We start from the raw sequence: 57,671 nt of genomic DNA, 5'->3' as shown, positions 1-57,671 counted from the left end.
TTCAGGGGTACTATTACTAGGAGCCCGTAAGGGAAAATATGGTGCAAATGGTCAAGTTCATCCTATTCCTGGGTCTAACTTGCCTATGGCGACTTTAGGTATGTTTATTTTATGGATGGGTTGGTTTGGCTTTAACGGTGGTTCACAGTTATTAGTGTCAGATGCTGAGAATGCTTCAGCAGTTGCTAAAATCTTTGTTAACACTAACTCTGCCGCAGCGTTTGGCGCAGTATCAGCCTTGATTGTGTGTAAAATGGTTTGGGGTAAAGCTGATTTAACCATGATTTTAAACGGTGCATTAGCGGGCTTAGTGGCTATCACTGCTGACCCACTATCACCTTCATTGGTAATGGCTGGTGTAATTGGTTTGGTTGCTGGTGGCGTGGTTATCTTCTCTATTATTGGCTTTGACCGTATTAAAATTGATGACCCAGTAGGCGCAATTTCAGTTCACGGTGTAGCTGGATTTTTAGGTCTGATGTTAGTGCCGCTATCAAATGCTGATGCGAGCTTTGGGTCTCAGTTATTTGGTGCAGGTGTTATCTTTGGTTGGGTATTTGCAGCTTCACTAGCAGTATGGTTTGTACTGAAAGTCACTATGGGTATTCGTGTAACAGAAGAAGAAGAGTACAACGGTATGGACGCTTCTGATTGTGGTATTGATGCTTATCCAGAGTTTGTGAGTGTTAAAACCGCAGGCTAGTAATATACGCGCTATGATTAAGCAGAGTCCTTTTGGGCTCTGTTTTTTATGTGTTAGATTAAACCTGATCACACAGCAGGAGGGGTTATGAAGCAATTAACAAAGCGGGCGTGTCTCACTATTGCCTTAAGCGGCTTATTGTTCAGTGGGTTATCTACAGCTGGTCAGGTTGTCGTTAGAAAGTCTTCAGAGTCTTTCGATGCTTTTGCGGTAAGAGATCAGGTAATCAAAGATTATGAGTGGCAAGAAGCACTGAGAATGCAGCAACAAATTCAAATTCTGCAATCATTACCATTAGGATGCTTGCCTATGGCTGTGCCATATCGTTACTTTACTTGTAACGGCTTGGCTTATCGTCCTTATCAATATCAAAACAAAGAGTTATATATTCAAATCGATCAACCTAACGGATATAAACCATCTCGATAGAGAATATCACCTACTGCTGAATACCATTTGAAGTGATTTTTTGGCTGAAAATGCAATGCTTGACTAAACTTACCTTATTCGTATCTCGTTTAAGAGGCTTAGGTTATGTTAAACATTTCCTTTACGCAGTACGTAATGCGTCTTTATTCTGGCCAACAAAGCGATAGGGGATTTATCACTATCCTGTTATTTGTTGCTTTTTTAAGTTTAGTGTCTGGCTGCCAAACCACTCCTAAATCTAACCAAACTATTGCCATAGAACCTTTGTTCCATGATGAGTTATTCATGCCTGTTGATGTCATCACACCTGAACAAATTTATGCCTTGCCTCGCGAATACATTGCTCAAGTTAAACAAGATTATTATAAAGACAAAAATATTCGTCATAAAAATATCTCTCCTCATGAATGGTTATCTCAATACATTGGCGCACAAAATGGTGGCTTTGAATATCGAGATCATTTTACCCGTCCAGCCAGTATTACTTCTACCGTGAGAGAGGGTAACTGCATGTCATTAGTGGTGTTGTCTGCTGCACTGGCTGAAGCATTTAATATTCCCGTTGAGTTTCAAGATATCGATGTTGAACCTATTTGGGATAAACGCGGTGGATTTTACTTGGTAAATGGCCATGTAAATTTATTCTTATCACCGGCAATCGATGCCAATGTGGTGGCATTCAGCGATCGTAAAATATTGGTCGATTTTTTACCTGAGCGGGCCGTCCGTGGTTACAGTAAAACCATTGTGAATAAACAAACGCTGACCGCAATGTACTATAACAATGTTGCTGCAGAGGCTTTAGTCGAGCAGCAATATGATCTAGCGTATGCGTTAATCAAACAAAGTATAAAAATCGATCCGAGTTTTGTGCCAAGTATTAATACCCTTGCAGTGATCTATCGTCACAAAGGTGATAACCAAAAGGCCGAACAGGCCTATCGTGCTGCTCTATCAATGGATAAAGAAGATATGACAACCCTATTTAATCTAGCTCTCATCTTAGGTGAACAAGACAGATTGGAAGAATGGGCTGAAGTGCATAAAATTTTAGAGTTAAGCCGAATAAATAACCCTTTCTATTATTATGATATGGCTCAGCAGGCTTATTTCGAGCAGCATTATCAAGAAGCATTAGTATGGTACAAACGTGCATTGGCAAAGGCTGATTATCGGCATGAGTTTTATTTTGGATTATCCAAAACCTACTGGGCAACGGGAGAGCACAGATTAGCCCAAAAAAATATGCAAAAGGCGTTAGCGTTAACAGGGGATGAAGACAGTAAGCGTAGATACCAAAGTAAGCTTCAAGCGATGAAACGATGGTAGTCATTTTTTCGGTAAAATGATCACAATTGGGATAAATTATTTTGAAATAAGCGTTATTAACAGACTATGTAACCAGAGCACTGGTCAATCAATCTTCAGCGGTAATTTCCAAGGCAAACTGCATTGAATTGACTTGGTTATCACTAACAATCTCTGCCTGAATCGGTAGGTTTTTGATTTGATGATATTAATTAGTTCGCAAATCTTTTAGCCAGTTTTAGATTATTTAATTTGTTCAGTCAGTTTGTAGTTGCCTTGTTCAGCATACAGTAAAATTTGCTGATACTGATTGGTTTGTTTTAGGTGTGAAATAGCCTCATCAACTAAAGCAGTGGTGTCTGGATCATGGCAGGCAATATAACGGGGGGAATGGTCGAATAAAATCACCTGAGTCACTTCGTAAGGGAATTTTATCCGATCGTTTAATTGATTGCGGTAATAATTGAAAATCTGGCGTTCAAGAATAATTGCTTGAATACGTTCACTGAATAACATTAAGACCTGATTTTGTTGGCTAGCAATTTCGTTATAATTTTTATGAGTCTTTGATAAATCAAAAAACTCTTCACCTAAGAAATGATCTGCATTTTGAAACCCTATTAAAGAGTAATGCTTAAGATCTTGTATTGTATCTATTTTGAGCTTGTTCTTAGTTAGAAAAAACACACTATTTTGATAATCAATTAAGCTTTGGGTTAAGAATAACCCATCGCTATTTGAAGGGGCATTAATAATGCAGTCAATTTTTTTTGTTTTGACTAATCGTAACGCTCGGCGATTAGTTGCAAACGTAATCTCACCTAATTGCAAATGACTCATTTCTAAGGCAGCATTTAATAGCTCATACTGAAGGCCGCCCTTCTTATCGACAAAAAAGTAAGGTTCAATACTACTACTGGTGGCAAAGTTGATTGTTTTACCCTCTGCAGCCAAAGTCACCTCATTGGTTAATACAAAACTAAAGCATGCCAAAAATCCGAGAAGTATCGGCTTGATGTTAAAGCTTATTTTGTATTGAGTATGTTTCAATTCACGCCCCTCTCTTTAAGCGGTAATGTTTGCGGATTCACTCTAACTTTTTATCATTCTCGATCTTAAAGCATAACAACTCAAAGAGTATTTTGCTGAGGATATGGCAATTAGCTTTCATGCTGATAATTAATTATGATTAAAATTGAAAACGTTATGTTAATTTTATTTAAAAACAACAGTATAAGATTTAAATATTAAAATATGAATAGTTTATTGATTTATCAGTGGATAATGGGTAAATTTTAATATCATCTACCATTAGAACCCGATATTTGGGACAAATAAATGTAAAGTGGTTTAAATTTAGCCTGTAAAGCCGGAGTTGTATTATATGTATTACCAAAATGATGATGTTCGCATCAATGAAGTCAAAGAGTTACTACCTCCTATTGCGATTCTAGAGCGATTTCCAGCATCCGAAAATGCATCAGAAACGGTATTTACGGCACGAAATAACATTCACAACATTTTAGCCAGAAAGGATGACCGTTTATTAGTGGTGATTGGTCCTTGCTCAATTCATGATCCTAAAGCTGCGCTAGAATACGGCCAACGATTAGCGGTAATGCGTAAAAAATATGCCGATCAGCTAGAAGTGGTTATGCGAGTCTACTTTGAAAAGCCACGTACGACAGTCGGTTGGAAAGGACTGATAAATGATCCTTATATGGATAACAGTTTTCAACTGAATGATGGTCTACGCACGGCCAGAAAATTATTAGTGGATTTAAACGATCTTGGCATTCCAACTGCGGGTGAGTATTTAGATATGATTACCCCGCAATATGTGGCAGATATGATGTGTTGGGGAGCCATTGGTGCCCGTACAACTGAATCTCAGGTGCATCGAGAGCTAGCATCGGGTTTATCATGTCCTGTTGGCTTTAAAAATGGTACCGATGGCACCATTAAGGTAGCGATTGATGCCATTGGTGCCGCGAATGCTCCGCACCACTTTTTGTCTGTAACTAAGTTTGGTCATTCCGCGATTGTGTCGACCAAAGGTAATCCTGATTGTCATATTATTCTTCGCGGAGGAAAGGCGCCTAACTACAGTGCTAAAGATGTCAGTGTCATTCAGGCACAGCTAAAATCCTCAAACCTTGCTGACAACGTGATGATTGATTTTAGCCATGCAAATAGCGCTAAAGATTATCGACGCCAAATGCTAGTGGCAGAAGATGTTGCATCACAAATATCTGCAGGCAATCAGGGGATCTTTGGCGTGATGGTTGAAAGCCACCTTGTAGAAGGTCGCCAGGATATTGTCGATGGTAAAGTGGCCTGCTATGGCCAGAGCGTAACGGATGCTTGCATCGGTTGGCCAGACACTGAATCATTACTGGCTACATTAAGTGACAGCGTGATAAAACGCCGAGGGGTATAGGTTAAAATAAAAGGCGCTAAAAGCGCCTTTTTTATGCATATTCAATTTTAAATCTGTCACAGTTAATGTGAAAACAAGGCGATAAATAATAAGCCCTTATGCTTGGTTATTACTGTTCAGAAATAGCTGTAGCAAGCCGCTTTAAAATATCATTTAACGCGGTACTGCACCTCGAAAAACAACAATAAATCAGCATATTAAATACTAATCTAAACACCACTAAGTAATTGAATCAAAATATAAACTCAGATACCGTTTTTATCAATCAAAATGAATCTAAAAACGAGTAATTCTTCAGGCTCGTTGACGATTAATCGTAAAGAAATGCAATGCCCGTAGTATCGATATCGATTAACTCTTTGGCATTGACTCTAATGGCTGCATCCGGGTTATCTAGTCGTAACGAGTTAATGCGTTGCCACCATAGATAGCCCAACAGAAGCTGAAGTGATTTTTGTGTCTAAACTGACTTCAATCACTGCAAGGGAAACCGAATTCATGAATTATCAATCTCCTTTTTGACTGCAAAATAATAAGTAAAAATAAACAGTTATTGTTTACCCTACTATATAAATATTCAAATCATACGTAGGTTTCTGTGGATATTTTTCATGTATGATCGCGCAGATCAAGTTAATCACTTGAAGGCGAAATTTTGTTCATTCAATAGTCACAGTATTCAGCATATACAGCCCCTAGAAACATGACTAACTTAAATTAACGAGATAACTAAAGGGAGTGAGGAAAAAGGGGGGATTTTAGCGCTGTTGGCTAAGCCAATTGAATGTTGATTTTAATTTCAATTCAACTTCAACTTCAACTTCAGAATATTACCCAATCATTTGCACTAAGCAATTAATATCGCTTTCGTATAAAACATTAGCGCAAACAATATTTTGCCCTCCTTCAAAAAAGAGGGTTGAGCATTCCTATATAAAGTAACTAACCCAAAGTATAGATTACTTCGAATTTTCGCTTAGATATTGGTTGGCTTTTGCAAGTGTGCCAAAGGCTAAAATGAGATTATTGCGGCCTTTATCCTGTAACTCTGGATTACCTGACTCTATCATCATCCACACCCATGTTTGAATGAGCTGTAATGGGGGGTATTTTACATTCGTACTTTCCAAGATAACGCTTCCTAAAAAATCGTGGTGCTCGATAAACGGTTACGGCAACAAATTATCTCACTATGCGACCGACTCAAGCAAAGGGTAACAAATTCTGAATATAGAAATAACTCTAATTCGGCTAAAAAGACATAAATTCGGCTTCATTTCATTAAATAATAGTACATTTGAATATGATTTTAAAATTTATGTAAGTCTAAAGTATTACCACTGATAGTTGTTAAGACTATTATTGATAGGGATCTCCCATGACGAGTTTGCTAACTTGTTAACAAAGTAATTTATTAGAAAGTGTTATCATCAGATTTAATAAATACAGCCACCAAAGTCAATTTGATTGATTGCACATTATTTGGAGTTAAATATGCGGCCATCCGCCTATTTTGAAGGACCAGTAGGTAAGTTAAACTGGCAAGTATTAAGAATGCTATGGCCCTACCTAATTGAGTTTAAAGGTCGAGTTGCTTTGGCGATGGCGTGTTTAGTTGTGGCTAAATTAGCCAGTGTAGGTTTACCATTTATTCTAAAAGAAATGGTCGACACCTTAAGTCAAAATACCTCAATGGCTACGGCTATCGTTGCAGCACCGATTGGTTTAGTGCTTGCTTATGGCGCAATAAGATTTCTCAATGTGGTCATAGGTGAAGTACGAGACACGCTTTTTGGTCGAGTCACTGAGCGGGCCATTCGGCGTTTAGGCCTTGCGGTATTTGATCACTTGCATAGGCTAGATTTAGATTTTCATTTAGATCGCCGTACTGGCGGATTATCACGCGACATTGAACGGGGCACCAGCGGCGTCAGTTTTTTAATGCGCTTTATGGTATTTAACATTGTGCCGACCTTGCTTGAGATCACTTTAGTTATTGGTATTTTCTTCTTTCAGTATGGTATCAGTTTTGCCTTGATCACTTTGGTGTCCGTGATGGCTTATATTGGGTATTCGGTCATGGCGACTGAGTGGCGAACTGAGTATGTACGCGAGGCTGCAAGGGCTGATTCATTATCGAATACTCGTGCAATTGATAGCTTGTTAAATTATGAAACGGTTAAATATTTTAACAACGAATCCCATGAGTCTGAACGTTATGACTCTGCATTGAGTCAGTGGGAAGTGGCCAAAAGAAAAAACCGTTTATCACTATTTGCCTTGAACGCAGGGCAAGCGCTTATTATTGCTATCGCCATGACAGCCATGATGGGGCTCGCAGCGTATGAAGTTTCGCAAAGCACCATGAGTATTGGCGACTTTGTATTGATTAACGCCTTTATGATGCAGTTATTTATTCCACTTAATTTTTTAGGATTTGTTTACCGTGAAATCAGAGGCGCTTTGGCTAATATTGAGCGTATGTTTGATATTTTAGATAAACAACCAAAAGTCGTTGATATGGATGATGCCATTCATCAATCACCTAAATTAGGGACAATTAAATTTGAAAATGTCAGCTTTCAATACGATGAAAGACAAATTTTGCATGACGTCAGCTTTGAAGTGCCTTTAGGCAAAAAAGTGGCCGTAGTAGGGGATAGCGGAGCTGGTAAGTCAACTTTAATAAAGTTATTGTTTCGCTTTTATGACGTTAATAAAGGCTGCATATCTATCAATGGTACCGATATTCGCCATCTTACTCAGCAAGCATTACGCCAAGCCATTGCGATAGTGCCTCAAGATACCGTGCTATTTAACGATAGTTTGTATGAAAACATTCGATACGGAAGACCCAGTGCGACACAAGCTGAAATAGAGCAAGCGGCACAAATGGCGCATTTGAGTGATTTTATTGCGTCATTACCTCAACAATGGCAAACCAAAGTGGGTGAGAGAGGCTTGAAATTGTCGGGCGGTGAAAAACAAAGGGTCTCCATTGCAAGGGCTATTTTAAAATCAGCGCCATTTCTGGTATTTGATGAAGCAACCTCATCTTTAGATAGTCGTTCAGAAAAGGCCATTTTAAATGCGCTGAGGGATGCTGCTAAAGGACATACCAGCTTGGTGGTTGCTCATCGATTATCGACCATTATTGATGCGGATATTATAGTTGTGCTCAGCAAAGGGCGGGTGGTTGAAGTTGGCAATCATACTGACTTAATTACTGCACAAGGATTATATGCCCATTTATGGCAGATTCAGAATGAGCAAGCATCTTAGCAAGTATAAAAATGCATTTGAGGAATTGTTAAAAATTGTGTTTGTTTATCGGGTATGAGTATAATTAATTGCCAAACACTAGATAGTGATCGATTTTTGGGGGGCAACTCATACCCCTGATTTGTGGTTAATTGTAATTGATAAATCAATATATCTGAGGCTAGTTAATAGTCTCATTTTCAAGCCTTTCATTTGGCTTATCAAGCAGTGAACAATTTTCAATTAAAGTAAAATATTGTTAAGTGCCAATGGCATATGGAGAGGGCAGATGCAAAATATTCCTTTAATAGCAGCATTAGAAGGAACTCAGCATAAAGTGAGTACCGACTGGTTTGCTATTATGGCTATGCTAAAAACACGTGAGTTGTCAGATGATGACATTAACAATGTTTATAATGAGCTTTGCGCGGGTTTAAGAGTAACAACTCGAGGGGTCACTTTATCTAAGCTATCCGCGGATGATTTAAATGAGCAGATAATTAAGCAATCTAAAGATAAGGATATACTGATATAATTGTTTGTCCTAACAGGTTGCGTTCATTAACAGATTAATCTCGCGGTACCAAACAGTTTATCTATCGATATAAAAGAGGGAATAACGGCTTATTTTTTCTGCCACCCTATACAGACAAGCTTGATTAGCGTGTCAGGTTTGTCTAGTGGGATGAGACGGGTTATTTTTCCTTGCTCAAAACACACCATTTCGCCTTCAATTTCAGTTAGACGGTCACAATTTTGACAGCTGTAGCTGGCGGTTTTGTTATTAGGCACGGTTTGATGGTTTTTCCTATCCAAGTTTCTATCCTTTAAAGCGTGTTACCGATGCATAGCAGATGTAAGTGATGTATCTTCCAATTTACCTGAGTAATGTGACAGAAGTATCATACTGTAGTTTAGCCGATAACACGTTAGCTTAAAAGTAATACTTTGGGAGTATATTGACAGCTACTTATATAACCATGTGCTTATAATGCTGATCTAAAGAAATCGACACACCGCTTGATATCACGATATGAGCATGTTTTCGTGTTAGCAATCGCGCATCATGTACCCCACAAGAATGCGCAATCATGACTAAATCATAATGTAAGTAATGGTTATAGCTGGCCACACGTGTTGACTTATCTTTGGGATCTAATCCCTGTTGCAACCGTTTATTGTGGGTGGTGATCCCTGTTGGACAGGTATCTTTGTTGCATTGAAGAGATTGAATACACCCTAACGCAAACATATTCCCCCTGGCCGAGGCGATAAAGTCTGCACCTGTAGCCAGCGCCCATGCAACATAAGATGGCATCACCAACTTACCAGTGGCTATAATTTTGATGCGTTGACGTAATCCTTTTTGAATGAATAGATCAACCAATCTAGGCAAACTCTCTCTTAGTGGTAATCCAACATTATCCATTAGTGCTTGTGGTGCCGCTCCTGTACCGCCATCAGAACTGTCCAGCGTGAAAAAGTCAGGCGCGTGTTCTATTCCCCGGCGTGAAATCTCATCACACATATCTTCAATCCAGCTGATATCGCCAATTACAGCTTTAATACCGGTTGGTTTTCCCGTGGCTTGTCTAATCTGGGCAATCATATCTAAAATATCTGCCACACAAGTGATTTCTGGATGACCATTGGGACTAATTGAGTCCTCACCAACAGGGATACCTCGAATATGGGCAATTTCTTCCGTCACTTTTAGACCAGGTAAAATTCCCCCTTTGCCGGGTTTAGCGCCTTGACTGAGTTTTAATTCAAACATTTTTACTTGTGGATGGGCTGCAATTTGCGCGAGTTTGTTATCATCAAGTTGACCTTGCTCATTGCGTACCCCGTATTTGGCTGTACCAATTTGAAAGACTAAATCGCAATTGCCTTTAAGGTGATGCGGACTTAATCCGCCTTCTCCTGTATTTAACCAACACCCTGCTTGAGCTGCTCCGTGGGATAAGGCGGTAACAGCAGGTCTTGATAATGCACCAAAACTCATAGCTGAAATGTGGCAAATTTTGTCAGTGGTGTAAGGTGAAGTGCAGAATTCACCTACAGTTACTGCAATTGGTGGTTGATGAGCATGATCGCTAATCGGAAATGCAGAGTTAAGAAATAAAATACTGCCTTGTTTGTCGAGCGGTTGTGTTGATCCAAATGCGATAGTGCGATCAACATTTTTCGCTGCACGATACACCCAGCTTCGTTCCGCTCGATTAAAGGGCAGTTCTTCACGATCATGGGAGAAAAAGTATTGCCTAAAAAACTCACCTTGTTTTTCGAACAAATAGCGAAAGCGTCCTATTACTGGATAATTATGTCTAATTGCTTGCTTTGTTTGTAATTTATCAGCGATGTACATATAGACAACGCCGATCAATATTACCCAAAAAAGAATAAGAAACAGTCCAGAAAAAAGATCAATTCCCCATAAAATCCACGGTTGAAGCTGCATTTATTATCCTTAATAACGATCTATTTCCACAATACTGAAATGGTATGAGGTAAATAGCACTGACGGTTAGCTTTATCCCTTTTTATATGGATATTCGCCGTAAATGCTGTTGTTTTATTGCTAATATTGGGTGTAGTGGGTGTTTTTTGCAATTATCTCTTTAGGTTAAAATTTAAACGTCGATAAAGATACATCAATTTAAAAATAAGGCGAACGTTATGGAAATCAAATCAACCCGAAATCTCGCGCAATATGCATCCGTGTCGAGTCCGGCTGACAAAGATAAACAAAAAGCCGCCGACAGTGGTCAAACACAAATCACTCCTGCGGTTGAACAAAAAACCAATATGTCGGTAAGCCAAATTACCAAGCGGTTAATGAATGGACAAATATTGGCCGCACAGGAAAAAGTTACATTAGCGTCTGGCGATCAATCAATGGCGCTATTGTATCGCAGTGCAATCGATGCCATTGATTCAGAGTTAGATCTGGTATTGGGTGAGAATACTCCAGCTAAGCCGATGGCGGGAGCTGAGATTGATTATTCACCAGCGGCCACCGCAGATCGTATCTTGCAATTTGCGACGGGCTTTTTTGCATTGCATCAACAACAAAATCCAGAAAGTGATTATGAACAGCAGTTACATAGCTTTATGGACAAAATTACTAAAGCGATAGATGACGGTTTTGGTCAAGCGAAAGAAATCCTTTCTGGATTAAAAGTGTTGCAAGGTGATATAGCAGCAGGTGTGGAGAACACTTATGAACTTATTCAAAGTGGATTAGCCAAGTTTAAGTCAGACATGCTACCTTCAAGCAATGACCTAAAAGAATAAGGATGAATTATGTGGGTAACAGGTGAGGTGCTGGAAAGAATTGATTGGAATGAAAAATTGTTTTCATTAAAAATTAAAGCGGCAGTAGAACCTTATACCGCTGGTCAATTTATCAAATTGAGTCAGGTCCGTGACGATAAGCGGGTGGCAAGAGCTTATTCAGTGGTAAACCCACCAGGCAGTGACTATGTTGAAATATTAGCCGTTGCTGTTGAAGATGGATTGTTGTCACCGGATTTACAATCTCTCAATCCAGGAGATAACATTGAAGTTACCCCGAAAGCCACTGGTTTTATGACCCTAGATGAAATTCCACAAGGCGTGTTACAAGGTAAACACCTATGGTTACTGTCTACTGGCACTGCTGTTGGTCCCTTTTTATCCATGTTATTAACAGATGAGCCCTGGCAAAGATTTGAAAAAGTGGTGTTAGTGTATGGCGTTCGCATTGCTAAAGATCTGGCTTACTTAGACTTGATCAAACAGCTACAAGCCAAATATCCTCATCAGTTTGTGTTTGTCCCCATCGTCACCCGCGAACCATTTGAAGATGCACTAACCTGTAGGATCCCTGAAGCCATTCAAAGTGGGCTTTTACAACAAAAAGTCGCATTAGATATAAATCCTGAAAATTCGCAAGTGATGATTTGTGGTAACCCAGGGATGATAACCGAAGCGCAAAGTGTGTTATTAGAGTTGGGACTCGCTAAAAATTTAAGACGAGCTCCTGGGCAAATTACTGTTGAAAAATACTGGTAACCAATCAGTCTATTATTGCTTGTTATATATTAGAAGCATAAACGCGCCTAGTTGATTGAAACTCAATCAACTAGGGGGGGGCAGCACCTAAGCTTCAATAAATCACGTGATCTAAATCAATATCAATACAAATTTCCAAAAAGGCACTTGCTCCTTCAGTGCCGATCATTTACTCTTTGCGCGATTGATAATTATTATCATTGCTAATGTTAATTGCTTTCAATGGTTCTTAACGACAAGGGAGAATGTGGAAATGAAAATGGTAAAAGGCGCAGCAGTTTTAGGTTTAGCATGTTTAGCCAACTCAGCCATGGCGGACGATGCGTTAACTGTGTATTCATATCGACAAGCATTTTTAGTTGAACCTATCTTAGAGCAATTTACTCAAGATACGGGGATCAAAGTAAATGTTGTCTTTGCTAAAGATGGTATTGCTGAACGTATTGCGCGCGAAGGCCGTTTATCTCCCGCCGATGTTGTATTAACTTCTGATTTCTCTCGTTTAATGGAGCTAGTTGAAAAAGACTTAGTGTCTCCAGTTAATAACGAGGTTATTAATAATAATATTCCTGAAGTCTACCGTTCACCTAAAAATGAATGGTATGCGCTAACAATGCGTGTTCGTAACGTGTATTCGTCAAAAGACCGTATAGGTAAAGTGGATATTAATTATGAGGACCTTGCTAAGCCTGAATACAAAGGTAAAATTTGTACTCGTAGCGGTAAGCACCCTTACAATGTCGCATTAGTCGCATCTATGATTGCTCACCACGGTGAAGCTGATACAAAAACGTGGTTAGAAGGCGTGAAGGCTAACTTAGCACGTAAACCCCAAGGTAATGACCGTGATCAAGTGTTAGCGGTAAAAGAGGGAATGTGTGACTTTGCCATTGGTAATAGCTATTACTATGGCAATATGATGATGGATGAGAACCAAAAGAGTTGGGCTGAAGCGGTTTATATTAACTTCCCTAACCAAGATAACCGCGGTGCACATATCAACGTATCAGGCATGGCGCTGGCTAAATTCTCACCTAATAAAGATAATGCAATCAAGCTTATGGAGTTTTTAACTTCTAATGTTGCTCAGCAAGCTTATGCTGATGTTAACATGGAATATCCAGTAAAAGCGGATGTTAAGCCATCGAAACTTGTGGCATCATGGGGGGAATTCAAAGCAGATTCACTTCCTATTTATAAATTGGCGGAAAATCATCAAGCGGCAGTGAAGCTGTTAGATGAAGTTAAGTTCGATCTTTAATATCAATATTGATATAAAGCCAGTTTTGCATTGTCATTCGATACGGTGTTCAGGATAACGCCGTATTGATTTAACTGGATAGTAGTTATGATTTTAGGTCTAACCAGAAGCTGGTCGCTTGCTGGTTACTCAATTGCGGCAGTGGTCATACTGCCGCTTATTGCATTAATTGTGCAAGCCGCATTTCCCGATGAAGCAGTTTTTAGCCACCTGTTTGATACGGTACTCCCCACTTATATCGCTAACAGCCTATTATTGATGTTGTTGGTCGGAATCGGCTCATTACTGATTGCTGTGCCAGCCGCTTGGTTTGTCGCTAGATGTGAATTTCCCGGTCGGCGTTATTTTCAATGGCTATTACTATTGCCACTAGCCATGCCTGCTTACATTGTCGCTTATGTTTACACTGATATGTTGGATTATGCAGGTCCAGTACAACGTGCATTAAGAGCTGCGTTTCAATGGAGCTCTCCACATGATTATTATTTCCCTGCAATTCGCAGTATAGGTGGTGCAGCAATTATGCTGTCACTGGTGTTATTTCCTTATATCTATCTACTTGCTCGTACAGCTTTCATGGAGCAATCTTCTAGTTTATTACATGCTTCACGTATCATGGGATGTAGCCCCTGGCGCAGTTTTTGGCGTTTAGCCTTACCTATGTCGCGTCCAGCATTAGCTGTTGGGGTTGCGTTAGTGGCGATGGAAACCGCTGCCGACTACGCTACGGTTAGCTATTTTGCAGTGCCAACCTTAACCACTGCCGTTTACGATACTTGGTTAGGTTATGGCAGTTTAACGGCAGCAGCTAAGTTATCAGCAATCATGTTGTTAGTGATTTTTACCTTAGTGGGTGTTGAACGATTTGCTCGACGTAAACAGGAATTATTCCAAAAACAAAGTGCGCTTAATGATGCTGATCGCTATCGCCTTGATGGGTTAAAAGCTGCTGGTGCCTGGTTTTATTGTTCAGCCTTATTGTTCCTAGCATTTTTATTGCCCTTTATTGTGCTCACAGGTTATGCGATTGAATATTTCGATCAAAGCTGGGATGACCGTTTTTGGCAATACAGTTGGAACAGCTTGTATATTGCTATAGTTGTCAGTGGTATTTGTTTATTGTTAGCACTCATTTTAATGTTTGTTCGCCGAGTTAGCCCACGTTCAACAGATTCATTGCCATCACGCTTAAGCAGTACCGGTTATGCGTTACCGGGCACAGTGTTAGCCATTGGCGTGTTAGTGCCGCTGACCTATTTAGATTTTGCGATTAACGATGTTTATGATTGGTTTGGGGCGAGAGGCCCAGGTTTAGTGTTTACTGGAAGTGCAATAGCAATCGTTTTTGCATTTACTGTGCGGTTTTTAGCCATTGCGATTGGTAGCCTTGAAAACAGTTACAAACGGATTTCACCTTCATTAGACATGGCAAGTATCACTATGGGGCAAACGCCTAAACAATTACTAATGCGCGTACATTTACCTTTACTTCGCAAAGGATTATTGGCTGGCGCGTTGCTTGTTTTCATTGAAAGCATGAAAGAGCTACCCGCAGCATTATTATTACGTCCAATAGGATTTGAAAACCTAGCAACCTATGTTTTCCAGTTTGTGTCCGATGAAAAACTAGAACATGGCGCATTAGCGGCTATTGTGATTGTTTTTGTAGGACTAATCCCGTTAATTTATCTCAACCGTTCATTGGAGCACACGAGCTAATATGTCGACTCTTACGATTGAAAATGTCTTTAGTGATTACCAAGGACAGGTGATTTTAAACGGACTCAATTTAACTTTACAGCAAGGTGAGATTGTTGCCTTACTCGGCCCAAGTGGTTGTGGGAAAACCACTTTATTACGTGCTATTGCAGGTTTACAGCCGATCAGTCAGGGGACTATTAAGATAAATGGCGATGCGCTAAGCAGTGATAACGTGTTTATCCCAAGTGAACAACGTGGTGTTGGGATGATATTTCAAGATTACGCCTTATTCCCGCACCTTACCGTGGCTGATAACATCCTTTTTGGTGTAAAAGGCTTGAATAAAATTGAGCGACAAGCCCGTTTAGATGAAATGCTCGAATTGGTTAAATTGGCGGGCTTAAGTCAGCGTTACCCGCATGAACTGTCTGGCGGTCAGCAACAACGTGTCTCTATTGCTCGTGCGTTAGCTTATCAGCCACAGTTATTGTTACTCGATGAACCATTTTCAAATATCGATGCGCAAGTGCGTAATGAGATGATGCTTGAAATCCGCAATATCCTCAAACAACGCAATGTCAGTGCGGTATTTGTAACCCACAGTAAGGATGAAGCTTTTGTTTTTGCTGATAAACTGGCATTGTTCAAAGAGGGGAGTATTATTCAGCATGGTTTAGCCGAAGAATTATATGCTCATCCAAACGATAGATATGTGGCTGAGTTTTTAGGGGCAGGTAATTACTTACCTGTTACTGTAAATAGTTGCATGGAAGTATCATCCCCAATAGGCGTGTTGCAAAGTAGTGCGTCTATAAACTATCCTGTTGATTATCAAGGGCAGTTATTACTCAGGCCTCAACAAGTTGAATTGGTTGCTGACGAACAAGGGCTAGCCGTGATTGTCGAACGACGTTTTCTTGGAACAGTATGCCATTATTGGGTAAAAGTTGAAGAGCATTGTTTGGAAGTTCGAAGCCAGCTGTTACAACTGTCACCAGGTCAAAAGGTCAATTTATTTGCACCAGCGCACCCCTTGGTTATTTTTTGATTGTGTCAGATCGAAAAGTTAAATTATGATGGGTTTAGAATATTCAACTGAGCGGTAACTGGACTTGTGTGTTTAGTTTTCATTTTTTAAACCGATAACAATGTAGGTGGTTTGTTTCAATATGGATAATCAGGTTATGCCGCGCGAGCAATTAGGGATTTGTGCCGAAGGTAATTTACACAGTATTTATTTAATGTTTAATGCCAATGATGGCGTTGAAGATCAACTGCGTCCTTCTATTGCCAGTGTCGCGCAATATATCTATGAACTGACCGACCAGTATGCTGACAGTGCTTTTAATGGTTTTGTGGCTATTGGTGCTAACTTTTGGGATACCTATTACCCAGAAGCCCGTCCAGCCTTGTTAAAGCCTTTTCCTTCAATGAATGAAGGTAATCGTGATGCGCCAGCGATTGAATACGATTTGTTTGTGCATATTCGCTGTGATCGCTTTGATATTTTACATTTAGTCGCCAACGAAATTAACCAAATGTTTGAAGACTTGGTTGAGCTAGTGGAAGAGGAGCGTGGTTTCCGCTTTATGGATAATCGCGATTTAACCGGTTTTGTGGACGGCACTGAAAATCCCAAAGGGCGTCATCGTCAGCAAGTGGCATTAGTTGCTGAAGAAGATCCAGAGTTTAAATCTGGTAGTTATATTCATGTGCAAAAATATGCGCACAATTTAAGTAAATGGCATCGTTTACCAGTTAAAAAACAAGAAGATATCATTGGTAGAACCAAGCAAGATGACATTGAATATGAATCCGAAGATAAGCCACTAACCAGTCATATTAAGCGGGTTAATTTAAAAGATGCTAATGGTGCATCAATGGAAATTTTACGTCAAAGTATGCCTTATGGCTCAGTAAAAGAGCAGGGACTCATGTTTATCTCTAGTTGTAAAACACCCGATAATTTTGAGCAAATGTTACGCAGCATGATTTATGGTGATGGACATGGTAATCACGATCATTTAATGCAGTTTACTAAGGCGCTGACGGGGTCATCATTTTTTGCGCCATCATTGGACTTTTTGATGCAGTGGGATGAAGCGTAAATATAGGGCTTGTAGCAAAATGTGAGTTAACGTACTGGTTTTTGGAATGTTTAATTACAGTCAATGTGCGTATTACCAATAAAAAAGCAATGCCTAGGCATTGCTTTTTTATTGGTATTTTTAGCAGCAATTACTCACTAAAGTTAAATAATGACTTAACCGTTTCAAGCGTATCGTCGATGGTTTTGATACTTGAAGGGCAGATGAAAATCGTATCATCACCGGCAATAGTCCCCAAAATACCTTCAGGTTTACCTATAGAATCTAATAGACGTGCAATTAATTGTGCCGCACCTGGGCTAGTTCTTACCACAATCATCGCTTGGTTATGGTCAACATCAAGTACAAGGTTTTTAAGCGGGCTGCCTGCAGTCGGCACCCCTAACTCAGCAGGTAAACAGTAGACCATTTCTTGTTTGGCGTTGCGGGTTCTGACCGCGCCAAACTTACTGAGCATTCTTGATACTTTTGATTGGTTAATGTTACCGAATCCTTCGGCTTGAAGTGCATTAACAATTTCACTTTGACTGCCAAAACGTTCTTCTTTTAAGATAGCTTTGAAGGTTTTGACCAGATCATCCTGATTTTTAGTGGTTGGCATATAGTATTTTCATCTTATAGTTGTTATTCAGAAAAACGCTTTATTTTGAATACTAGTGGTTTTTTTGTCAAGAAAAAACCACTTTTAATGAATAAAAATTCAATATCAATCATTTTAACAGTGTAGTAAATGGTTTACTTGGTCAACTTACTTAATACCATAATTGTTTTGTTATTTTGATCAACTAAGCGTAATTTCCCCTGCGCAATTGACGCTGACATGACTAACGGTATGGCTTGCATGACTTTTTGCTCTTGGGTCATGAGCGCTTCAATACAGGCTTTACGTGTTGCTCCGGCTGGTGAGAGCGTGAGGACATTGTTCTCGAATATGTAACTGCCCATAAAAGGATTACAGCTGGTATTGCCATTGAGTTGGCCATTTTCACTAAAAATTAATTTAGCCGGACTGTAATCTATGGTTGGTGCAGACAATACTGATTCAATGTGCCACGAACCAACTAATGAGGTTGAATTATCGATTGCTGTATGATTTTGACATGCGCTTAAAGAGAAAATAACTGCAGCTGCGCCTAAAAAATGCTTTATCATGTTTACGTCTTTTTTGCCTAGAATATTCAAATTGAGGCTATTCTACTTGATACTGTGGCAAAGTGATAACTCGTCTTCAGTCTATTAGTGAGAAACCAGCATGATTAAAGCGTTAAAGTTACTTCATTATCTCGGTTCCATGCTATTAATGCTCGGATGTTATTTGCATCTTTTCACCGATACCAGTCTTCGAGCACAAGGCATGTTGATTGTCGCCAGCTGTATCGGTATCGGCTTAGTGATGATGGCGCCTTTCCCTGTGGCATTAATGATCCAGTGGGCTAAAAATCAAGATAGCCAATCATTGCCATCATCAGATGCTGATGCTCAACCATCACCGGAAAAATCAACAGATCAGCCAGCAGAAAAACCTCAGGATAAACAGTGATTCAATATCGCAAAGCCAATTTAACAGATGTGCCTCAGTTAGTTGAACTGGAACGTCAACACGTTAATGCTGAATTATCTCGGCATGATCCAAGTCTTCAAGGGCAGGGGTTAACACCAATCCAATTAACGCAATTGATTAATCAGCACTGGATTATTTTGGCATTAGATGGGGCTAATATTATTGGCTATGTGATAGCGGCTCAATGGCGATTTTTTGCTAAGCAAGCTTTGTATCAAAAAATAATTCAAAAATTGCCTTCACTTGAAACAGATCAAGATGGTTTGCCACTGAGGATAAATCAAGAGAATAGCCTTCAATATGGGCCGATTTGGATTGCTGAGCCTTATCGTGGCCAAGGCATATTTGCGCAGTTAGTTAACCAACTTGTCCTTGCTACCAAAAATAAAAGCCGCTATTTAGTGGCTTACATTGCCGAGGACAATGGGCGTTCTTTTAAGGCTCACACCCAATATGCAGATATGCAAGTTGTGGATTATTTTGGTTTTCAGCAACGAGATTTTTATCTGTTGTTGCGAAAGTTGCCTTAACTTTAGATGATGGGGTTGAATATGTCAGACCAATTCGAAACTTTATTCGAACCTTATCTTGGACTTCGCTTGAGCGCGTTTGATAATGCCAAGTTAGTGGTGTCGGTGTTAGCCGCCCATGGGCAACAGTTTCAAGCGGCAGAAATTATTTTGCTGACTGGCGATGAGGCAAGATCAGTTAAGCACTATGGAGTTAAATGGTTAGACTACTGGATTGATTGCGGTAAATTAAATCAATATCAGGTGGGTTTAAGCTTGGTGGACGAGTGTAATAAGAAGTCACTTGAAATGATAAATGAAATAAACGTTCCTGTGATGAGCATGCAACAGGTTGGATTTATGTGTATTGAAAGTGCGCACTTCGATCATTGTTAGTGTGAAGCTGTAGATCTTTTATGATCAACATGACATTCGAAAGGTTACTGCCGCTAAATTTTATTCATAAAAAAACCGCCATAATAGCGGTTTTTTATGATGCAAATACCAAGAATTATAGTCCGGCGTCTGCGCGTAATATTTCTGCTTTGTCAGTCGCTTCCCATGGGAAGCCTTCTCGACCGAAGTGTCCATATGCAGCGGTTTGCTGATAGATAGGACGAGCCAAATCTAGCATTGCTGTTAAACCATAAGGACGCAGTTCGAAGTGTTGACGCACTAGTTTGATTAACACTTCTTCAGATACTTTGCCGGTACCAAATGTCTCAATGCTGATTGACGTCGGTTCTGCCACACCAATAGCGTAAGATACTTGAATTTCACAACGATCGGCTAAGCCAGCAGCAACGATGTTTTTAGCAACATAACGAGCAGCATAAGCCGCACTGCGGTCAACTTTTGAAGGATCTTTACCAGAGAAGGCACCGCCGCCATGGCGTGCCATGCCGCCGTAGGTATCAACAATGATCTTACGACCGGTTAATCCACAGTCACCAACAGGGCCACCAATAACAAAACGACCTGTGGGGTTAATAAAGAATTTAGTCTCTTTATTTAACCATTGTGAAGGTAATACTGGCTTGATGATGGTTTCCATCACAGCTTCAATTAAGTCAGCTTGTTTGATTTCTTCTTTGTGTTGGGTTGATAACACAACTGCATCAATACCAACGATTTTACCTTCGTTATAAGCAAAGGTAACCTGGCTTTTTGCATCAGGGCGTAACCAAGGTAAAGTACCGTCTTTACGCACTTCTGATTGACGCTTAACTAATTTGTGCGCATACGTGATTGGAGCTGGCATCAATACATCAGTTTCATTGCTTGCATAACCAAACATTAATCCCTGATCACCAGCGCCTTGCTCAGCAGGATCGCTACGGTCAACACCTTGGTTGATGTCTGGAGACTGTTTGCCAATTGCATTTAAGATTGCACAAGAATCGGCATCAAAGCCCATATCTGAGTGTGTATAACCAATCTCACGAACCGTTTTACGGGTAATTTCTTCAATATCAACCCAAGCAGAGGTGGTCACTTCGCCGCCCACTAATACCATGCCTGTTTTAACATAGGTTTCGCACGCAACACGAGCTTTCGGGTCTTGCTCAAGGATTGCGTCTAATACCGCATCAGAAATCTGATCGGCGATTTTATCTGGATGACCTTCTGAAACTGATTCAGAAGTGAACAAGTGCTTTGCCATAGTGGGAAAATCTCGTCGTTTGCTGATAAAAAATAAAGAGTTTTATACGTCTAGACGTCTATTCTAGTCGAAATTTAATCTGATAACACCCCTCTATACGAATTAATGCTCAGAATTGTGCAATGCAGCAAAAAATAATATTAAGTGAAATTTACCTGTTTTATATATTGCGCAATTAACAATCTGAAATTTAAAGACTTCATTATATTTTATGTGATTTTAAAATAAGGGGATGGATAAATAGTGAAACAATATCAATATAATGAAAATGCATGTTTCGCTGCCATAATCAATTCAATGGCTTCAATATATTTTCTTACTCATGGTAATTTAGCGTATTTTTTGAACAGTAATCGCTTTCTAAATGCGATTACTGTTGGTTGCGGAGTTGCCGCGTAAATTTTAATTTGCGTCCAGTCGCCTAGTAGGGGAAAATATCCCCTCACAATTGCCCGCTAGACCTCATCAACAAGCAGGAGAGAGCATGTCATCTCGTAAAGAACTCGCAAACGCAATTCGTGCGTTAAGTATGGATGCCGTTCAAAAAGCCAATTCAGGACACCCAGGCGCACCTATGGGTATGGCTGATATTGCTGAAGTGTTATGGAATGATTTTTTAAAGCACAACCCGAATAACCCTAATTGGGCTGATCGTGACCGTTTTATTTTGTCTAACGGCCATGGCTCAATGCTTATCTACTCTCTACTGCATCTTTCTGGTTATGAATTGCCTATCGAAGAGCTTAAAAACTTCCGTCAATTACATTCAAAAACACCGGGTCACCCAGAATATGGTTATACACCAGGTGTTGAAACGACCACAGGCCCATTGGGTGCAGGTATCAGTAATGCAGTTGGTATGGCTATTGCTGAGAAAACCTTAGCGGCACAATTTAACCGCCCTGGTTTTGATATCGTTGATCACTTCACTTATTGTTTCTTAGGTGACGGTTGTTTAATGGAAGGCATTTCACATGAGGCTTGTTCATTAGCAGGTACTTTAGGTTTAGGTAAGCTTATTGCATTTTGGGATGACAACGGTATTTCTATCGATGGTCATGTTGAAGGCTGGTTTACCGATGATACCCCGAAGCGTTTCGAATCATATGGCTGGCACGTTATTGCTAATGTTGATGGCCATGATAGTGACGCAATTCGCGCTGCCATTGAAGAAGCTAAGTCGGTAACTGATAAGCCTACAATGATTTGTTGTAAAACCATTATCGGTTTTGGTTCGCCAAACAAGTCTGGTAGCCACGATTGTCACGGTGCACCATTAGGTGATGCTGAAATTGCAGCTGCACGTGAATTTCTCGGTTGGCCGCATGCACCATTTGAAATCCCTGCCGATGTGTACAAAGGTTGGGATGCTAAAGACGCTGGCAATACCAATGAAAATGCATGGAATGAAAAATTTGCAGCCTATAAAGTTGCTGAGCCTGCATTGGCAGCTGAATTTGAACGTCGTGTATTAAACGGTGATTTACCAGCAGATTTTGAAGCTAAAGCACAAGCATTTATTCAACAATGCCAAGACAAAGCTGAAGGGATTGCTAGCCGTAAAGCATCACAAAACTCAATTGGTTTCTTCGGTGAAATGTTACCAGAACTTTTAGGCGGCAGCGCTGACTTAGCGGGTTCAAACCTGACGCTATGGTCTGGTTCTAAAGGTATTCAAGACGATCCAGCGGGTAACTACATCTATTATGGTGTACGTGAATTTGGTATGAGCGGTATTATGAATGGTGCATCACTTCACGGTGGTTTCATCAATTATGGTGCAACGTTTATGATGTTTATGGAATACGCGCGTAATGCGGTACGTATGTCGGCATTAATGGGTATTCAAAACATTTTCGTTTACACCCATGATTCAATTGGTCAAGGTGAAGATGGTCCAACTCACCAACCGGTTGAGCAGCTAGCTAACTTACGTATGACACCAAACATGACGGTATGGCGTCCATGTGATGCTGCTGAAACCGCAGTATCGTGGAAGTCTGCAATTGAAACTCGTAAATCGCCAACCTCGCTAATCTTTAGCCGTCAGGGCTTAAAAGCACAAGCACGTAGCGCTGAGCAATTAGCAAACGTGGCTAAAGGTGGTTATGTACTTTCTGATTGTGAAGGTACTGCAGATGTGATTTTAATTGCAACGGGTAGCGAAGTGCAGCTCGCGCTAGATTCAGCGGCAGCATTGGCAAATGAAGGTAAAAAAGTTCGCGTAGTTTCTATGCCTTCAACTAACGTGTTTGACAAGCAAGATGCTGCTTATAAAGAGTCAGTATTACCAAAAGCTGTGACTAAGCGTGTAGCAATTGAAGCCGCACACGTTGATTACTGGTACAAGTATGTTGGCTTTGGTGGTGATGTTGTCGGTATGACAACTTTCGGCGAGTCAGCACCTGGTGGCGATTTAATGAAGCACTTTGGCTTTACTGTTGAAAATGTGGTTAACAAGGTTAACGCATTAGCATAATAAGCAGTTGAGTCACTTACTCAAATTATCACTTATATGTTAAGTGTTTAATTGTGTATAATAAAGCGGCCCGCACTTTCAGTGTGGGTCGTTTTTATTTTTCTGCCTTATTAACTTATCTTTTTATGCTGGGAATTGAATGATTCGAGTTGCAATAAATGGTTATGGTCGTATTGGTCGGTCTATTCTTAGAGCCCTGTATGAATCAGGTAAACGCCAGCAGATTCAAATTGTTGCAATCAATGAGCTTGCAAAACCAGCAGCCATTTGCCACCTCACCCAGTACGATACCACCCATGGTCGCTTCCAATATCAAGTGAGTTTGAAAGACAATCACCTCATTGTTGGTGATGATGCGATTTTATTACTTAATCAACCCGATCCGAGTTTATTGCCATGGGGTGAGTTGGATATTGATATCGTTTATGAAGCGACAGGTAGCTTAAATGATCGTCAAGAATGTGAAGTACATATTCAAGCAGGTGCTAAGCAAGTACTCATTTCTCATCCTTCTTCTGCAGATGTTGATGGCACCATTGTGTATGGTGTTAATCATGATTTATTGCGTCCAGAGCATACTGTGGTGTCGAACGCGTCATGTACCACTAATTGTATCGTGCCAGTGATTGCGGTGTTAGATAAGCATTTTGGTGTCAAAAGTGGCGCTATTACTACTATTCATTCAGCAATGAACGATCAACAAGTCATTGATGCTTATCACGATGATTTACGTCGTACTCGCGCAGCGGGTCAGTCAATTATTCCGGTTGATACCAAGCTTGCTCGAGGAATTGAGCGCATATTGCCACATATGAAAGATATGTTTGAAGCTATTTCAGTACGTGTGCCCACCATTAATGTGACCGCCATCGACTTGTCCGTTACCTTGGATAAAAAGGTTGATATTGAGCAGGTCAATCACATGTTAGCTTTGGCCTCTAACGGCAGTTTTAATGGCATTTTAGGCTATACAGATGAGCCGCTTGTGTCATGTGATTTTAATCATGATCCGCGTTCGAGTATTGTCGATGGAACACAAACCCGTGTGAGTGCCGGTCATTTGGTTAAATTACTCTTATGGTGTGACAATGAGTGGGGTTTTGCCAACCGCATGCTCGACACCAGCTTGGCGATGATTCAAGCTAAACATTCAGGGCAATAACATATTGCAGTTATTTTGATGCCTAAAACGTGAAGGCGGCAACGATTGATTAACCGTGGATATTTATCGGCGGGTTACACCCATTTTGTTTTTATTTTTACATTTATGAGGAAAGGCTAATTATGGCAATTATCAATATGGTGGATTTAGATCTACAAAATAAGCGTGTGCTTATTCGTGAAGATTTAAACGTACCCGTTAAAGATGGCGTAGTCACTAGTGATGCTCGTTTACGTGCAGCATTACCAACAATTAAACTTGCACTTGAAAAAGGTGCTGCTGTAATGGTGATGTCTCATTTAGGTCGCCCAACTGAAGGCGAGTTTAATGCTGAGTTTTCATTACAACCAGTAGTGGATTACCTGGTGAAAGCACTTGATTGCCCAGTGCGTTTGGCTAATGAATACCTTGATGGTGTTGATGCTAAAGTAGGTGAAGTTGTTGTTTTTGAAAACGTACGCTTCAATCCTGGGGAAAAGAAAAACGACGAAGCCTTAGCAAAGAAAATGGCTGCTTTATGTGATGTATATGTCATGGATGCCTTCGGTACAGCTCATCGTGCCCAAGCTTCAACCCATGGTGTGGGTGTATATGCGCCAATCGCATGTGCAGGCCCGTTATTGGCTCAAGAGTTAGATGCATTAGCTAAAGCCATGGATAATCCTGCTCGTCCATTAGTGGCGATTGTTGGTGGCTCAAAAGTATCCACTAAGTTAACGGTACTTGAAAGTTTATCTACTATCGTTGATCAGCTTGTTGTCGGTGGCGGTATTGCTAATACTTTTATCGCTGCAGCGGGTCACAATGTGGGTAAATCATTATACGAAGCCGATTTACTTGATGAAGCAAAACGTCTGGTTGCCAATGCGCAAAGCCGTGGTGCAGATATTCCTGTGCCTACGGATGTCGTTGTCGCGAGTGAGTTTAGCCCAACAGCAACCGCAACGCTAAAAGCGGTAAGTGATGTATCTGATACCGATATGATTTTTGATATTGGTCCAGATAGCGCAGAAGCCTTAGCTAAAATTATTGAACAGGCTGGCACCATTGTGTGGAATGGCCCGGTTGGCGTGTTTGAGTTTGATCAATTTGGTAAAGGTACAGAGCGCATCGCGATGGCGATTGCAGAATCAAAAGCCTTTTCTATTGCAGGCGGCGGTGACACGTTAGCGGCAGTGGATAAATACAATATCGCAGATAAAGTTTCCTATATTTCAACTGGCGGTGGCGCTTTCCTTGAGTTTCTTGAAGGTAAAAAGCTACCTGCTGTTGAAATGCTAGAGCAACGTGGCGCAAAATAAGCGTTAAGCGATAAAATAATAATTATTAGAAAAAACCGTTCCTTAAACTGCAGTTCGCAGTTTAAGGAATATAAAAATCCATCCAAAACATAGCGACCTAGGTGATTAATCACCCTATAATTGGAGAACAAAATGGCTCTTATCTCTCTACGACAAATGCTAGACCATGCTGCAGAGCATGGTTATGGTGTTCCTGCTTTCAACGTAAACAACCTTGAGCAAATGCGTGCGATTATGCAAGCTGCTGAAGCGACAGATAGCCCTGTTATCGTACAAGCATCAGCGGGTGCGCGTAAGTATGCTCGCCCTCAGTTTTTAAAATATTTGATGGCTGCTGCGCTTGAGCAGTATCCAGATATTCCAGTGTGTATTCACCAAGATCACGGTACAGATCCCGATATTTGTCAGCGTTCTATTCAGTTGGGTATGTCATCAGTTATGATGGACGGCTCATTAATGGCTGACGGTAAAACTCCTGCATCTTATGAGTATAACGTTGATGTGACTCGTCGTACTGTCGCTTTTGCTCATGCTTGTGGTGTGTCAGTAGAAGGTGAAATTGGCTGTTTAGGTAGCTTAGAAACAGGCATGGCTGGCGAAGAAGATGGTGTCGGTGCAGAAGGTATTTTAAGCCATGATCAACTGTTAACCACACCCGAAGAAGCGGCACGTTTTGTGGCCGATACCCATGTTGATGCTCTTGCGATAGCAATCGGCACTAGCCATGGCGCTTACAAGTTCAGCCGTAAACCTACCGGCGATGTATTGCGTATTGACCGCATTAAAGAAATCCATGCACGCATTCCGAACACTCACTTGGTTATGCATGGTTCATCTTCGGTCCCACAAGAATGGCTGCAGATTATCAACCAGTACGGTGGTGCTATCCCTGAAACTTACGGTGTTCCTTTAGAGGAAATTGTTGAGGGTATTAAGCATGGCGTGCGTAAAGTGAACATTGATACTGATTTGCGCTTAGCATCAACAGGTGCAGTGCGTAAATTCTTAGCGGAAAACCCAGCAGAATTTGACCCTCGTAAATTCTTAAAAGCGTCTATGGAAGCAATGGCTGACATTTGTACTACGCGCTATGAAGCATTTGGTTGTGCGGGTATGGGGTCAAAAATTAAGCCTAAGTCTTTACAAGCTATGTATAAAGCCTATCAATCAGGCGAGTTAGACCCAAAAATCAATAACTAATCTTCAGTTAATGATTGGTTAAGTGTTTATCTTCTGAGTATTAGTTGATGTTAAAGCCCGGTTAACGTGAGTTAAGCGGGCTTTTTGTTGGGTTAATTTACATGAAAGTTTACTACCAAGTCTGTTGTATTTTTATACAAAATGGCGCATCATCGCCGCCTTCAAAATATCGTCCCCAATAGGCTAATCGCACAACCGTTATGGCGTGATATCGTGCTAGTGGCTTTGGCACAATGTAGTTAAATTTCTTTTTTTTATATCGTTAAAGTGACTTTGTTATGCAAACAACGACAGATAAACCCCTCAAACTTTTTGCCCTTACGTGGCCATTGTTCATTGATTTTGCGTTGCATTTTCTGACAGCTGCGTTAAACACATTTATGATCAGCCACGTGTCTTACCAAGGCGTTGCGGCATTATCTGTTGGTAATATGGTATTTGAGTTGGCTATTACCCTATTCAGTTTTGTCAGCATAGGTGCCAGCGTGGTTATTACACAATACTTAGGGGCTAAGAATAAACAAGCTGCCAGAGATGTAGTTTACTCATCGATTGGATTTAATTTAGGGGTGGGCGTTGTTGCTGCATTAGGGATCATTACCGGCGCAAGTACCATTTTGTCTTTAATGAATTTACCTGAGCATCTATTGGTCGACGGTAAGTTGTATTTGCAAATTGTTGGCTTGTGCTTGATACCTGAAGCCATTGCTATGTGCATTGCAGGAGCGATGCGTGCCCATGGGCATACGCAGCAGGCTATGTGGGTTACATTAGCGATGAATATCATTACCTTCAGTGGAAATTTATTACTTTTATATGGCTGGTTTGGCTTGCCTCAAATGGGCGTAGCAGGGGTGGCTATTAGCACTGTGACTGGCCGAATTATTGGCATGTGCATTATGTTATTTTTGTTTGTTCGCTATACCAGCATACGCCTACATATTCCTTCAATTGTTAAGCCTCAATGGAAAATGCTTAAAAAAGTGTTCCATATTGGTCTGCCTGCAGCCGGCGAAAACTTGTCTTGGATGTTGCAATTTTTGGTGGTGACTTCTTTTGTCGGTTTGATGGGCGATAAAGCGTTAGCCGCGCAATCTTTGTATTTTCAAATCTGCATGTTCATTTTGTTATTTGGTTTGTCTATCGGGATCGGCAACGAAATTATCATTGGTCATTTAGTTGGAGCCAAAGCGATTAAGGCTGCTGAGGCGCAATTATATCGAGCCTTAAAAATTGGCTTGATAGTCACCACTTCCGTTGCGGCGTTAGCAGCGATATATGGAGAATACTTAGTTTCATGGTTTACTGACGAGAGAGACGTACTACAACTGGTTGCGCCTTTGTTCATTTTAACTTTATTTATGGAGCCCGGTAGAACCTTTAACCTTGTGGTAATAAATGCTTTACGCGCTAGCGGTGATGCGAAATTCCCATTTTTTGTTGGCGTGTTTTCCATGTGGTGTATTGCTGTTCCGGGAGCATATTGGTTAGGGGTGCATTTAGAGTACGGACTCGTCGGAGTGTGGACTGCTTTAGCTATTGATGAGTGGGTGAGAGGCCTTGCTATGCTTTGGCGTTGGCGCAGTGGTCGTTGGCAAACTAAAAGTTTAGTTCTGGACCATCCTTAACCCCCTAAAGAATATTCGTTTTCTTGGTAGTGAGTTTTTCATTTTGGTCACTAAAGTGTTAACATGCCCACGATTTTGATGGGATTAATTGTTAAATAAAGGATCAGATAACATGAGAAAGTTGCTATTAACTGCTGCAATATCATTGGTTATGCCATGTACTGCCTTCGCCGGTGCTGATTTTGTCGAGGGTGATAAAACATTTGCTGCAGATGCTGAATTAGGGGCAACCTTAACAACCGGTAATACGGATACTTCATCTTATAAAGCGCGTTTGGACATGAAGCATGAGCTAGGTAATTGGGAAAACCAATACCTATTTGAAGGACTTTATAAAGAAGACACTGATGAAGTCACCGCTAAGCGTTTCTTTGTTGGTGTTCAGGGTGATTATCAAATTAATGATCGCAGCTACCTGTTTGCTAATACCAACTACGAATTAGATCCTTTTACGGGTTACGATTTTACCTCGACGACTTCAGCGGGTTATGGTCATCGATTCATTGATAATGCAGATACTTCTTTAAAAGCGGAAATCGGTCCAGGTTATATCTATCAGCGTTTAGACACTGAAACCGCCCTGATTGAAGGCTATGAGTCTATCGACAGCGTGGTTGCCCACGGCGTGGTAAACTTTGAGACTAAAATCAGTGATTCATCAAAGTTTCAACAGCGTTTTGTTGCCGACTGGGGTGATAAATTAGATGCGCGTTCTGAAACCTCGTTAACAGCGAGTATTGTCGGCGCGTTGGCAATGAAGTTTGCTGTGGTTGTTCGTTATAACAGTGAGCCATTAGAAGGCAAAGAAAGCACTGATACTGAAACCAACATGACACTGCTATATTCATTCTAGTGTGGTTTGAGTCAATTGATAAAGCCAGCGAAAGCTGGTTTTATTGTTTTAACAACAGCAAGCCACTTTCATAGTAACCTTAATTACTGCAGAGTAAGTGTTATTTGCTCTTGCTTGGCACGACTGCTTGTCCCGATGCACTAATTTTGGGGGTGATGTCATTATTCTTGCCAGCAGCATCATCTTGTTCAGGCAAGTATCCCGATAGCTTTTTAGCCAGTACGTTGTAATTGATAGGTTTTAACATATAGCCTGTAACTCCAGCTTGAATTGCTTTAAGAATAATGGCTTGTTCCCCATGAGAGCTGACAATAAAGACATCGGTTTCTAACAGCTTTTCATGAATTCGAATGTTTTTTAATAAATCTAATCCAGATTCACCTTCCATTTCCCAATCGGTTAATACTAAGTGAAAAGGCGATTCCTCATCTGCGGCTTCAATAAGTTTCGTTAACGCTTTTTCAGCACTATTGGCGCTGTCGACTTTTCTAAACCCCATTTCCGATAAAATGGTGCAGGTTATCCCAATCATAGATTCAGCATCATCTACAACCAACACTCGAGGCATAGTCACTGACTGCGGAGTATTTTGAAAGTTATTCAGTATTACTTTTATTTTATTGTGGGCAGATACACGAGTAATAAGCTTGGTTTCAAGTTCTTCTGTTGCATCCAAATTACTGCTTTTAGTAATAAGCGCTCGTTGTTGGTTAATAGAGTCAACCAATATCGCTTTTAAACAATTTGCTTCTTTAGGAGTAAGCATCGTTATTGCGTGCCCTTAAGCGAAAAGGTGGGAAGAGATAGAAAAACGATTGAACTATCAATGTCGCGCTAACATAAGACAGAAGCGATACATTTTGTTGCTTAAGTTATTTATTTTTCGCGCTTAAGTTCACGATTTTTAATTTTAAATAGGTGCACAATGTTGTTTACGTTAAGGGAGAGCGCATTCGATAAAGGCAGTTATTCTGAAATTATTAAACCGTGTGCTAGCGCTCTTTACTTGTATCAAATAACCGAAAAACTGACTTTTGTTGGTTAACCCTTTTAGAGATCATGATATGCAAATTGGCTGCTGTTGGTTTGACCGACAGAACAAACAATTAATTGATCAATCAAAAGACATCTCGTGGCCATTGAATGATCAAGAATATTGGGTGTTGGAACAACTTGTTCTGCATCGTGGGCAGGTTGTATCCATTCATCAGCTAAAGTTGCCAAGTATGCATCGTACTACCATGATAAAAATTGTTGATTCATTCATTCATTTTTTAGGTAAAGAGCATGCTAGTTTGTTAGAGTATATTCCCGACCAGGGGGTTATCCTTTATAAAAATGCCACATCACAACCTTCAAGCTTAATGATGTCTCCTCTAGGCCCTATGTCCTACAGCCAGTATTTAATAGTTATGCTATTGGTCATTGCAGGTTGTGTTTATGCTTACTCTGGCTTATCAACCACAAGTCATATTAAAGCCGATTATTCTGAACAAATTCTGTCAAAACAGGGGGGACTAACCCAGTTATTAGTTTATGCAGCGGATGATGAGCAGGATAAACTAAATGAAAAAATTGATTTTATTGTCAAACATATAAAAAGCTGTGATGCGATAATTTGGCAATCTATTACTTTAGCTTTATCCAGTGACAAACTCAGTTTTAGTCTCGTGATGAAACAGCAAACTGATGCTTCTTGGCTTTATCATAATGTTAAATTGTCCCGCGCATATTTAGATCAAAAGTGGCTAAGCGCAGAATGGCTCAAAGAGGTGCATATCTGTGATTAAACACAGCCGATTTAAGCCATTTAGTCTTAAAGGCGGACTCTTTATTGCGGGAGTTTTATTTACTTTACTAATGATAAAGTTAACCTGGTTTACGGAAATACACATGTATGATGTTCAATGTCAGGCCAGTGCATTTAACTTATCAAAGCAACCTACAGCAGAAATACAGCATGGTGATATGTTACTGCATCTCGTTGAAGAAGGTGGCAGGTTGTCTTTGACATATTATTCAGCATTTGAGGACAATGTTCGTGAGTATGCTGTATTTGAAGGAGAATTATTGGCGTTACATACTGGTTCACTTACCTATGATTACACCTTGAATATGACAGATTATAAATTTTCAGACGTTAGCCACCTGAATGAGTATCTCTTGCATGAACTAAATCTAGACAGTTTGAAAATTGGCCAATTATTCCCCCAAAGTATTCAAGTATTAGATGCCGATTTAGCACGTCACTTCTTGGTGATCAAATTCTCTCCGAGCAACCAATTGTGGGCCTGCAACTTATTGTATTGATACTCAGGCTGAAGATAGTTGCGGGTTAACGTAAATTCATTGAATCCTATAAAAGAATTATTAGAACTATAGTAAGATTAGGCTATCGTAATTGGCAATAGAGTAGCTTTGTGGCAAAGGTTAAAGTTAAACAGGAAGAAGCGCTTTCAGTAAAATTTAGTCACCAAATGGAAACGGGTGATCAACGTTCTTTTGATTTATATTTTTTCTTGCCCAGTGAGATGTGGATTGACAGTAAGACGTTAGATGAAGAAGCCTATTACCATAGTGGAATTGTGGGGCGTCGTTCATATTACTCTAAAGGGCTGCACTTACCTCTAGTGCAATCACGTTTTGCCAGCTTAAATAAACGCACTTTAGAAGAGTTTCGTTTATACCTTAATTTATTTGCCTACCAATTTGCAGTAGCAATTGAGACCGATGCTAAAGAGTTACGTCAAAAATCAGAGTCTCAGGATTTTTACCCTGCACTGAATGATTTAAGTGAACAAGTCGCACAGTTATTGAAGAAATTCCGCCGTAATGAACCGAGTGAAGAAAAGTGGAAATCTTACTTTGAACATGCGGATAATTATCTGTCCTGGTTTTGCGAACAACAACTGCTAAAAACCTTGGCGCATGGACCGCGTAGCGCTGAACACAGTGATATTTCTGAAAAAGTCATTGCGCTATGCCGTAGCGAAAATGATTACCGTGAAGTGGAAAAACGCTACAATTCAACAAGCACTAGACAAGATGCCAATCGTATTTCAAATAAAATGCTGTTGCTACGAAGATTAATTCAACAAGGGGTGGTGTTAAAGGAAGAGTTAAAGCCGCTCGGTGTAGGCTTAAAAAAGTTTGTTACTGGTTTGGCAACTGGCTTAGTTATGTTGGTGGTATCCGCTTTGATATTCAAAGCTCAGGGCTTTTTTAATGGTTTAACCCTGACGTTATTGCTAACACTCGCAGTCATTTATGGGTTTCGTGAAATCTTTAAAGAAGACATTAGAAATGTCATGTGGCGTATCGTTCAGCGCGGTCGTCCACGTTGGAGCAGGATCTTACGTGACACAACAACTCAGGCCGTAGTGGCTAAGCAATTAGTTTGGCTTGAGTTTCTTCGCCCTCAGGACATCCCTAAAAATGTGGCAGAAATTATGAAACATCGTCACAGCCAAAACAAGGTGGATACAACGGTGTTGCATTATCGTATTGCCACCAAAGTAACCAATAAACCCTTTGAGGCGGGGTACTCGCAAATTCAGGAGCAAGTTAACTTTAACCTTGTGCCGTTTGCTCGTCATCTTGAGCGTGGCAAAGCAAAGATTTACCACGAATCTGATGGGAAAATTAGTAATGAGTCGGTTGAACGTCGCTATCAACTCAATTTAGTCGCGGTACTGAAAGACGGTAAAGCACCTGCAGAATATGCTCGATTTAAAGTGACTATGAATCGCTCAAGCATTATCGAAATCACCGAAAGCAAGTTACCCGACAACATAAATCCATTCACGATTGAGCAGGACTAATAGCCGTTTAGTACATACTTGTATTGCCAAAATCGAAGGTTGATGTTCGGGTAAATGCCTGACAAATATTTTGATCGCCAGATTGCTTAGCACGTTTAAGGGCGACATCCGCGTTAGCTAGATACTGCTCTAAACTTTGTTTTTCTAAATAACCCGCAATCCCAATGTTGATGCCTTCATCTAACTGATGACTGGCTAGATTTTGGAGGGTTTTTATAGCAAATAAGTGTGTATGAGTGGCATCTGTTTTGGGTAAAAATAGCACTAGTTTACCTAGCTGCAAATGGGCTAATTGATAACTGGGTGGCAAATCAATTAACAACTGAGTTTCAATATCCTGTTGTCGTTTTTCTAACTGGCTAATATCACCCATATTATTGAAAATACCTTCTGGGTTGATATCCATCACCATCAAACTTGAGCTGAACTTAATATTTTCACTGGTATTATTAAAATGGTTTTCTAAATCAACCATTCTCATCACCATATTGCTCTTTGATGACATGATTTCCGGACTATGCATAGGCGCTGGGGCGTTGGTTTCAACCGTAAAAATCAAGTATTCAATATCGCCTTCTAAGGAAAGGTGGCCGTTAATGGTGACTTTTAAGTTTTTATTGAATCGGCTTTCTTCAAAAGGTGACACCTGACCTTGCCACTCACCTTGAAGAGTCACTTGGGTTAGGATATTTCCCCAGACATTGCTAATTTCATGACCCAGTAGTGCGACTATATCAAGTTGATGATCGCCATGTAATTTCATTAATCCATCAAAACAATGGTTACAGCTAATCATTTTACCTTGTGCATCTGTCAAGGCTGCTGCGATAGCACCATCACTGAGCAATTGATTTAAAAATGCCAGTTGACGACTCGCTACTAATTCACTGATGTCGTTAAACACCACAATCCAGTAATGTTCAGACGGCGATAAAGACTCTCGATGAATATGAATATTAATTTGGTGGTTGTCGTCATCTAAGCCTATGCAGCCAGACCAACACTGTTTTTCATAGAGAATATTGGTAATTTCATTAAATTTATCATCGGTAAGATTTAATACCCGCTGTAAACTACGGTCCGTTAAGGTTTTTAATTGGTAATGTAAAGAGTTAGCTGCACTTTCATTAATGCCTAAAATCCTTCCGCTGTCGTTCGTAATCGCGTAGCTCAGCTCGGTATTGAATAAGCCATTGGATAAACGAATACTATTGTGCCGTGCTTTGCGCTCCATTAAGTAGCGATAGCGGAACACGATTAATCCCACCCCGAGTAAGGCAATAAAAATGCTGGCGATCACTAATACAATGGTCCATTGTTCAAAACGCGTGGCGATATCTTGATGGCGAATATACGACAAGAAGAAATACTCCCGCTTGGTTTCATTTTGACCTGTTAGCTCAACTTTTAAATATACAAAAGTGGAGTTTTTACTGTGATATTGGCCAAAATTATTCATCGCCATTGATTGCCATAGCTCTGGATGAGTCTGCTTTAAGCTTGCCCCTAAAGTATCAGGCATGTTGGTGAGCGGATTTGACTGGTTCGCACCTGCATACAAAAAGCTTTGATGGTCCAAGAGTAAAAGCGGTGAATTAGGATTAAAAAACGCTGGTTTAATCGTGTCCAATAAACGCGTAACAGAGTTGTAGGTGACCAAATAGCCATTAATCGATTGATCAGGATTCTCTAACCAGGCCAATTGAAAAATATAAGGTTCCAACTTGCCATCTATAGGAATAAAAGCCATATCAGAAGAGAATATTTCACCTCCGCCCATCGCACTCCTCCCTTTTAATAATTTAGGAGGAAGTGTCAGTCCTTCAAAATTACTTGAGGTAGCAAATTTAAGTTTGCCTTGCGGATCGTAAAGCGCTAAACCGAGTAGTTCAGGAATATGCTTAGTGAGTGAGTCCCAACTTTGAAACAGCTTTTGTTTCTGTTCTTCGCTTGGGCTTGATAAATATTGGCGCAGTAATTCACCGTTGGCAAAGGTTTGAGTTCTAAACTGTAAAAAACTCATTTTGTCAGATGCTAAAGACGCAACCGTTTGCAGCTCGCTATAACGCTGACCTGCCCAGTCTTCTTGTAGTCTACGCTCTCCCATATTAATAATCATATTAGTCGCAATAAACAGACCAATAATCAGTAATATGATTTGGCTTGCGAGCGATAAAATATGAGTGCGAGACCAATGTATATCTTGGACTGAAGCAATGAGCGGTATTGCACTTGAAATGGTGTTTTTTCGTTTAAACATTGCGCCAACTTTGTTTGTAAAAATTTCGCCAAATTACACTTATGTGAAGCGGACGCTAATATTAGCATGAATTGTTTAACTAAATAATACTCCCCTTTTGTTTATGATGTTATTCAAATTAAACTGGGTTTACCCGACCACATCAAGTTGTCGCTCAGTAAAGTGACATCCGGCATTCATCGCAATTTGGCGGCAGTGTTCTATGTCGACTTCAGTTAAGCCATTAATTGCACTCACAGAGACTGATTTGATGTGTTGGGGCGCAAGGTTGATAAAGTCACGTACCGCAGCATAAGCGTTTGGCAATTTAGGCTGGCAATGTTTTATATAGGCCGCTTCTGTATCGGCATTAAGTGAAATTGACATGGCATCAATACACTTTGCTAGCTCAGGTAAAATATTACGTCGATGAAATAAATTGCCTAATCCATCGGTGTTAAGTCTGACTTTAGCGCCACGTTGCTTAAGCTCAGTTGCGACCGTTAGCAAAGTATCTAAGTTGAGTGTCGGCTCACCATAACCACAAAATACGTATTCTTCAAATGCCTCTACATCACCTAATAACGGTAAAATATCATCAGCATGAATGGTTTTACTCAAGGTTAAATCATATTCTGCCACCTGTTTGCTGCCATTATGTTTAGGGCAAAACTGACAGCGTAATGTGCAACGGCTTGTCAGGTTAATATAGCGGCTTTGACGAATATCATACACTAAGGTGTTATCAATAATTGAGTCTGTAGATTGAGTCGATTTCATAAGATACAAGAATAATGGGTGACGATTAATCATACTGTATTTGATGTATAGTGAATGTTGGTCAGATCTCAGAACTTGAAAACAAAAACAGCGCTAAATTAAGCGCTGTTTTTAAAGTTGAAGTTAACGTTAGTGGTAATCTGCTTCGGTATTTTTAGGTTGCCACCACCACAAATAGAAACGTTTAATGATCCGTTTTATGTCATCTAAAATGATATAAAGCACGGGCACTAAAATCAGCGTGACTACTGTTGAAAATAAGATACCAAACGCTAATGAGGTGGCCATTGGGATCACAATCTTCGCCTGTAAGCTTTTTTCCATAATGATCGGGGCTAAGCCTACAAAGGTCGTTAAGGATGTCAAAATAATCGCTCTAAATCGATAACATCCAGCATCGATTGCCGATTGCAATATTGGTTTTCCTTCCTCACGAGCCTTGTTGACAAAATCAACTAAGATTAACGAGTCATTCACTACCACCCCGGCAAGCGCGACGATGCCACATAAGCTCAATACGCTCATCGACAATCCCAGCATAAAGTGGCCCACTAAGGCGCCAATCATACCAAATGGGATCACCGACATGATGATTAATGGTTGGCTGTACGATTTTAGCGGGATAGCCATTAATGCATAAATGGTAAACATGGCAAAGAAAAAGCCCTGTATTAAGCCTATCATGGCATTTTGCTCATCCAAACTACTGCCATCAAGTGATGCCGATACGTGCGGGTATTTAGCTGTTAGATACGGAATAAACTCTGACTGCACTTCATCAACCACTTTGCTCGGTTCAACTTTGTTTTTATTCGCATTGGCACGAATAGTAATCGCGCGGCGTCCATCAACCCGAGTAATTGACGCATATGAGTCACCTAATTCAACTGACGCGACACTGGAGAAGGGAACCGTTTGCCCATTCTTGGTGCGTATCATCATATTTTCAAGGTGACCAATAGTGCGTCGCTGCTCTAATGGATAGCGCACCATGACCTTCACTTCTTCTTTATTACGTAAAATACGTTGGGCTTCATAACCGTAAAATCCGTAACGCACCTGTCGAGCGAGATCTGATAGCGTAAGCCCCTGAGCTTCAGCTTCAGGTAAAATGTTCAGTCTTATTTCGTGACTACCTGATGAAAAGTTGTCTGAAATGTCATATACACCTTCGTAGGTGGCCAGTTTAGCTTTGATTTCTTTCGACGCTTCAGCTAATTGGTCTAAATCGCTGGATGTTAATCGAAACGATAAATCACCACCGGTATCATTGGTGCTGGCATTAATATTGAGTTTTTTGACCGATAATAGTTCAGGTAACTGTTTACGCCACTCTTCAGCGATAGTGACGCCGTCAACTTCACGATCTTCACCTTTGGTTAATTCAGTGAAGATAAATGCTGAGGTACGAGAGTTGAGTGACACAAAGCTATGTTTAACCACTGCAGAGCCATATTGCTCTTCCATTACCACATTCATTTTGTACAAGGCATCTTCAACCTGTTGCACTGTGGTTAAGGTGTTGAGCTCTGAGCTGCCTTCATCCATCTCTAATTGAACTTGGATAAAGTCTGATGGAATATCAGGAAAAAACACCCAGCGCACTTTACCACTTGCCACTAAGGCGATAGAGAGAATCAATACCCCAATAAACAGCGCCACAACGTTGTAGCGTTGCTTAATACAAGCCTCTAAAAAGTGACGATACTTGTGGTGAATAAAGAATTGTAACTTGTCGTTTAACGCCAGTTTGAAACGCGAAAATACATTTGTTGGCTTGGTTTTTTTACGTACTTTCATGTGCGCTAAATGAGCGGGTAAAATGAATTTAGATTCAATCAATGAAAACGCCAGGCATAAAATAACAATCATGCCGATCGACTTCCAAATGATCCCCATCGGGCCAGAAACCATGATCATAGGCACGAATGCTGCAATAGTGGTTAATACACCAAAGGTGGCAGGCATCGCCACTTTGTGTACACCGGTAATGACGTTGTTTAAAGAATGACCATTCTCTTCGACTTCGCTATAGGCACTTTCTCCAATCACAATGGCATCGTCGACGACAATCCCAAGGACCAAAATAAAGGCGAACAGGGTAAGCATGTTAATTGACATGCCTACCATAGGCATGAGCAACATGGCTCCTAAAAAGCATACTGGCAGACCCATCATCACCCAAAATGCGAGTTTAAGATCAAGGAAAAGTGCCAGAATGATAAAGACTAATAATGCGCCATAAAACATGTTAGATAACATCATGTTTAATCGGCCTTTGAGATAGTGGGTTAAATCTCCCCAGGTATCTAACTGCACGTTGGCCGGCAAGGTGCTTTGGCGGTCGGCAATATAGGTTTTAACTTGCTCTGAAATGGCCAGTGCATTTTGGTCATCAATACTGGTGATTTCAATAATGGCGGCGGGTTTGCCATTAAAGCGGGTATATCCAAGACGTTCTTCAAAGTCATCTTTAATTTCTGCCACCTGTGGCAGCATAATTCGACTGCCGTCGGGATTAGTTAATACGGCAATTTTGGCAAAATCTTCACCAGTATAAGCTTGACCTTTGGTGCGTAATAAAATATCACCGTCGCTGGCACGAATAGACCCCCCCGGTAAATCTATTGAAGAGTTCTGTACTGCTTGGGCAACTTGGCTAAAGCTTAATCCGTATTCTCGCAGTTTATCTTCTGATACTTCAATGCCAATTTCGTAGTCACGTACCCCGTTTAATTTGGCACGAGTCACCCCTGGAAGATCGGTGATATCTTCTCGAATCGATTTGGCAATTTCTTTCATGTCATGCAAAGAAATATCACCATATACCGACACCCAGATAACATTATTTTCTGGTTTTATCTGAAAAATATTCGGTTTTTCAATATTGTCTGGAAAAGTAGCGATAGCATCAATACGCAGCTTCGATTCATCCAATACCGATTGAACATCATAGCCATCATCGACTTCAATGGTCACTGAGCCCACGCCGTCACTGGCGACTGAGGTGATTTTTTTTATCCCTGACACATCTTGAATGGCTTCTTCAATCTTGATGTTAATTCCTTCCTCAATTTCCTGTGGCGCCGCACCTGGGTATGCCACATTCACGTTGATAAGGTTAAGGGTAAAACTTGGGAAAACTTCTTTGTTGATAAGTAATGCACTGAATAAGCCACCGCCAATCAACACTAACATTAATAAGTTTGCGGCAACGTTATTACGGGCAAACCAAGCGATGATCCCTGACTGATCTTGCATTATTTTGCTCCTGCTGTGCTGATTTCATCATCTGACACATCATCAGCAGGGCTAGGTTGCTCACCTTCACCTAAAACTTTTACTTTCTGGCCATCAGATAAATTAACCACATTGGTGGTTGAAATTCGTTCACCATCGGTGAAACTATCTTTGATATACACTTTGTCGATATCACTTTTGACAATATTCACCGAGCGCATTTCAATGATATTGTCAGGCTTAACGATGGCAACTTGAGAGTTTCTAACGACATGGCGTGGCAGTGACACGATTCCGCTTACGGTGCGGCCTTTAATCACAGCAGTAACAAAACTACCGTATTTTAATGGCAGTTTATTCAAGGTACTTGATTGAAGTAGATAAGGGTCGGTCACTTCAGCCACTAAATACACCATACGGTTTTGCTCATCGATGACATTTTCACTGCGGATAATGTTGCCTTCCCAGGAGATATCCTGACCAGCAAGTGATGCATTTAACGTGACTTGAGTATCTGGGTTGTCGATTGACTCTAAATAAGCTAAATCGCTATTGGTAAGAGGTAAACGTACTTCTGCTGTATTGGTGTCATAAAGCTCACCTAGGTTGGTGCCTAGGGTCACGTATTGGCCTAAATCGACTTTTCTTGCTTTTATAATGCCGTCAAATGGGGCACGTATTACGGTGCGCTCAAGATTTCGTTGTGCTCTTGCTAGCCCAGCTTGTGCAGATTTAACATTGGCTTGTTCTTTTTTAAGTTGTGGAATACGCAAACCAAGCTCGGGTGCGACGCCGTTATCAAAGTCTTTAAACTCAATTTTAGCCACTTCGCCACGGGCTATTTCTTCGTTAAGCATTGCCGTAGCTTGCGCGACATTTGCCTCGGCTTGCATTAAGTCAGCTTCATAATCTGAAGGTTCTATTAGCGCAAGTTGTTCGCCTTTTTTAACCATGCCGCCTGCGACAAAGTTTGGTGCGATACTTTGCAATCGCCCTTGAACCTCAGTGACTAATTGGGTTTTATATTTTGGGTTGACGACGCCGTAAGAGGGGAGGTTTAACGACACCGTTTGTTGTTCAACGGTCATGACCTCCACGATGGTCAATATTGCCGCTTCCTCTTTCTGCTCGGGTGTTTCTTGCGTCCCCATAAGCAGCATAGCTAATCCAATAAATACAATCAGGATAAAGAGGGGGGAGAGTCTTCTTAAAATAGTTATCATTCTTTTTGCGTATCCATGCTGAATTGTGACTGATGATATTAGCAAGTCGTAATTGATGTTTTTATCATCAATCAATTAACTGTTTTTTTATGCTTATCAGTATTATGCCTAAACTATCAGAATTTCAGGTTTACCTAAACAGCTTTAAGTAAATAAAGTGTATCAGGCTTGTTACATGGTTGGTTTTTTGTGACAACCTCAATCATAACAACGCTGAACTGTAGTGGGATAAGGTCATAAAGCAGGATGAGTTATTACTGTAAGTGGATTTTAATAGTGGGGTTAACCGCATTGATAATGGTAGGATGCAGGCATAAAAAAGCGAACCAAGATTAGGTTCGCTAGATTAGAATACCGCTAACATCATATAAAAGCAGGGTTTATTTCTTTTTCTTAAACTTTTTAGACGGCTTTTTTGCGTCTTTTGCGTTGGCTTTTTTCTTGCCAGGCACTTTGGCTTCTTTGTGCTTAGGGCGCAGCTCTTCAATTACCCGGCGCTTTAGTGGTTGCTCAATATAGCGCTCAATTTTACCTACAATACGAATATCATGAGCTTCAACTAAAGAGATTGCTGTGCCTTTCGCACCTGCACGACCGGTTCGACCAATGCGGTGAACATAGGTGTCAGCTGAACGTGGCATGTCATAGTTAATCACATGGGTAATATCATCTACGTCGATACCTCTCGCGGCCACATCGGTAGCCAGCAACACATTGACCTCGCCTTTAGTAAAACGACCTAATGCTTGGAAACGTTTTTTCTGTTCCATGTCTCCACGCATAAAAGCACAAGGAATATTGGCTTTTAATAATAACCCTTCAAGGCTAGCAACAACCTCACGAGTTTTGACGAACACGATAGTTCGTTTGACTTGCTCTTGTCGTAAAATATTACATAACAGGGCAAATTTATGCTCTTTGTCATCAGCTAAATGTGCCCATTGATGTATCTTGGCTTTTTCGCTGCGCGGTGCTTCTACATCGATAGTGATAGGGTCTTTTAACAGATCCCTTGCAAAACGCTCAACACCACTACCTTCTAATGTGGCAGAAAATAGCATGTTTTGTTTACGGCCCTGTGCTTCAATTGCAATCGCTTGAACGACTGAAGAGAAACCCATATCAAGCATGCGGTCAGCTTCATCAATAATCAGAATATCAACTTCAGTAGCATCGAATTTTCTTTTATCTAGGTATTCCATTAATCGACCTGGAGTGGCGATTAAAATGTCTACATTTCCTTCAAGTGCTTCTTCTTGAGGGCCGTAAGGTACACCACCGGTAATAATGGCGATGTCGAGATCCAAATCCGTTGCTAAATGGCAAGCATAACGGTGAATTTGACTAGCAAGCTCACGTGTTGGCGTTAACACTAATATACGCGCTTGACCTTCAAATCGACGCGGAAAATCAATAAGGTGTTGTAATGCTGGTAATAAGAAACTGGCTGTTTTGCCCGTTCCTGTTGGTGCACGCGCAAGAATATCCCGTTGCTCCATCGCCATAGGAATAGCTTCTTGCTGGACTGTGGTTGGGCTTTTATGGCCCATGGCTTTCAACGAATCTAATAACCTTGGGTCTAAATCGAAATCTTCAAATAACATGCGCGTGGGTCTCGCTTAAAAGTAGCCGAACATTATAACTGACGAATCACATAGGCTAAAGTTTTAAGTAGAAATCTCGACAGAAATCTATCATTTGGGCGGAGTAATGCCCCTGTTTATTACGAATATGCATCTGCCTATTAACAATAGGCAGCAGAGCTTTGCCATGTTTCACTGCTAATAATAAGCGGTTTGCAGGTTTTCCCTCAACACTACTGACGTCAACATATTCACAAATGTGTAATGGTGCTTGTGCCAAAGCCTGTTGGAATTGAGACCAGCTTTGAGTTGGAATAATCAGGCTTGCTGTGCCGTGTGAATGTAAAAGCTGCGCAATTGCGTTGAGTAATTCAATAAAGCTGAGTTGATCAGTATGCCTTGCTGTCGCTCTGGCAACATTTTGCGTTTGTGGCCCATTAGTAAAATAGGGAGGATTACAAATAATATGGTCAAAATGTGCTTGTGGATGCTGTAAAAATGATAAGCAGTAATTTTGAATGCTAGTGTGTAACAGAGTGATTTTTGTTGGCCATGGACTGCTATCAATATTTGCTTGGCAGTCATCACTCGCGGCGGAATCCAGTTCAATGGCGGTTACCTTTGCATCAAAATGGCTGCGTTGAGCAGCCATTAAACTCAATAATCCACTGCCCGCGCCAATATCCAGAATGTTTTTAGCTTCGGCTAATGGTGCCCAAGCACCTAATAACACACCATCAGTGCTGACGGACATACCACAGCGGCTGTCATCAATATGAAATTGTTTAAATGTAAATGGCATGCGGTTTACGGATAAGGGGCAGAAGATGCATTGTAGCAAAATATTTGGCTTTGTTAATTTGCTACATCTTTTCTGGCGGCTTTAAATAATATAGGGAGCACTGTACGGTTAGTTTCTAATTACTTAATTGTTAAATATTGTTATCGTTTTTTGTTGCCTGTTTTACTTATGTTTGGTGTTTTTGCGAGTTGTTTAAGCATAAAAATGTAAATTTGCAGTTTATCTTACTCCGCTATTGTGTACAGAAGTGTTCTTTGATATTAGTTTCAGCCTGTTTTGTCATAGTAAAACAGCGGTTCTATTTGTTTTAAGGGTTTTAAATGGCCTTTGAGCAAGCATCGTAGCCAAGAAAGTACTTTTTCTATACTGATTTTGGTAGGTTTTACTCGATAAATGTGTACATATATTTTTACAGCTTGTGTTTTGTTATAGATTAGCAGTAGCTAAATAGAATTTGATCACTTAAGTTGGTAAGAAACAAATACAATAAAATGAGACCTCATAGTGCAAACAACTAAATTATCGATTACCGATACCTTTGGCCTAGGATTTATGGCTTTCGCATTCTTTTTAGGCGCCGGAAACCTAATATTCCCGCCTTTTGCAGGCTTTTTAGCGGGCGAAAACATGTCGCTTGCGATGTTTGGGTTTCTTTTAACCGCGGTCGGTATGCCGCTGATCGGATTAATTGCGGTTGCTAAAGCTAACGGTAAAATTATGGCCTACTTGCCGTCATTTGCCGCTACGGCATTGGCGATTGCCATTTATATTATTATTGGCCCAGCGTTTGCTGCCCCAAGAACCAGCTTAGTTGCATTTGAAATCGGTGCCCGCCCTTTTATAGCTAACGCTGATGCGGTTGTGATGATTGCAGGCCAGTCAGTCAATATTGCCCAGCTTATCTTTACGTTAGTATTTTTTGCCATCGTGATGTTTATGTCACTCTTCCCTGGCAAATTATTAGACAACGTCGGTAAGGTGTTAACTCCTATTTTAATTGCATTGTTAGTTGCCTTAGCAATGAGTGTGTTGTTTTTATCCGGTTCTGAAGTCGGTGCGCCGACTGGTGAATACCTCTCTAGCCCTTTATCGAAAGGCATTATTGAAGGGTATAACACTATGGATACGTTGGCGTCGATTATGTTCGGTATGTTGATTATTGATTTGCTTCGTAAAAAAGGCATTGAAAATGCGGCTGATCAAACTAAGTATCTTATTCGCGCAGGGATCATTGCTGCATCAGGTTTAGCCTTTGTGTACATTTCACTGTTCTTTTTAGGTGCTTCAGCAGGTGATTTAGCCACAGGTGCATCCAATGGCGGGGTAATCTTAACAAATTATGTTGATTACCACTTCGGCACGTTAGGCATTGTAATGTTGTCGACTGTTGTAGGCTTAGCGTGTTTAACCACTGCAATTGGTTTAGTAACAGCGTGTTCTGAATTTTTTAATGAACTGCTACCAAAGATTTCATATCAACGTTTTGTGGTTTTTTTCAGTGTGGTTTGTGCCATCGTAGCTAACGTTGGGTTATCGCAGTTAATTTCTATTAGTATTCCGGTGCTGATGACGATTTATCCTGTCGCCATCGCACTGGTTTTGATTACTTTAATTACGCCTAAGTTTGCTCGTCCAGAGTTTTCGCAACGGTTAGTACTGAGCGTGGCGTTAGCTTTTGGTATTCTTGATGGTTTGAAAACCGCAGGTGTTGATATGTCAGCGTTTGACCTTTTACCTTTGCACGCTGAAGGTATGGCATGGCTATTACCTACGGCTATCGTAACCCTAGTGTGTTTGTTTTTACCTAAAAGCTCACAATCTGATTCAGTTGCTTAAGAGGCTTAGCGCCGAGTAAGCTGATATTTAACCGCTGGATATGCTAATCTACAGCCAGTATATCCGGCGTGTTAAACTGAGTATGACTTGAATTCTATCAACTATTCTCCAGATCCTATGATTGATCAGTTTCTTGACGACTTATGGTCAACTAAAGGGTTAAGCGATAATACCTTAGCTTCTTATCGCACTGATTTAGCCCATTTTGAACGTTTTGTCCTTAGTCAAAAATCCTCATTGCTTGAAGCTGATGGCTTGCTGCTAAAAGATTACCTCGCCTATCGCTTTGAACAAAAGTATGCCAAAACCAGTACCGCAAGATTAATGAGTAGCCTGAGACGTTTTTATGGATTTTTAGTGATAACTAAACGAATCAGCGTTGATCCGACAGCATTAATTAAATCTCCCAAACTGGTAAGAAAACTCCCTGATGCGTTATCAGAAGCGCAAGTAGATATCTTGCTTGGTGAACCCAATACAGATGATCCTATAGAGAGCCGTGATAAAGCCATGTTAGAGCTGCTATATGCAACAGGGCTAAGGGTGACAGAGTTAGTGAGTTTAACCATGGACCAAATCAGTTTACGTCAGGGCGTGATAAGGGTGATGGGTAAGGGCGGCAAAGAAAGGTTAGTGCCATTAGGCGAGCTGGCAATTGATGAGATTGAGCAATATTTGAAAACAGCCCGGCCAGAATTACTGCACATGAAACAGTCAGATGTGTTGTTCCCATCTAAACGTGCTCAGATGATGACTCGACAAACATTTTGGCACCGAATTAAATTGTATGCCTCCAGAGCGGGCATCAGCGTACATTTGTCACCGCACACGTTAAGACATGCGTTTGCGACCCATTTATTAAACCATGGCGCAGACTTAAGAGTGGTGCAGTTGTTATTAGGACACAGTGATTTATCGACCACACAAATATATACCCATGTAGCCAAAGCAAGGTTACAACAGTTGCACCAACAGCATCATCCAAGAGGTTAATCTACTAGGTAGTTTTTGGTTACATTAAAAAGTCTATCTCATAGTTGCGTTAATCTGAGTAAATCTGTAAGTTTTGCACTTAAAATCGGGTCTAGTTATGTCACCCGTGTAATTAGGAATTATCATGAAGTTATCAAAAGCATTCATTCTTGTCGCCAGTTTACTTGTGCCCGCAATGGCGCAAGCAGCATCAAGCTCTGACAATAAAGACAATGAGTTGAAACAAAAAATATCCGATATGTTAGGTGTTGAAGTCAGCACTATTCAGCCTTCACCGATTAGCGGTTTACAGCAAGTGCTAACAGACCGTGGTGTACTGTATATCACTGAAGATGGCTCTAAGCTTATTCACGGTAATGTTTATGATTTAAATAATCGCATGAAAAACTTAACCGAAGCGGCATTAGCAGGTCCTCGTATCGAGATGTTGAAGCCACTTGAAAAAGACATGTTGGTGTATAAAGCAAAAAATGAAAAGCATGTGGTAACTGTGTTTACTGACGTTGATTGTGGTTACTGTCGTAAGTTACATAATCAAATGGCAGAGTATAATGATTTAGGTATTACCGTGCGTTATTTAGCTTACCCTCGTGCCGGTATTCCGTCTGCTAATGCTGATGAAATGCAAGCTGTGTGGTGTGCAAAAGATCCATTGCAAGCTATGACAGATGCTAAAGCGGGTAAGAATATTAAAGCGGCTTCCTGTGATATTGATATCGCAAAGCAGTACCGTTTAGGCATGTCTTTTGGGATAAATGGGACGCCAGCAATCATACTGGAAGATGGTAGTATGATTCCGGGTTATCAGCCTCCAGAAAATTTATTGCAGGCTATCGAATCTAGATAGTAAGCTAATTTACTTCAGCCTACGAGCAATACAAATGAAACGTCCCTTTGTATTAGCTGCGGTTTCCTTTATATGTGAAGGCTTATCATTGGTAAGTTATTGGGGCGAAAATTTGCTTTGCTTTCAGGAAAATTAGTTTGACTAAAAGCAGGTGAACATTCGTTGTTTAAAGGATACGAGGTGAGCACTGGCTCACCTTTTTATTACTTTTTTTCTATCAAATCATCCTCATAGGATCTAAGGTTCGTTTTGTCGCATAAAATTATTCGTCGCCCTCACGTAGATGATTCACATCTACCATCTTCATTACCACCGCTATTGAAGCAGTTGTATGCTCGACGTGGAGTGGGACAGGATGATTGTGAACTGGTACTCGCAAAATTGTTGCGTCCAGATACGATGAAAGGGTTAGACATTGCCGCCAAAATCGTTGCAGATGCAATGCAGAACCAGCATCAGATCCTAATCGTCGGGGATTTTGATGCCGATGGTGCCACCTCAACCAGTGTGTGTTTACTAGCGTTAAAAATGATGGGGGCTACGCGGGTTGATTATCTTATTCCTAACCGTTTTGATTATGGCTATGGCTTAAGTCCTGAAATTGTTGCCGTGGCTCACAGTAAACAAGCACAATTACTTATCACCGTTGATAATGGCATTTCATCTATCGATGGTGTAAATGCGGCAAAGGCTTGTGGTATGCAAGTGGTGGTTACGGATCATCACTTACCTGGACACATTTTGCCTAATGCTGATGCGATCGTTAACCCTAATCAACCAGATTGCCAATTTGCCAGTAAATCCATTGCAGGGGTAGGGGTAGCATTTTATCTAATGACCGCCATTCGAGCTGAACTCCGCCAGCGTAATTGGTATGAATTACAAGGTATAGAACAGCCTAACTTAGCTATGTTGTTAGATATTGTAGCCCTAGGGACAGTGGCTGACGTTGTCTCTTTAGACCCGAATAATCGCATTTTAGTACAAGCCGGACTTCAACGAGTGCGTGCAGGGCGATGCCGCCCAGGAATAACGGCGTTATTAGAAGTGGCAAAGCGTGATCCAAGTAAAATTGTGGCTGCAGATTTTGGTTTTGCCGTGGGACCTAGGCTAAATGCTGCGGGGCGTCTTGATGAAATGGCATTAGGTGTCGAAACCTTATTGTGTGATGACATCATGCGCGCAAGGCGAATGGCGGCAGAATTAGACGGTTTAAATCAAGACCGACGCGATATTGAAGCCGGCATGCAACAAGAAGCATTAAAAAGTTTACAAACTATTGCGCTTAATGAAGCCACATTGCCCTGGGGATTAGCCTTGTTTCAGCCAGACTGGCATCAAGGTGTTATCGGTATTTTAGCATCAAGAATAAAAGACCGATATCATCGCCCCGTCATTGCTTTTGCCGATGCTGGTAATGGAGAAATAAAAGGTTCAGCACGGTCGATTAAAGGCCTGCACATGCGGGATGTATTAGAGCGAATTAATACTATGCATCCAGGTATGATCATCAAGTTTGGCGGCCATGCAATGGCGGCGGGATTGTCATTAAAAGCTGGTGCTTTAGATACGTTCAAACAAGTTTATGATGATGTAGTGCGTGATATTTTAGACTATGAGCAGCTTACAGGAGAGTTAATGTCAGATGGTGAGTTAGTTGCCGCTAACATGACATTAGATACAGCCTTCATGTTACGCAATGCAGGGCCTTGGGGCCAATCATTTGAAGAGCCCTTGTTCGATGGTTTTTTTAATGTAGTTCAGCAACGAATTGTGGGTGAAAAGCATCTTAAGCTTTTACTTGAAACTGAATGTGGTCAATTAATGTTAGATGGCATTGCGTTTAATGTTGATATGCAAACTTGGCCAGATGTGACCATTAAACAGGCCCGGGTGGTTTACAAGTTAGATGTGAATGAGTTTAGGGGGAATCAAACGGTGCAACTGATGGTGGAGTATATAGAACCTATGTAACCTAATGGGTATTTGAGGCCCTAAGCAAAGTACTTAGATTCAGTAAATGATAAATGTGATTAACAAAAAAGCCTCGCAATGCGAGGCTTTTTTGTTAATCACTTTATTAGTCGCTTCAAGCCACCAATGTAAATATGGTGCCCGAACCCGGAATCGAACCAGGGACACGAGGATTTTCAATCCTCTGCTCTACCGACTGAGCTATTCGGGCGACGGGATGCAATTTAAGGTTTTCTGTTGTTTGAGTCAACCGATTTTTTCAAAAATAATTCATATTTGAACGCGTGTGCTGGATAAAACAACGTTTCGGCTAACAAATCGACATTTGTGAGAGTAAATATTGTCATGCTTGGGTTATAGAAATAATAAAGAGTTTATTACCACTTAGCTGAGGAGATATTTTTGGGTCTGTAAATACACCTTAATATTGCATCCTGCTTACTTTCATTTACGCTGAAGCAGATTGTTGAGTATTAGGCTTGTGCATTAGCTTTTCTATCGCTATGCATTTACATCGATAATAAAGGAATACTTGATTTACGATGTGTGTTGCTATGGCTACATTCGTTTTTGCAGCCGTGCAACAATTTACAGTAATAATCACTTCATCTGTTATTTAGCACATGGTTTACCAAGATAGCTTACTCGTAACCAGACTGCAGATTAGGTACAAAAAAGGCCTCATAAAGAGACCTTTTACAATAAAAATAACGAGTGAAGTGATTAGTTACTCACTAATTCATTATTTGGAAAGTTAGCTTTCATCACGGTTAAGGTATTGGCTCTTAACTGTTCTTGACCTAATTCTTCATAAGCTATTGCCATAATTTCAAGGGCTGACTCAGCTTCAGGAGTTCCTGGGAATTTTTCTAATACCGTTTGTGCTCGGACGGCAGCAGCACTCCAAGCATTCATTTTGATATAGTATCTTGCTACATTAATTGAATAACGCGCTAAACGGTTTTTTAGGTACTGCATACGTTGCTGAGCATCTGCCGCGTATTTGCTATTTGGATAGCTTTTTAGTAAGCGATCAAAGTCTTTAAATGCATCTTCAGCGTTTTTAGGATCACGATCTGTGCGATCAATATTCATCATATCGTGAAATAAATAACTATCTGCCTGCATATTTGTTAAACCACGCATATAATACACGTAATCAACATTGGGGTGAGTTGGGTTTAAACGTAAAAAACGGTCGATATTGGCTAAACCAGAAGCGACATCATCCATTTTGTAATAAGCAAAAATCAGATCTAATTGAGTTTGAGTTTTATGTGGGCCAAAAGGATAACGCGAATCTAGCGCTTCTAAAGTACGAACTGCTTTAGAGTAGTTTCCTAACTCCATTGATGTTCTAGCTTGTGAATAAAGTACTTCTGGAGAAGCTTTACTCGTAAACTCGTCATCTTCGGGACTGCTGCTACAAGCCGTTATGGCTACTGAAAGTAATACTAGGGCGGCGCCTTTGGCTAATTTATACATACTTGAATTCAATTCTTTTATAAGTTGTGGTTAAGAATTTTTCCATTTCACGGTAAAATAGAAAACATCCGATTGTAACAGATACTACATTCACTTTGGACCCCAAAAAAGGGGTACGGTTCCTATGACACAAGAGATTAATCTAAAAAGCGAGATAACAGCAACCCAAACAGGGCAAAGAATTGACCAAGCATTGGCGATTCTTTTTCCTGATTACTCGCGCACACGCATCAAAGAATGGATTTTATCCGGTGCAGTTACCGTAGACGGTATCATAGTCGACAAGCCTCGGGAAAAGGTTTTTGAATCTCAGCTAATTGAAATTAATGCAACGCTTGAAGAAGAAGTTCGCGCATTAGCTCAAGACATCGATTTAAATATTGTTTACGAAGATGACTACATTATCGTAATTAACAAGCCTGCGGGTTTAGTTGTTCATCCTGGTGCGGGTAATGCCGATGGCACACTTATGAACGCATTACTGCATCATTGTCCAGATATTGAACACGTACCAAGAGCGGGTATTATTCACCGTTTAGATAAAGATACGACAGGTTTAATGGTGGTAGCTAAAACCGTTGAAGCGCAAACGCATTTAGTTGCAGCGCTTCAAGCCCGTGATATTGTTCGCGAGTATGAAGCTATCGTACAAGGCACTATGACCGCAGGTGGCTCAGTTGATGAACCTATTGATCGCCATCCAACTAAACGCGTTCAAATGGCAGTGATTAACGGTGGTCGTCCTTCCGTTACCCATTACCGTGTTGCGGAAAAATTCCGTGCACATACGCGTCTTCGCTTGCGTCTTGAAACTGGTCGTACTCACCAAATTCGTGTGCATATGGCCCATATTGGTCACGTATTGGTTGGTGATCCGGTTTATGGCGGTCGTCCTCGTCCACCTAAAGCGGCAAGCCCAGAGTTTTTCGAACTATTGAAAAACTTTAAACGCCAAGCACTGCATGCGGTACGTTTAGAACTTGCGCATCCCATCACCTGTGAAATCATGAGCTGGCAAGCGCCTATTCCTGAAGATATGGCATTGTTAACCAAGGCTTTACGTATTGATACTGAGTTAAATCCGGTTGAGTATCTATAAGTGTTAAAACCCGATTGGCCTTTACCTAATAATGTTGCTATTGCGTTTACTGACCGTCATGGTGGTTGTAGTTTGCCACCTTTTGACAGTTTAAACCTCGGGCTGCACGTAGGGGATGATCCTTTAAGGGTAAAGGCAAATCGGGATAAACTTGTTTCAGTGCTAAATTTACCTAGCGAGCCATTATGGTTAGAACAGGTACATGGTGTTGAGGTGGTGTCGTTTTCAGACACTGATCAGATCCCTAAAAATGATCAACAAGTGCCAATTGCTGATGGGAGTTATGCTAATCAATATGGGCAAGTGTGCGCGGTAATGACTGCAGACTGCTTGCCAATTTTGTTGTGTGATATACAAGGACAACAAGTGGCTGCAGTGCATGCTGGATGGCGTGGCTTATGCGCAGGCATAATCGAACAAGCGGTTAAGCGTTTCTCTGTGCCAGCATCAGAGTTAATAGCCTGTCTTGGACCGACCATTGGCCCTAGTATGTTTGAAGTTGGTAGTGAAGTGAAAAGCGCATTTGTCGCGCAACAACTTACGGCATCAAACTGTTTTATTGCACAAGCAGGTGCTGATGATAAATATTTAGCTGACATTGTTGGCTTAGCAAAATTACGTTTAGCAAGGCTTGGTGTTAGTTGCATATACAGTGTTGATCAATGCACCATGTCTAATCACGATTACTTTTCATATCGCCGAGACAAACAAACCGGCAGAATGGCCTCATTAATCTGGCTTAAATCCTAACTGTGCTTTTATTGTATAAAAAAGTTGCACTTTTTATACGAGTTAATGGTTCATACGCTTGAAATTGTCTTCTAACGCCCCCATCTTTTAGGTAACAGAATATCCATAATGGATATCCATTTTATGTATCAGATGTAGGAGGTTGTATGAGACTCGATCGTATGACTAATAAGTTTCAAATTGCCATTTCTGATGCGCAGTCATTAGCATTAGGACGGGATCATCAATTTATTGAACCTATCCATTTAATGATGGCACTGCTTAATCAAGATTCTGGTTCAATTCACCCTTTATTAACCCAAGCGGGTATTCGTGTCAGCGCGTTGCGCTCGTCATTAAGTCAAGAGCTTGAGCGTTTTCCACAAGTAGATGGCACCGGCGGTGACGTGCAATTATCGCAAGGTCTTATTCGCCTACTAAACTTATGTGACAAGTTGGCTCAAAAGCGCAAAGATAAATACATTTCATCAGAATTATTTATCCTTGCAGCCCTCGAAGGGAACGACCCTCTAGCCAAAGCATTAAAAGATGCTGGTGCATCAAAAGAGTTGATGGATAAAACCATCGAACAAGTTCGTGGTGGCCAAAAAGTAGATGATCCAAATGCTGAAGACCAACGCCAGGCATTGAAGAAATTTACGGTTGATTTAACTGAGCGAGCAGAGCAGGGAAAATTAGATCCTGTAATTGGCCGAGATGATGAAATTCGTCGCACTATTCAGGTTTTACAACGCCGGAGTAAAAACAATCCAGTGCTAATTGGCGAGCCTGGTGTTGGTAAAACGGCAATTGTGGAAGGTTTGGCCCAACGTATTGTGAATGGTGAAGTCCCTGAGGGGATCAAAAACAAGCGTGTGCTTTCTTTAGATATGGGCTCATTAATCGCGGGAGCAAAATATCGTGGTGAATTCGAAGAGCGCTTAAAAGCTGTTTTGAACGAATTATCCCAAGAAGAAGGCCAGGTTATTCTGTTTATTGATGAATTACACACTATGGTTGGTGCCGGTAAAGGCGAAGGCGCTATGGATGCGGGTAATATGTTAAAGCCTGCCTTAGCCCGTGGTGATTTACATTGCGTTGGTGCAACCACTTTAGATGAATATCGTCAGTATATTGAGAAAGATGCAGCGCTTGAGCGCCGTTTTCAAAAGGTGCTGGTGGATGAGCCTAGCGTTGAAGATACCATTGCTATTTTACGTGGTTTAAAAGAACGTTATGAACTGCATCACCACGTTGAAATTACCGACCCTGCAATTGTCGCTGCCGCCAGCATGTCGCATCGATATATTTCAGATCGAAAGTTGCCTGATAAAGCCATCGACTTAATTGATGAAGCCGCATCAAGCATCCGTATGCAAATAGATTCAAAACCTGAATCGTTAGACCGACTTGAGCGCCGTGCCATTCAATTAAAACTTGAAGAGCAAGCTCTGTCTAAAGAAACCGATGATGCTAGCCGCAAACGTTTAGACCATTTGCAGCTTGAACTTAAAGACGTAGAGTCAAAAGCATCAGAGCTAAACGAAATTTGGCACACTGAAAAAGCTGCCTTAGCAGGTACTCAACATATTAAAGCTGATTTAGAGCAAGCCAGAATGGATATGGATGTTGCTCGCCGCGCAGGCGATTTAACGCGTATGTCTGAGCTGCAATATGGTCGAATTCCAGAGCTTGAAAAACAGTTAGATTTAGCCTCACAAGCAGAAATGCAAGATATGACCTTGTTACGCAATAAAGTAACCGATGTTGAAATTGCCGAGGTATTATCCAAAGCGACAGGTATTCCTGTGTCAAAAATGCTTGAAGGTGAGCGAGAAAAACTGTTGCACATGGAGCAGGCATTACATGAGCGTGTGATCGGGCAAAATGAAGCCGTCGATGCTGTGTCAAATGCCATCCGTCGAAGCAGAGCAGGACTTGCCGATCCGCAGCGTCCTATTGGTTCGTTTTTATTCCTAGGGCCAACGGGTGTAGGTAAAACCGAGCTATGTAAATCATTAGCTAAGTTTTTGTTTGATACTGAATCAGCATTAGTGCGTATCGATATGTCAGAGTTCATGGAGAAACATACAGTATCAAGACTTGTCGGTGCCCCTCCAGGATATGTTGGTTATGAAGAGGGCGGTTATTTAACCGAAGCCGTGCGCCGTAAGCCATACTCCGTCATCCTATTAGATGAGGTTGAGAAAGCACATCCTGATGTCTTTAATATTTTACTGCAGGTATTAGATGACGGACGCTTAACCGATGGCCAAGGTCGTACCGTAGATTTCAAAAATACAGTCATCATCATGACATCTAACTTAGGTTCAGATCGTATTCAAGAAAGCTTCGGCATGGTGAGTTATGATGAAATGAAGCAAAGTGTCATGGAAGTTGTGATGCAAAACTTCCGCCCTGAATTTTTAAACCGGGTTGATGAGTCTGTTGTCTTTCATCCTCTGGATGCAAATAACATCAAGCATATTGCCAGTATCCAAATCGAATTGCTGCGCAAGCGTTTAGCTGAGAAGGATTTCGACCTATATGTATCAGACCAAGCACTGTCGTTAATTGCAGAAGCAGGATTTGATCCCGTCTATGGCGCAAGACCGCTAAAACGAGCATTACAACAGGAAGTGGAAAATCCGTTAGCGCAAAAATTACTGCGTGGGCAGTTAATTCCTGGCCAAACGATACGAGTGGATGTTGAAGAGGGGCAGTTGGTGTTTTTGCAATAACCTTTAATTAAGGTTGAATTAAAGGGAGCTAAGGCTCCTTTTAATTTTAAACAAGTGAGTTGTTCTATAATTAACGCGACTAATTACAAAACAGTTTCACTCGTTCAGCATTTTCAGCTCGCGCAGCTTGCTTATCTTCTTCTGTCATTGCGACGTCTTCACCTGTAACAGGGTCTTTTCTGGTAAGCCTATTATAGGTATCCAGTAAGCTCATGCTGTGTTTGGCATTTTCGCAGATCGATTCAGCTTGCTTAGCATCTTTCTCTTTAATAACTTTAGCTGACTTAGCTAAATCAGATTCTGGCTCTTTTTCTGCAGTTTTGCGAACAGCCGAAGCCGTTCCAATTTTTCTGGGTTCAATATCATCACTGCTAATTTGTTTCGCATCGACACCTATCGGCGCTTGCTGACTGTAATGCACTAAACCATCACTGTCGGTCCAGGTATAAATAGTCGTGGCCAAAGCTGATGGAAAAATAAACAGGCTTGCTACCAATAAAAGAAACGGTTTCATATAAGCATCCAAAGTATAAAGCTGGAATAAACGACTATCCTTGATGAAACAAAAATATGTTATCTTTAGGTAAAATCCAACTTATATTTATCATTAAGTCATTAGTGTATGCAAAATTCAGCAAATCAAACAACAAAAAACAAAGGTATCTACTTATTACCTAACCTATTTACCACAGCTGGCCTGTTTTCAGGCTTTTATGCGGTCATATCTTCCATGAATGGGCATTTCGAATCTGCAGCGATTGCCATCTTTGTTGCCATGATATGTGATGGCTTGGATGGTAGAGTTGCACGGATGACAAATACACAAAGTGATTTTGGTGCCGAATATGACAGCATGGCAGATATGGTGTCATTTGGAATGGCGCCAGCTATTCTTGCTTATAATTGGGCATTAAGTGATTTAGGCAAAATAGGTTGGATGGCTGCGTTTATTTACTGCGCAGCCGCAGCGCTACGACTTGCTAGATTTAATACTCAAGTAGGTTCAGCCGATAAACGCTTTTTCCAAGGGTTAGCAAGTCCAGCAGCCGCAGCCGTTATTGCAGGTAGTATTTGGAGCGGTTCAACTTATGGTGTTGATCCTACTAAAATAAGCTACTTAGCAGCATTTATTACAGCTCTTGTTGGTTTGCTGATGGTTAGTAACTTTAAATATCACTCTTTTAAAGATGTAGACTGGAAAGGTAAGGTTAACTTTTTAGTTATGATCCTAGTTGTTGCAGTATTTGCCATTATATCGGTTGAACCAGCAATTATCCTTTGTATAGGTTTCTATCTATACGCATTATCAGGTCCTTTCATTACCTTAAAAAGTGTCGATAAGATAAAGGTCGGCCATATTGTGGGAGATGATCCTTCAGATGACCCCACCGTTGATGAGAAAAAATAACCAACAAGATCACCTTAAATATCCGTCCTTAAGCAAGGATAATATGCAGCCCTTAAATATTTTAAGGTATTTAGGGTTAAAGTGACCCTCTATATAAGTCGTTTTAGTGCTGCCAATTCACTAAAAAATGCCATTATCTAAGATGAAACCATTAAAGCTGCGCGAAATAAAAGCGAATTGATGAATTCGTAATCGAACAAACCTCTTTTTTATAAAAAGTGCAAATTGCCACTTGCACAAAAATCTTAGCTCCCTATAATGCGCATCCACTGACACGGCACAGCGCGAAAGCAAAGCGCCATCCGAAGTTAATCACTTAGGAAGTCAGGTTGATTTGAAACATAAAGACTTCGGTTTTAACCTCAAATCAGCAGCGAAAAGAAAGTTTGAAAAAACACTTGACGCAGACACGGGAAAGCGTAGAATACGCAGCCCAAGCCAACGACCTAGCGTCTAACGGCGATGTTTGAAAAATTAACATCAACGCTCTTTAACAACTTAAACAAGAAATCTGTGTGGACATTCACAGGTATTGAGTTATTCGAAATTGCTTCTTCTTAGGAAGAGCAATCAAAAAATTTAAACTCAATGCAACGATGAATGTTCATAGCAATATGTACAAAAAGACTTTGTTAACTTCGGTTGATAAAGCAATCAGAATTCATTGAGCCGATTCTTCGGAATCAAAAAACTTTAATTGAAGAGTTTGATCATGGCTCAGATTGAACGCTGGCGGCAGGCCTAACACATGCAAGTCGAGCGGCAGCGGGAAGATAGCTTGCTATCTTTGCCGGCGAGCGGCGGACGGGTGAGTAATGCCTAGGGATCTGCCCAGTCGAGGGGGATAACAGTTGGAAACGACTGCTAATACCGCATACGCCCTACGGGGGAAAGGAGGGGACCTTCGGGCCTTCCGCGATTGGATGAACCTAGGTGGGATTAGCTAGTTGGTGAGGTAATGGCTCACCAAGGCGACGATCCCTAGCTGTTCTGAGAGGATGATCAGCCACACTGGGACTGAGACACGGCCCAGACTCCTACGGGAGGCAGCAGTGGGGAATATTGCACAATGGGCGAAAGCCTGATGCAGCCATGCCGCGTGTGTGAAGAAGGCCTTCGGGTTGTAAAGCACTTTCAGTAGGGAGGAAAGGTAGTAACTTAATACGTTATTGCTGTGACGTTACCTACAGAAGAAGGACCGGCTAACTCCGTGCCAGCAGCCGCGGTAATACGGAGGGTCCGAGCGTT

Annotated in this window: 48 protein-coding genes, 1 tRNA gene and 1 rRNA gene (1 of these 50 running past the window's edge); 33 read left to right on the top strand and 17 right to left on the bottom strand. The window is 40.9% G+C overall.

Annotation, left to right across the window (positions count from 1 at the left end):
* The 3 genes from ORI98_RS10480 to ORI98_RS10470 form a co-directional block, all read left to right on the top strand.
* Positions 1–703, top strand: partial view of an ammonium transporter gene (locus ORI98_RS10480; RefSeq protein ID WP_261299070.1) — the 3' portion only. The gene continues 548 nt to the left of window position 1, outside the view; the window shows 703 of its 1,251 coding nt (coding positions 549–1,251); the start codon falls outside the window, past its left edge; its stop codon occupies positions 701–703.
* An 87-nt stretch (positions 704–790) separates the two neighbouring features.
* Positions 791–1,132: a hypothetical protein gene (locus ORI98_RS10475; protein ID WP_261299071.1), complete on the top strand. Its 342-nt coding sequence runs from the start codon at positions 791–793 to the stop codon at positions 1,130–1,132.
* 105 nt (positions 1,133–1,237) lie between these two features.
* The gene (locus ORI98_RS10470) at positions 1,238–2,461 is read left to right on the top strand and encodes a tetratricopeptide repeat protein (RefSeq protein ID WP_306135178.1); all 1,224 of its coding nucleotides are present in this window, start codon (positions 1,238–1,240) and stop codon (positions 2,459–2,461) included.
* 222 nt (positions 2,462–2,683) lie between these two features.
* Here ORI98_RS10470 and ORI98_RS10465 read toward each other — a convergent pair whose 3' ends face one another.
* Positions 2,684–3,490, bottom strand: a complete 807-nt coding sequence (locus ORI98_RS10465) for an ABC transporter substrate-binding protein (protein ID WP_306135177.1) — start codon at positions 3,488–3,490, stop codon at positions 2,684–2,686.
* Between the two features lie 334 nt (positions 3,491–3,824).
* Here ORI98_RS10465 and aroG point away from each other — a divergent pair, with 334 nt between their 5' ends.
* Positions 3,825–4,880, top strand: a complete 1,056-nt coding sequence (gene aroG, locus ORI98_RS10460) for a 3-deoxy-7-phosphoheptulonate synthase AroG (RefSeq protein WP_306135176.1) — start codon at positions 3,825–3,827, stop codon at positions 4,878–4,880.
* 959 nt (positions 4,881–5,839) lie between these two features.
* On the opposite strand, the gene ORI98_RS10455 is transcribed toward aroG, so the two are convergent.
* On the bottom strand, positions 5,840–6,010 hold the full coding sequence (locus ORI98_RS10455; protein WP_261299075.1) for a hypothetical protein: 171 nt from the start codon (positions 6,008–6,010) through the stop codon (positions 5,840–5,842).
* A gap of 364 nt (positions 6,011–6,374) precedes the next feature.
* On the opposite strand from ORI98_RS10455, the gene ORI98_RS10450 reads away from it, so the two are divergent.
* Together ORI98_RS10450 and ORI98_RS10445 are read left to right on the top strand one after the other, a co-directional pair.
* Complete coding sequence (locus ORI98_RS10450) at positions 6,375–8,162, top strand: ABC transporter ATP-binding protein/permease (RefSeq protein WP_261299076.1); 1,788 nt, start codon at positions 6,375–6,377, stop codon at positions 8,160–8,162.
* 268 nt (positions 8,163–8,430) lie between these two features.
* Positions 8,431–8,676, top strand: coding sequence for a hypothetical protein (locus ORI98_RS10445; RefSeq protein ID WP_261299077.1), 246 nt, complete (start codon positions 8,431–8,433; stop codon positions 8,674–8,676).
* Positions 8,677–8,765: 89 nt separating this feature from the next.
* Here the strand turns inward: ORI98_RS10445 and ORI98_RS10440 are convergent, their stop codons facing one another.
* Together ORI98_RS10440 and ORI98_RS10435 are read right to left on the bottom strand one after the other, a co-directional pair.
* The gene (locus ORI98_RS10440; RefSeq protein WP_306135175.1) at positions 8,766–8,957 is read right to left on the bottom strand and encodes a hypothetical protein; all 192 of its coding nucleotides are present in this window, start codon (positions 8,955–8,957) and stop codon (positions 8,766–8,768) included.
* A 154-nt stretch (positions 8,958–9,111) separates the two neighbouring features.
* Entirely contained in the window at positions 9,112–10,602 is a 1,491-nt protein-coding gene (locus tag ORI98_RS10435) for an FMN-binding glutamate synthase family protein (protein WP_306135174.1), read from the bottom strand.
* 218 nt (positions 10,603–10,820) lie between these two features.
* Here ORI98_RS10435 and ORI98_RS10430 point away from each other — a divergent pair, with 218 nt between their 5' ends.
* The 6 genes from ORI98_RS10430 (at position 10,821) to ORI98_RS10405 (ending at position 17,267) form a co-directional block, all read left to right on the top strand.
* Positions 10,821–11,438 carry a DUF5610 domain-containing protein gene (locus ORI98_RS10430; RefSeq protein ID WP_306135173.1) on the top strand — a complete coding sequence of 206 codons (618 nt, stop codon included), beginning with the start codon at positions 10,821–10,823 and terminating at the stop codon, positions 11,436–11,438.
* A 9-nt stretch (positions 11,439–11,447) separates the two neighbouring features.
* A complete protein-coding gene (locus tag ORI98_RS10425) occupies positions 11,448–12,197 on the top strand; it encodes a ferredoxin--NADP reductase (RefSeq protein ID WP_306135172.1) in 750 nt (249 codons plus the stop codon).
* Between the two features lie 253 nt (positions 12,198–12,450).
* Complete coding sequence (locus ORI98_RS10420) at positions 12,451–13,458, top strand: extracellular solute-binding protein (protein WP_306135171.1); 1,008 nt, start codon at positions 12,451–12,453, stop codon at positions 13,456–13,458.
* 87 nt (positions 13,459–13,545) lie between these two features.
* The gene (locus ORI98_RS10415) at positions 13,546–15,177 is read left to right on the top strand and encodes an iron ABC transporter permease (RefSeq protein WP_306135170.1); all 1,632 of its coding nucleotides are present in this window, start codon (positions 13,546–13,548) and stop codon (positions 15,175–15,177) included.
* 1 nt (position 15,178) lies between these two features.
* The gene (locus tag ORI98_RS10410) at positions 15,179–16,207 is read left to right on the top strand and encodes an ABC transporter ATP-binding protein (RefSeq protein ID WP_261299084.1); all 1,029 of its coding nucleotides are present in this window, start codon (positions 15,179–15,181) and stop codon (positions 16,205–16,207) included.
* A gap of 121 nt (positions 16,208–16,328) precedes the next feature.
* Positions 16,329–17,267 (top strand): Dyp-type peroxidase, encoded by a 939-nt coding sequence (locus tag ORI98_RS10405; RefSeq protein ID WP_261299085.1) that lies wholly within the window; start codon positions 16,329–16,331, stop codon positions 17,265–17,267.
* Between the two features lie 130 nt (positions 17,268–17,397).
* Here the strand turns inward: ORI98_RS10405 and argR are convergent, their stop codons facing one another.
* Together argR and ORI98_RS10395 are read right to left on the bottom strand one after the other, a co-directional pair.
* The gene (gene argR, locus ORI98_RS10400) at positions 17,398–17,868 is read right to left on the bottom strand and encodes a transcriptional regulator ArgR (RefSeq protein WP_188840763.1); all 471 of its coding nucleotides are present in this window, start codon (positions 17,866–17,868) and stop codon (positions 17,398–17,400) included.
* 134 nt (positions 17,869–18,002) lie between these two features.
* On the bottom strand, positions 18,003–18,419 hold the full coding sequence (locus ORI98_RS10395; RefSeq protein WP_306135169.1) for an META domain-containing protein: 417 nt from the start codon (positions 18,417–18,419) through the stop codon (positions 18,003–18,005).
* Positions 18,420–18,519: 100 nt separating this feature from the next.
* Here ORI98_RS10395 and ORI98_RS10390 point away from each other — a divergent pair, with 100 nt between their 5' ends.
* The 3 genes from ORI98_RS10390 to ORI98_RS10380 are packed head-to-tail and all read left to right on the top strand — an operon-like array spanning position 18,520 to position 19,733.
* On the top strand, positions 18,520–18,807 hold the full coding sequence (locus ORI98_RS10390; protein WP_280925444.1) for a hypothetical protein: 288 nt from the start codon (positions 18,520–18,522) through the stop codon (positions 18,805–18,807).
* On the top strand, positions 18,804–19,358 hold the full coding sequence (locus ORI98_RS10385) for a GNAT family N-acetyltransferase (protein ID WP_261299087.1): 555 nt from the start codon (positions 18,804–18,806) through the stop codon (positions 19,356–19,358). The genes ORI98_RS10390 and ORI98_RS10385 overlap by 4 nt, the downstream gene beginning before the upstream one ends.
* A gap of 21 nt (positions 19,359–19,379) precedes the next feature.
* Positions 19,380–19,733 carry a hypothetical protein gene (locus tag ORI98_RS10380; RefSeq protein WP_261299088.1) on the top strand — a complete coding sequence of 118 codons (354 nt, stop codon included), beginning with the start codon at positions 19,380–19,382 and terminating at the stop codon, positions 19,731–19,733.
* Positions 19,734–19,848: 115 nt separating this feature from the next.
* On the opposite strand, the gene metK is transcribed toward ORI98_RS10380, so the two are convergent.
* The gene (metK, locus tag ORI98_RS10375) at positions 19,849–21,000 is read right to left on the bottom strand and encodes a methionine adenosyltransferase (RefSeq protein ID WP_261299089.1); all 1,152 of its coding nucleotides are present in this window, start codon (positions 20,998–21,000) and stop codon (positions 19,849–19,851) included.
* A 484-nt stretch (positions 21,001–21,484) separates the two neighbouring features.
* Here metK and tkt point away from each other — a divergent pair, with 484 nt between their 5' ends.
* The 6 genes from tkt to ORI98_RS10345 all read left to right on the top strand — a co-directional run bounded on the left by tkt (position 21,485) and on the right by ORI98_RS10345 (position 29,623).
* Positions 21,485–23,479 carry a transketolase gene (tkt, locus tag ORI98_RS10370; protein WP_306135168.1) on the top strand — a complete coding sequence of 665 codons (1,995 nt, stop codon included), beginning with the start codon at positions 21,485–21,487 and terminating at the stop codon, positions 23,477–23,479.
* A 139-nt stretch (positions 23,480–23,618) separates the two neighbouring features.
* Complete coding sequence (gene epd, locus ORI98_RS10365) at positions 23,619–24,641, top strand: erythrose-4-phosphate dehydrogenase (RefSeq protein WP_306135167.1); 1,023 nt, start codon at positions 23,619–23,621, stop codon at positions 24,639–24,641.
* Positions 24,642–24,763: 122 nt separating this feature from the next.
* Positions 24,764–25,942, top strand: coding sequence for a phosphoglycerate kinase (locus tag ORI98_RS10360; RefSeq protein ID WP_261299092.1), 1,179 nt, complete (start codon positions 24,764–24,766; stop codon positions 25,940–25,942).
* A 132-nt stretch (positions 25,943–26,074) separates the two neighbouring features.
* Positions 26,075–27,142, top strand: coding sequence for a class II fructose-bisphosphate aldolase (gene fba / locus ORI98_RS10355; protein WP_188840755.1), 1,068 nt, complete (start codon positions 26,075–26,077; stop codon positions 27,140–27,142).
* Positions 27,143–27,420: 278 nt separating this feature from the next.
* Positions 27,421–28,770, top strand: coding sequence for an MATE family efflux transporter (locus tag ORI98_RS10350; protein ID WP_306135166.1), 1,350 nt, complete (start codon positions 27,421–27,423; stop codon positions 28,768–28,770).
* A gap of 112 nt (positions 28,771–28,882) precedes the next feature.
* Positions 28,883–29,623: a DUF481 domain-containing protein gene (locus ORI98_RS10345; RefSeq protein WP_306135165.1), complete on the top strand. Its 741-nt coding sequence runs from the start codon at positions 28,883–28,885 to the stop codon at positions 29,621–29,623.
* A gap of 100 nt (positions 29,624–29,723) precedes the next feature.
* Here ORI98_RS10345 and ORI98_RS10340 read toward each other — a convergent pair whose 3' ends face one another.
* Positions 29,724–30,389: a response regulator gene (locus ORI98_RS10340; RefSeq protein WP_306135164.1), complete on the bottom strand. Its 666-nt coding sequence runs from the start codon at positions 30,387–30,389 to the stop codon at positions 29,724–29,726.
* A gap of 298 nt (positions 30,390–30,687) precedes the next feature.
* Between ORI98_RS10340 and ORI98_RS10335 the strand changes: the two genes are divergently transcribed.
* The 3 genes from ORI98_RS10335 to ORI98_RS10325 all read left to right on the top strand — a co-directional run bounded on the left by ORI98_RS10335 (position 30,688) and on the right by ORI98_RS10325 (position 33,444).
* Positions 30,688–31,413, top strand: coding sequence for a hypothetical protein (locus tag ORI98_RS10335; RefSeq protein ID WP_306135163.1), 726 nt, complete (start codon positions 30,688–30,690; stop codon positions 31,411–31,413).
* A 103-nt stretch (positions 31,414–31,516) separates the two neighbouring features.
* The gene (locus ORI98_RS10330; RefSeq protein WP_306135162.1) at positions 31,517–31,933 is read left to right on the top strand and encodes a hypothetical protein; all 417 of its coding nucleotides are present in this window, start codon (positions 31,517–31,519) and stop codon (positions 31,931–31,933) included.
* 110 nt (positions 31,934–32,043) lie between these two features.
* Entirely contained in the window at positions 32,044–33,444 is a 1,401-nt protein-coding gene (locus ORI98_RS10325) for a hypothetical protein (protein WP_261299099.1), read from the top strand.
* A gap of 7 nt (positions 33,445–33,451) precedes the next feature.
* Here ORI98_RS10325 and ORI98_RS10320 read toward each other — a convergent pair whose 3' ends face one another.
* From ORI98_RS10320 to ORI98_RS10295, 6 genes are all read right to left on the bottom strand, one after another.
* Complete coding sequence (locus tag ORI98_RS10320; RefSeq protein WP_306135161.1) at positions 33,452–35,704, bottom strand: diguanylate cyclase; 2,253 nt, start codon at positions 35,702–35,704, stop codon at positions 33,452–33,454.
* Positions 35,705–35,833: 129 nt separating this feature from the next.
* On the bottom strand, positions 35,834–36,463 hold the full coding sequence (locus ORI98_RS10315; protein ID WP_261299101.1) for a TatD family nuclease-associated radical SAM protein: 630 nt from the start codon (positions 36,461–36,463) through the stop codon (positions 35,834–35,836).
* Between the two features lie 129 nt (positions 36,464–36,592).
* Positions 36,593–39,724, bottom strand: a complete 3,132-nt coding sequence (locus ORI98_RS10310) for an efflux RND transporter permease subunit (RefSeq protein ID WP_261299102.1) — start codon at positions 39,722–39,724, stop codon at positions 36,593–36,595.
* Positions 39,724–40,926, bottom strand: coding sequence for an efflux RND transporter periplasmic adaptor subunit (locus ORI98_RS10305; protein WP_261299103.1), 1,203 nt, complete (start codon positions 40,924–40,926; stop codon positions 39,724–39,726). Before ORI98_RS10305 ends, ORI98_RS10310 begins: the two co-directional genes overlap by 1 nt.
* Before the next feature lie 380 nt (positions 40,927–41,306).
* Positions 41,307–42,530 (bottom strand): ATP-dependent RNA helicase SrmB, encoded by a 1,224-nt coding sequence (gene srmB, locus ORI98_RS10300; protein WP_261299104.1) that lies wholly within the window; start codon positions 42,528–42,530, stop codon positions 41,307–41,309.
* A 55-nt stretch (positions 42,531–42,585) separates the two neighbouring features.
* Positions 42,586–43,311, bottom strand: coding sequence for a tRNA1(Val) (adenine(37)-N6)-methyltransferase (locus tag ORI98_RS10295; RefSeq protein WP_306135160.1), 726 nt, complete (start codon positions 43,309–43,311; stop codon positions 42,586–42,588).
* 504 nt (positions 43,312–43,815) lie between these two features.
* Here ORI98_RS10295 and brnQ point away from each other — a divergent pair.
* The 4 genes from brnQ to recJ all read left to right on the top strand — a co-directional run bounded on the left by brnQ (position 43,816) and on the right by recJ (position 48,961).
* Positions 43,816–45,147: a branched-chain amino acid transport system II carrier protein gene (gene brnQ, locus ORI98_RS10290; RefSeq protein ID WP_306135159.1), complete on the top strand. Its 1,332-nt coding sequence runs from the start codon at positions 43,816–43,818 to the stop codon at positions 45,145–45,147.
* 117 nt (positions 45,148–45,264) lie between these two features.
* Positions 45,265–46,140 (top strand): site-specific tyrosine recombinase XerD, encoded by an 876-nt coding sequence (gene xerD, locus ORI98_RS10285; protein ID WP_261299116.1) that lies wholly within the window; start codon positions 45,265–45,267, stop codon positions 46,138–46,140.
* Between the two features lie 124 nt (positions 46,141–46,264).
* A complete protein-coding gene (dsbC, locus tag ORI98_RS10280; RefSeq protein ID WP_306135158.1) occupies positions 46,265–46,987 on the top strand; it encodes a bifunctional protein-disulfide isomerase/oxidoreductase DsbC in 723 nt (240 codons plus the stop codon).
* 249 nt (positions 46,988–47,236) lie between these two features.
* Positions 47,237–48,961, top strand: a complete 1,725-nt coding sequence (gene recJ, locus ORI98_RS10275; protein WP_306135157.1) for a single-stranded-DNA-specific exonuclease RecJ — start codon at positions 47,237–47,239, stop codon at positions 48,959–48,961.
* A 135-nt stretch (positions 48,962–49,096) separates the two neighbouring features.
* On the opposite strand, the gene ORI98_RS10270 is transcribed toward recJ, so the two are convergent.
* Both ORI98_RS10270 and ORI98_RS10265 read right to left on the bottom strand, forming a co-directional pair.
* Positions 49,097–49,172: transfer RNA gene (locus ORI98_RS10270), tRNA-Phe, on the bottom strand.
* A 512-nt stretch (positions 49,173–49,684) separates the two neighbouring features.
* Complete coding sequence (locus tag ORI98_RS10265; RefSeq protein ID WP_261299109.1) at positions 49,685–50,446, bottom strand: outer membrane protein assembly factor BamD; 762 nt, start codon at positions 50,444–50,446, stop codon at positions 49,685–49,687.
* A 124-nt stretch (positions 50,447–50,570) separates the two neighbouring features.
* Here ORI98_RS10265 and rluD point away from each other — a divergent pair, with 124 nt between their 5' ends.
* The 3 genes from rluD to clpB all read left to right on the top strand — a co-directional run bounded on the left by rluD (position 50,571) and on the right by clpB (position 55,015).
* On the top strand, positions 50,571–51,545 hold the full coding sequence (gene rluD / locus ORI98_RS10260; protein WP_261299110.1) for a 23S rRNA pseudouridine(1911/1915/1917) synthase RluD: 975 nt from the start codon (positions 50,571–50,573) through the stop codon (positions 51,543–51,545).
* A complete protein-coding gene (pgeF, locus tag ORI98_RS10255; RefSeq protein WP_306135156.1) occupies positions 51,546–52,295 on the top strand; it encodes a peptidoglycan editing factor PgeF in 750 nt (249 codons plus the stop codon). It abuts the gene before it with no gap.
* 146 nt (positions 52,296–52,441) lie between these two features.
* The gene (gene clpB / locus ORI98_RS10250) at positions 52,442–55,015 is read left to right on the top strand and encodes an ATP-dependent chaperone ClpB (RefSeq protein ID WP_261299112.1); all 2,574 of its coding nucleotides are present in this window, start codon (positions 52,442–52,444) and stop codon (positions 55,013–55,015) included.
* A gap of 79 nt (positions 55,016–55,094) precedes the next feature.
* Here clpB and ORI98_RS10245 read toward each other — a convergent pair whose 3' ends face one another.
* Entirely contained in the window at positions 55,095–55,529 is a 435-nt protein-coding gene (locus ORI98_RS10245) for a DUF4124 domain-containing protein (protein ID WP_306135155.1), read from the bottom strand.
* A 108-nt stretch (positions 55,530–55,637) separates the two neighbouring features.
* Here ORI98_RS10245 and pssA point away from each other — a divergent pair, with 108 nt between their 5' ends.
* Together pssA and ORI98_RS10235 are read left to right on the top strand one after the other, a co-directional pair.
* A complete protein-coding gene (pssA, locus tag ORI98_RS10240) occupies positions 55,638–56,423 on the top strand; it encodes a CDP-diacylglycerol--serine O-phosphatidyltransferase (protein WP_306135154.1) in 786 nt (261 codons plus the stop codon).
* A gap of 694 nt (positions 56,424–57,117) precedes the next feature.
* Positions 57,118–57,671 (top strand): 16S ribosomal RNA (locus tag ORI98_RS10235); the annotation flags it as partial.

Source organism: Shewanella sp. ULN5 (assembly GCF_030731885.1).
Lineage (GTDB): Bacteria > Pseudomonadota > Gammaproteobacteria > Enterobacterales > Shewanellaceae > Shewanella > Shewanella holmiensis.
Note: the sequence above shows the minus strand (reverse complement) of the source record. Positions and strands in the feature narration are given on the sequence as shown.

Bases quoted from the DNA above. Each gene is read 5' to 3' on its own strand.
- ORI98_RS10475 (WP_261299071.1), top strand. From the start codon at position 791: ATGAAGCAATTAACAAAGCGGGCGTGTCTCACTATTGCCTTAAGCGGC.
- ORI98_RS10470 (WP_306135178.1), top strand. From the start codon at position 1,238: ATGTTAAACATTTCCTTTACGCAGTACGTAATGCGTCTTTATTCTGGC.
- aroG (WP_306135176.1), top strand. From the start codon at position 3,825: ATGTATTACCAAAATGATGATGTTCGCATCAATGAAGTCAAAGAGTTA.
- ORI98_RS10450 (WP_261299076.1), top strand. From the start codon at position 6,375: ATGCGGCCATCCGCCTATTTTGAAGGACCAGTAGGTAAGTTAAACTGG.
- ORI98_RS10445 (WP_261299077.1), top strand. From the start codon at position 8,431: ATGCAAAATATTCCTTTAATAGCAGCATTAGAAGGAACTCAGCATAAA.
- ORI98_RS10435 (WP_306135174.1), bottom strand. From the start codon at position 10,602: ATGCAGCTTCAACCGTGGATTTTATGGGGAATTGATCTTTTTTCTGGA.
- ORI98_RS10430 (WP_306135173.1), top strand. From the start codon at position 10,821: ATGGAAATCAAATCAACCCGAAATCTCGCGCAATATGCATCCGTGTCG.
- ORI98_RS10425 (WP_306135172.1), top strand. From the start codon at position 11,448: ATGTGGGTAACAGGTGAGGTGCTGGAAAGAATTGATTGGAATGAAAAA.
- ORI98_RS10420 (WP_306135171.1), top strand. From the start codon at position 12,451: ATGAAAATGGTAAAAGGCGCAGCAGTTTTAGGTTTAGCATGTTTAGCC.
- ORI98_RS10415 (WP_306135170.1), top strand. From the start codon at position 13,546: ATGATTTTAGGTCTAACCAGAAGCTGGTCGCTTGCTGGTTACTCAATT.
- ORI98_RS10410 (WP_261299084.1), top strand. From the start codon at position 15,179: ATGTCGACTCTTACGATTGAAAATGTCTTTAGTGATTACCAAGGACAG.
- ORI98_RS10405 (WP_261299085.1), top strand. From the start codon at position 16,329: ATGGATAATCAGGTTATGCCGCGCGAGCAATTAGGGATTTGTGCCGAA.
- argR (WP_188840763.1), bottom strand. From the start codon at position 17,868: ATGCCAACCACTAAAAATCAGGATGATCTGGTCAAAACCTTCAAAGCT.
- ORI98_RS10395 (WP_306135169.1), bottom strand. From the start codon at position 18,419: ATGATAAAGCATTTTTTAGGCGCAGCTGCAGTTATTTTCTCTTTAAGC.
- ORI98_RS10390 (WP_280925444.1), top strand. From the start codon at position 18,520: ATGATTAAAGCGTTAAAGTTACTTCATTATCTCGGTTCCATGCTATTA.
- ORI98_RS10380 (WP_261299088.1), top strand. From the start codon at position 19,380: ATGTCAGACCAATTCGAAACTTTATTCGAACCTTATCTTGGACTTCGC.
- metK (WP_261299089.1), bottom strand. From the start codon at position 21,000: ATGGCAAAGCACTTGTTCACTTCTGAATCAGTTTCAGAAGGTCATCCA.
- tkt (WP_306135168.1), top strand. From the start codon at position 21,485: ATGTCATCTCGTAAAGAACTCGCAAACGCAATTCGTGCGTTAAGTATG.
- epd (WP_306135167.1), top strand. From the start codon at position 23,619: ATGATTCGAGTTGCAATAAATGGTTATGGTCGTATTGGTCGGTCTATT.
- ORI98_RS10360 (WP_261299092.1), top strand. From the start codon at position 24,764: ATGGCAATTATCAATATGGTGGATTTAGATCTACAAAATAAGCGTGTG.
- fba (WP_188840755.1), top strand. From the start codon at position 26,075: ATGGCTCTTATCTCTCTACGACAAATGCTAGACCATGCTGCAGAGCAT.
- ORI98_RS10350 (WP_306135166.1), top strand. From the start codon at position 27,421: ATGCAAACAACGACAGATAAACCCCTCAAACTTTTTGCCCTTACGTGG.
- ORI98_RS10345 (WP_306135165.1), top strand. From the start codon at position 28,883: ATGAGAAAGTTGCTATTAACTGCTGCAATATCATTGGTTATGCCATGT.
- ORI98_RS10340 (WP_306135164.1), bottom strand. From the start codon at position 30,389: ATGCTTACTCCTAAAGAAGCAAATTGTTTAAAAGCGATATTGGTTGAC.
- ORI98_RS10335 (WP_306135163.1), top strand. From the start codon at position 30,688: ATGCAAATTGGCTGCTGTTGGTTTGACCGACAGAACAAACAATTAATT.
- ORI98_RS10330 (WP_306135162.1), top strand. From the start codon at position 31,517: ATGTATGATGTTCAATGTCAGGCCAGTGCATTTAACTTATCAAAGCAA.
- ORI98_RS10320 (WP_306135161.1), bottom strand. From the start codon at position 35,704: ATGTTTAAACGAAAAAACACCATTTCAAGTGCAATACCGCTCATTGCT.
- ORI98_RS10315 (WP_261299101.1), bottom strand. From the start codon at position 36,463: ATGAAATCGACTCAATCTACAGACTCAATTATTGATAACACCTTAGTG.
- ORI98_RS10310 (WP_261299102.1), bottom strand. From the start codon at position 39,724: ATGCAAGATCAGTCAGGGATCATCGCTTGGTTTGCCCGTAATAACGTT.
- ORI98_RS10305 (WP_261299103.1), bottom strand. From the start codon at position 40,926: ATGATAACTATTTTAAGAAGACTCTCCCCCCTCTTTATCCTGATTGTA.
- srmB (WP_261299104.1), bottom strand. From the start codon at position 42,530: ATGTTATTTGAAGATTTCGATTTAGACCCAAGGTTATTAGATTCGTTG.
- ORI98_RS10295 (WP_306135160.1), bottom strand. From the start codon at position 43,311: ATGCCATTTACATTTAAACAATTTCATATTGATGACAGCCGCTGTGGT.
- xerD (WP_261299116.1), top strand. From the start codon at position 45,265: ATGATTGATCAGTTTCTTGACGACTTATGGTCAACTAAAGGGTTAAGC.
- dsbC (WP_306135158.1), top strand. From the start codon at position 46,265: ATGAAGTTATCAAAAGCATTCATTCTTGTCGCCAGTTTACTTGTGCCC.
- ORI98_RS10265 (WP_261299109.1), bottom strand. From the start codon at position 50,446: ATGTATAAATTAGCCAAAGGCGCCGCCCTAGTATTACTTTCAGTAGCC.
- rluD (WP_261299110.1), top strand. From the start codon at position 50,571: ATGACACAAGAGATTAATCTAAAAAGCGAGATAACAGCAACCCAAACA.
- clpB (WP_261299112.1), top strand. From the start codon at position 52,442: ATGAGACTCGATCGTATGACTAATAAGTTTCAAATTGCCATTTCTGAT.
- ORI98_RS10245 (WP_306135155.1), bottom strand. From the start codon at position 55,529: ATGAAACCGTTTCTTTTATTGGTAGCAAGCCTGTTTATTTTTCCATCA.
- pssA (WP_306135154.1), top strand. From the start codon at position 55,638: ATGCAAAATTCAGCAAATCAAACAACAAAAAACAAAGGTATCTACTTA.